The sequence below is a fragment of the Nitrospinota bacterium genome (genome assembly GCA_016208975.1).
In the GTDB taxonomy this organism is placed as follows: Bacteria; Nitrospinota_A; UBA7883; order UBA7883; family JACRLM01; genus JACQXA01.
In genome coordinates, this window is record JACQXA010000004.1 from 1,298,857 (window position 1) to 1,355,930 (window position 57,074).

Sequence of the window (57,074 nt, forward strand, 5' to 3'; positions counted from 1 at the left end):
TGAAACCGACTGTTCCGCCGTGGCGGTTGAACCGGCGGTGGAAGATGCCACCGAGGCGTACTGCCTGAAACTCTTGTAAGACGCGAAGGCCTCTTTGCTGTCCACACTACCGTCCCCATTGGCGTCGGCTGTAGAGAAATCGGCGCTGGCCTGGCCGGTTTCATCCTGGGTCAACAGGCCGTCCCCGTTGGCGTCCATCTGGGCGAACAGGTCGGTTATGGCTTTGTCCCGCTCGCTCTTGGCGTTCATCAACTCTGTGGCGTCGGCTTTGCCATCTCCGTTAGTGTCTATGGCGGAAAAGATGCTCTGGTCCAGCCCCAGTTCCCCGGCGGACAACGCGCCGTCACCGTCCGCGTCCCGGCTGGATATAAAAGATTCCGAACCGGCGGTGGTGGAGGCGGATGATTCCGAAGAAGGAACAGAAGCGGTTGAAGCTTCCGTAGTGGAGGCTGTGGATGTAGAAGAATCCGTGGCGGATGTGGAACCGGCGCTGGCTCCGGCGTGGTTGTTCATGGCCGCCATGAGCACCGGGGAGAGCAACTCACCAGAAGAAAGCGCGCCGTTGCCGTCGCTATCCATTTTGGAGAACGCGGAGGAGGAAACCCCCATCTCCGATTCGTTGAGTTCCCCGTCGCCGTCAGTGTCCTTCTTGGAAATGCGGTTATCTATCTGACGGTTGAAATAAGCGCCCGAAAGTTCTTTAGAGGTTAAAGAGCTGTCGGCGTTACTGTCCGCTTTGGAAAATATATCGGCGAATAAAGCCGATTCGCCCGACGACACACCGCCGTCGGCATTGCTGTCTTTTCTGGATACTGCGCCAGAAATGGAGCTGTAAACTTGTTTAAGGGCGGCAAAAGCAGTGCCCACCCCCTGCGCCGATATGGGATCCATCTCCGCTGTCTCCTTGCTTTAATCGTTCTTTACGCAGATATAAAGCAATGGCCGTGCCAGTTTATATGCTATTGATATTGCAGGCTCTCAATGTGAGAATGGCGGGGCAAAAGATGCCTTGGGGGCAAGAAATGCCTTTTCAGGCCTTCCTTATTTCACACAGAATGCCCCGTAACCGGCAGGAGCCAAAGGCCGGGTCGTATGGGGGTTCATCGGACACCAACACATTGGCGTTGGAGTCAAACACTCCAAAAAGGTTGGTCTCGGACTGTTCAGGGAACCACCACCCATGCTCCACGCTGACAGTGTCGGGCCGGATATTTTCCGTGACTTCCGCCTTCATCCGCGCCTGACCCCGGGGGGAGGTGACGATGACCCAATCCCCATCGGCGATACCCCGGGCTTGGGCTGTGCCCGGATTCAGCTGGGCCATGGGGTTGGGGTGGAGCTTTCTTAAAGACTCCACCTGGCGGTTGTCGCTATGGAAAAACTCCCGGGTCCGGGCGCCGGTGATGAGAATCAGCGGGAATTCTTTTGCGACCTCCGGTGAGCCTGTGGGGCTTTCCGGCGGTTCGGTGAAAGAGGGAAGGGGATCGTACCCCATCCGTTTCAAACCGGAGCAGGATAGCTCCACCTTCCGCGATGGAGTTCTAAACCCTTTCTCCGCATATTTTTCGTATCGAATGGAGGGGGTGAGCCCGCCACCGCTCTTTAAAAGCCCGTCGAAAGTCATGCCCGTGGGGGCCAGCTGGTAATCGAAAATCTGGCGGTACGTCATGTCCGCGCCGGGCAGGTTAAGCCGGGCCATCAGCTGGTCCATTATCCATTCATCCTGACGGCACTCGCCGGTCTGGGTGATCTTGGCGTGGGCGAAGGCGTAGTTTTCCGTGACCAGCGGGAAACCCATGAGGCCCTCGAACTCCGTCCAGAAGGCGGCCGGCAGGACGTAATCGGCCATGGCCGCCGAAGGGGTCATGAAATGGTCGGTGGCCACCAGCATGTCCAGCTTTTTCATGGCCTCGTAAACCCCTCTGGAGTTTGCCACGGTGGTCAAAGGATTATTGCCGAACAACATCAACGCCCGTACTCTATACGGGTCCCCCTCCCGCATGGCGTGGAACAGGCCGGGGATGTGGGCCGACGGCATGTATGCCCGCCAGCCACCCAAAAGTTTAAAAGCGCCGGAGCCAATCCTTTTCTTGCCCGCGTCGGGGGGCAGTTTATCTTTCAGGGTGGGGTAGGGGTTTAAAATGTTCATCCCCAAAATGTCGCCCCCCGGCTTGTCCAGGTTGCCGGTGATGGCCCGCAATATGGCTATGGCGCGGACGGTTTGGGTAGAGTTGGCGTTTTGCTCCAGCCCCAGCCCCCATTCTATGACCCCCGGTTTTACCGTGGCGTAAAGGGTGGCGACGCGGATAATGTCTTCCACCGGCAATCCGGTGATTTGCGAGGCCCATTCCGGCGTGCAATCGGCCACCCGCTCCGAAAGCCCGGCGAACCCGGATGTCCAGTTTTCCACGAATGGTTTGTCATATAAGCCCCGGGTGATGATCACGTTAATCATGGCCAACGCAAGGGCCGCGTCTGTCCCGGCGCGGATAGGCAACCACATGCCGCACTTCTCACCGGTTTCAGAGCGGCGCGGGTCTATGGCCACGGTCTTGGACCCATTGGCCATGGCGCGAAGAACGGCGGGGGCCAGCTCCCCGTCCGCGCAGGTTATCAATGGATTGTGGGCCCAGAAGATTATCAGCGCCGGATTGGTTTCCCCGTAATAATCGGGAGTAATGAACCCGCCATAGGTAAGGTTGCTTATGGTCACCCGGGGTATGAAACACTGGGCCAGCCCCGGCTCGTACCAGTTGGGGGTTCCCAAGGCGTTGGCGAACCGGACGGTGTGCATGTAATGATGACGTCCGGTGCCTTGGCCTATGGCTATGGATTCCGGCCCGGTCTCACTTTTTATCCGGGCCAGATGACCGGCTATCTCATCCAGCGCCGTTTCCCAGGACAGGGGCGACCACTTGCCTTCGCCACGCCCGCCAGTCCTTTTCAACGGAGTGGTGAGCCGGGCGGGGTGGTTGGCCACGTCCGCCGCCTTGGCCCCTTTTACGCACAGCCAGCCCCGGCTTACGGGTGATTGGGGGTTGCCCTTGACCTTTTCCACCCGGCCGTTTTTCACATGAACAAGGGTTCCGCATCCGCCGTGGCAGGAGCGGCAGACGCTATTAAAAATGTTCATGGGATTATCGGGTTAATTCCCGCTGGCGGGAACGGGCCCCTCCAGAAACGGCACCTCGAAAACTTTTTCGTGGAAAATGGGGCCGTGGCCGAAATATCCCCCCTCGCCGAAAAGCTCCCCATGGTCGGCGGTGATGATGATGTGGGTGCCAGGCGGGCATTTCTTGTAGAGTTTGTCCATAAGCCCATCCAGGTATTCCACGCAATACACCTGCCTGGCGCGGAGGAACTCCATTTTATCCTCGTTGAAGAACTCCACGGCTTCATTGCTCTCGCCGTCCATGTGTTTGAACACGCCATGAACGCCGTGGAGAACCGGTATCTCCTCTTTGGTGAGCATGTAGGGGTAATGGGTTTCGCCCAGGTTGAGGAAGTAGAACGTGGGCTTTTCGGGGTCGAAGGATATCTCCTCTATCATCCCGGCGAAATCGTTATGGCTGTCCATAAGCTTGTATTCGTCGAAATGGGCTGAAAAGCCGGTGAACCGGTTCAGCACCGGCAGGGAAACCTTACCCACGGTTTTGTAGCCGAGTTTCCTCAGCTTGCAAGGCAGGGAAAGCTCCGGCACGAAGGATTTGAACTCCAGGTCGGGTATGCCAAGCCGGTCCCGCCATTTGGTGAAATCTTCCTTATACACTTCGGAGGCGAACACCCCGGTGGGGGAGGTGTGGGGGCTAATGCCCATCAGCAGGACGAAATGGGAGGGTGAAGTCCACGAGGCGAAACTGTACCGACTGTCCGCCTGGCCCAGCCTGTCCATATTCGGCGTGGCGGCGGAGGCGAAAGAGTCGTACCTGCAAGAGTCCATTACGATGTAAACAAGGTTATTGGGCATGTCACGCTTTCAAAAAATCGTTGTAATAACATCCGGCCCGGCGCGGGAGAGGTTTTTATATACTACCCACCAAGCTTAAAGGACGGTCACCTATCCATTATATTTTATGGAAGCGATGGGTTCAAATAAACGCTGAACGGGTGGTGTCCCAGTTTGAATCTCAAATAACAGACAGATCCTTCACTCCGCTTGCGCTTCGCCCAGGATGACAACGTTATCAACGGCTTTTATATTGTCATTCTGGGCGTAAGTGAAGAATCTCCCATGTACTTTCAAACTGGGATACTACCCTGTAACGGCGTGGATAGAGATTCGCTCTTCGCCGTGGCCGCAGACCACGGTTTTCCATTGGCGGTTGGAAGACTGGGGCCGGGCGACCCCTACCTTACCGTTGGCCACATGAAATAGAAGGGTTTCCCGTCTTTCATCACCCGGTAACATTCCGCCGATGGGCCCACCTCCACCCGTTCGGCGGTGGCAAGGTTGGCCCCGGCCAGCGTCCGGGCCATCAGGGCGTAGGTATGATAGGCTGGTTTTAGATCCGCCCGGCCATCGTTGGCTGGGTTGTGGATGATACCAGCGGAATCGAAAAATCCATGCCTCCCGCCGAACATGTAATGGTCGGTCACCGCCGCCCAGAAAACCTTTTTCACTCCCGCCGCGTAGGCCGTAACATAGCGTCTCACCACATCCGCCGCCTGCGCCGCGTCGGAGGTGTTAGGGTCGCCGCTCATGGCGGAGGGGGAGGCGGTCTCGGTCATCCATATTTCCGCGTCCCTGTACCCGTACCGGTCTAGCATGTTCCGCGCGGCGCGGTATTCCTCTTTAATCCGGCGATACTCGCCGTAATAGCCGAACACATGCCGCATGTCGAAATGGTCGAAAGCCCGTTTGCCTTTCAGGGCGGCGAGCGCCTGCTCGAAATACGCGGCGCCGTTATCGTTCAGATAGCCGCTGGTGACAAGGGAACAGGCCGGGCACGACTCTTTCAGCGTGTCGTAGGTCACCTTCAACGCCCGGGCGTAATCCTCGGCGGCCATGTAATTGTCCGCCTCGTTGCCCAGCGAATAATATTTCACCATGGGCAGTTTGGCGAATAGCTTCCGCAGGAAATTTGTGTACTCCTCGCTCTGATGGTCCTGGAACGCCACCCGCCGGGTTTTCATGTCTATGGAGGTAGCTACTTTCGTGCGTTTTTTCTCCTGCATCGGTTCTATGATGAGCAGGACGTTCAAACCGGCTTGGGCCGCTTTTTCCGCGTTTCTGCGGATGGACTCCAGATACGCCTCGCCGGTTTCCATTCCCGGCGCGCCATGCAGGTAAACGGACCAGTTGGCCCCTTTCAGCCCGGAAAGTTTCACCCATCCGAAATTCAGCTCCGGAGTGTGGCGCGTGGCGGCGTCCAGATCATCCGCCAAGAACCCGAAGGACTGGTTGCGAAGGGCCGGGTCTTTGCTTTTCTCCAACGGGTCCTGTGTGACTATCGCCGGGGAACCGTGAAGGGTCACGGTGAGGATACCCCTGTTAAGCCCCGCCATTATGGCCCCATCGGCGGGGTCGTTCACCAAGGGCATTATGTAATACCCGGCGTAAGGATATGGGATGGACAGGGTAACGGGCGCCGTGGGATATTGCCTGCCCATGGCGGATTGCCCCAGCCCCGGACCAGCAGGGGTTGAAACACCCGCTACGCCCGCAAGGCGTTTTATGGAAGCGTCGATTTCCTTGACGGCCATGGCCCGGTCGCTTTGTAACAGGCCCCGGATGCGCATCATGTCGTTCTGGTCGAATACCTCCCGCAGGTGAACACCCTTTTCCCGAAGGCTGAACGCCCAGTTGGAGACAGCCTGAAAACGCTCATCGGCGTTTTCCATTGTGGTGGGGGAGGAGAGCAGATAGTCGTAATTCACGTTCCCGCCCCGCGCCATACCCCCTCTGCCCCTGCCCATGGGTTGTGCCAAGGAATCCACGGCGCACAAGGCGATAAACGCGGCCAATAACGGGAAAACGGCTTTTTTCATGGAACCCTCATTAATTGACGGCTTTTTTATTAGCGCCGCGCAGTTTGAAAATAATGTTCACCATGGCCACGTTCATGGCCAGGTACAGCAGGGGATACCTGCCCAGCATGGAGGTGTACTCATATTCGATAAGCCCATGCACATACACCTCGCCGATGGTAACAGCCAGCGCTCCGGTAAGTAACAGGCGCAACCTGCGGTCATCTTCGCAAAGGGCCCAAGCCTTATGGGAACTGGTGGCCATGAAGTAGAACGCAAATAGCAGAATGACAAGCCCGGCCAACCCGATATCAAAAAACAGGGAAAGATAAACGCTATGGACCTCCGGCGCCTCGGAATAGTGGACGAACCCTCCTGGCCCCAGGCCGAAAACAAGCTTTAGGGGGTGATGGTTCATTTCCGCAAAGCCTTTCTTCCACCACTCCACCCTGGCGCCTATGCCTGTGGAGCTGTCTTCCCCCTCGGAGCTGGTATCAACTTTTTTGTCGCCGGAGAAAAAGAGCGTGCCGGTATAGCCGAAACCGGTGAGGATACGGTCTATAAAACCCGGTTTGGTTGCCAGTATCATAACTACGGTCAATAACCCGAACACAGTCATGGAGGTGAATACCCATTTCCTGGTCCGGTTATGCAATATGATGAACGCGGCAATCCCGGCCACACACCCCACCAGGGCTCCCCTGGCGGTGGTCAGCAACATGCCAGTGAAAACATAAAGGCCCGCCACAACGTAATAATATTTTTTCCATTTGGAGATAACATCAAAAAGCCTGGTGAACGCCAGAATGAATCCAGCGGCCAGGAAGCCCGCAGTTTGGTCCACCCCGCCAAGGCCGCCTGGGCGGTTCTCAACCTCCACAAGGCCATAGGCGTACCCGATCGTTTTATTGATGAAAGTCCGTTCGGTGAAACCCTCGTCATACGCCGTCCAAAAAAGGAAGGAGGCGGCGATGACGCCGGAAATAATCACAAGATCGAAAAACCTGGACATGTCCCGCGGGGAACGAACCGTAAGCGTGACGATGAAATAAAAGGCCACGTTCATCACGAACAATGAAAGGCTTGTGGCGCCGAAGAAAAAGTTTGGCGCCCATACCAAAGCGGTGGCTTCCAGCGCCAGTACCAGCAGAAGGCAAATATCCATGGGGTGGGCCACCAGCGGCCCGAAACCCGAAGGCCGCCAATACAGGAAAATCGCCACGCATATCAGGATGGCCAGGAAAAAATAGACAGGGAATTTTACAGTGTAAATGCCGCTAGCCAGGAATATCTGGGCGGTTTCAATTGGAAGGCAAAGCATGAGGATTACAAGGCCGAACCGCCAGAAAAACAGGGTTGCGGCGAGAAAAGCGCCACCGGCCAGGGTGTAGGCGAAAGTTTCCAGTGGAAGCAAAACGCCCATCAACCCGGCAAGAGCGGAAATGGCGATAAAAATGGCCGGAGCCACGTCGCGGCGGCCTAACGTATATTCCATGCGACCCGCAAATTAATAGTCAAATATCCAACCCCGCAAGAAAATCCACCAAAAGTTTATCATACTGGCCATATGTCCTGGTTTGGCGTGGATGCATAACGGTAGCATGGTAAAATACCACTTGCTAGGTTCCATAAGGGCTTGTTGAAATGGTTGCGCCACAAGGGGAAGGCGCTCCGGGTTGAAGGATTGATGGGGGGGGCTTGTAGCTTCGAAAGATGCGGCAAGATAAACATGGGCTGGCCGTCAACATTTCACTATGTCTTGTTAGCGCCGTGTTGGCGCTATCCGCTGGCGAATTAACTTTACGCGCCAACGAAATCCTCAAGGATATTAAAAAGGGCGGCAAGCTGAGGCTGAGCGAGAACAAGGTGATAGGTTATGAATTCAAGCCGAACTATCGCTCCCAGGGTTTTATAACCAACAGTTTCGGGTTCCGGGGGCCCGAAATCGAAAAAGAAAAGAAAGAAGGGGTTTTCAGGGTCGTGGTGATGGGGGATTCCATCGCCGCCGCGCCGAACATCAAAGAGGCTGAGACCTATGCGTCTGTTATCAGGACATCGCTCAACAGGCCTGATGACCACCATCACAGATACGAGGTGATAAACACCGGGGTGATGAGTTATAGCGTGTGGCAATACCTGGAGGTATACAAGGTGAAGGTCCGCCCGCTTAAACCGGACCTTGTGATATTGGGCATATGCCAAAATGATTTTGTGAGGCACTTGAATTTCTACACGGACATGTTCGGCGTTGTGAGAAGCGATATGGAGGTAAAACCTCACGAAATGGACCTGCAAGGCGAAGGGTTTGTAAACTCCCTTCTACTTGTTCAAAAACTGCGCGCGGCGGCGCGGATAACCCGCACGTCCCATGCGGAAGAGAGGGCTCCAGCGCAATTAGCCAAGTCCATCCCCACTTTACATGGTCGGTGGGACGAGGGTGGCGGGGCCACGCTGACCAGGCTTGCGCGGGAGTTGAAGCGGGACGGTGTGCGGTTTATTTTCGTTATTTTCCCCTACCGGTTCCAGCTGTTGGATACAAATGCCATCGCCACCGACGAGCGTTTCAGCCGGTTCTGCGCCGATGAAAATGTGGAATGCCTGGATCTTATGGAGCCTTACAGGAAAGCCGGTCCGGGGCTTTACCCTGTAAACGATCCGTTGCATCCTGACGCGGAGGGCCACGCCATCGCCGCCCATGAGATAGTCGCGCTCATTGCCGGGAAAGACATGTCGCAGTGATCCTTGGCCACGTCACCAACACCTTCATGCTCCACTCCGTTGGTTCGCATTTTTTGAAGGACAAATTACCCCCGCTCCCGCCGGTTCTTGCCGGGGCGCTGGCGCCGGACATTCTGGACAAGGCGATAATGGTTACGGGGTTGATCGAAAGCTATCCGGGGCGGGGCTTGTTCCATTCGCTGGTTACGCTTACCGTTTTGGCCGTACCGGCCATAAGGGCGTTTCCCGCGCGCGCCAAACTTGTCGGGGCTGTTTATCTTGGCGCCCTCGTCCATCTGGCCCAGGACACGCCGGACCTTAGCGTGATTTTATGGCCCCTGGCCGGGCCTTGGGAGCCGTACCCCTACATGTCCCTTGTGGAAAAGCTGGTCAATCTGTATATTGGGATGAACCCCTTGCAGGCGTGGCTGGGCGAAATGGCCGGGGCCATTTACTGCGCGGGATATTTCGTGACCAGGATTTTAAAATGGCGCGCAAAAAAGAAAAATGACGTTTCGCTGGTTGAAGTCGAATAACCGCCGCTGGGCGGTTTTATTGCCTGTGGCGGCGGTTGTAACCGCCTGCGCCTCCAGCGGTCCCCAAACCACGGAGCAAACGCCAAAAGGCATGCGGAACGCCCAAACCTCCATGTCGTTGCCAAAGCCGCCATTGCCGCCGGTTGAGGACGTTAACCCCACCGTTGGGCCGGGGGATGACTTGAACATCCTCGTTTACCGGCATACGGACCTTACTTTAGGAACCGTTCCGGTGCGCACAGACGGCAATATCACCATGCCGCTTATCGGCGATGTGAAGGTTGAGGGCCTCACCATACCCCAGCTTAGGGAAACGCTGGAGACCCGGTTTGCAAGATATATCGTAAACCCGCAGATAGTGATCTCGTATAACAAGATAAACAGCCAGAAAATCTTTGTGCTCGGCGAGGTGACCACCCCTGGCATCATAAAGCTGGACGACAGGCTCACCCTGCTTCAGGCTATTTTAAAGTCTGGAGGCATGACCCACGACGCAAGGTCCAGCCAGGTCCTGCTGATAAGAAAGAGCAAGGCCTACGCGCTTAGCGTGGATTCCATTTTCAATGGCGACCCGACCCAGGATGTGCCCATAGTGAACGGCGACATAGTATATGTCCCGTCCACGACCCTTTCAGACTTGGGGCGGACATTTTCACACATCACGAAAATACTCTCGCCAATCATCCAGCTGGAAAGCGGCATAGTGCTTTCCCCGCAGGTGGAGGATGTGATCCGCGGCAACGCGGGCGGCGACGGGGCCAGCCTTTCCATACCCGCCCAGTAGCTTAAAATAACCCTCCGGCGGGCGGCGGTTTTTCGAGCGTATTTATCCGGCCGCAACCGGTTTGCGGAGCGACTTGATCCACCGCGTAACGAAAACCCTGGCGGCTTGGGCGTACTCTTTAACGGTTGGAACCGGGAGATTGTTCAGCGCCACCGCCGTTTTACCGACGTTCCATTCCCCGCCCAGCCTGTGGCGCAAAACCGCCAGCTCGTCTTTGGGCGTGGCCCCCACACCGGCCACCAGTAGCGCAGAGCCCGAAAGCGCCGCCGCCACCATCCCGTCCAGATGGGATGTGGCGGAAGGGGTGTCCACAATCACCATGTCGTACCTGGTTTTCATTTCGGCGAACAGGGTTTTGGCTTTGTCCGTTTCCATGTAACGCTCCTGCAACGCCGGGTCACGGTCCGCGGTAAGGGCGAAAAGGTTCTCCACCGGCGTGGGTAGCACAGCTTTCTCCAGCGTTGTTTGGCCTGCAAGGCAAGCGCCCAGGCCGTCACCCATGGGCAGGCCGAGCATGTCGTGGATTGTAGGAGCGTGGGGGTTTGCGTCCACCAAAAGGACCCGTTTGCCTTCCATCGCCCAAATGGCGGCCAGGTTGGCGGCCACCAGGCTTTTGCCGGAACTTTTCCCGCAGGACAACACCGCCACGGCGCGGCCATCGCCGGCCACGGCGTTTAAGCCCCGCCGCAAATTCCTGAAAGCTTCCCGGAATGGAGAGCCCACAGGGGTGGAGCTAACCAGTGTTGATCCGGTGGAAACCGGGATCTCGGCGACCACCGGATCATCCTCCCCCTCTTTCCTTGCGTCCGCCCGGCTGGCTACAGTGTTATCAGCATATTCTGCCAGCAAGCCGAAGGTGATGCCGAAAAGAACGCCCAGCGCGATGCCAAGCATGGCGTTTATGCTCACCGACGGGTGCATATGGTCGGCGTCGTCCTCTTCCTCCACAATGCCAGGCTCGGCCACCACCATATTGGAAATGTCGGCGGCCTCGGCCACGTCCACCTGGTGCATGTATTTCAGCAACGACTGGTAAATGTCCTGCATCACCGACGCGCCGGTTTTCAGCTGGGAGAAATCGGCGCTCTTGGAAGACAGTTTCAGCGCCTCGGCCATCAGCTTGTCGTAAATCTTCTGGTAACCATACTGCTGACCCTCGTACCCGGCCATTTCCGAATACAGGCTTGAGAGTTTTGTCCGGATGTCGGTGTAAACCGGGTCAACGGAAACCGTCTCCTGGAAAAACTCCTTTTGCGCCTCTTCGGCGATGAGTTTTTTGGCCTCGTCTATCTTCCGCTCCACATCTATAACGGCGGGATGCTCGGAAGTGTATTTCCCGAACATTTCCGCCCGTTGCAGGTAGTAGTCTTTCAGGTTGTTTTTTAGCGACTGCGCCACGTCGCTCACCTTGATGTCCTCGGCGGTCTTCATCATCGCAGGCATGTTTTTAAGCCGTGATTCAAGCCTGGATATGGACTGTTTTATCCGGGCCACGCCCAGTTCGGCGTTGACTATGTTTTTCTTCAGCTCGTAGGAAGTGTCAACGTATTTGGATATCTCGGAGCTTAAGTCCAACACTTTCTCGGCCTCGTTGTACTCGGCCACCTTTCTGAATGACGCTACGTATTCATCACGGACGGTTTTTAATCGCTCGTTTAGCGTTTTGCGGATGTTGGCGTATTCGGCGCGCACCCTTACCACCTCTTCGGCCAGGAAAACCCGGGCCACGCCATTCACTATGCGCATGGCCTGTTCCCGGTCGGTGGAATAGGCGATGAAATCCACAACGTTGGAGTCTTCATACTGCTCGAACTCCACATAGGGGCGCGGGAACACGTAGGAGGTGATCCCGAAATCCACCAGGTCCTCGGCGGTCATCTTCACCACCGAGCTGTCCACATCCACCCCCAAAAGGCGTAGTGGCGGCTTGAGGAACGGGAGGTATTTGAAGATTTTCCCGCGGATCCTTTCCCGGGTGATGTTCTCCTCTTCGATGACTTTTTCGTAAACGGGGCGCATTTCGGCCAGCGCCAGGTAGTTGGCCATGTCCGTTTCGGAGATGGACTGGCTGGAGCCCAGGGTTTGCATGCCCACCACCGACAGCAAAGAGGAAAGCGCCTGGGATTTGCGGATGAAAACCCTGGCCGTGGAATCGTAAGAAGTTGGGACAAGGGCGGTGCCCAGCGTTATCGGAATAAAAGTGGCCAGCAATACCAGGCCCATAAGCCTTCTTCTCCGCCACAGGATCGAGAACAGTATCCTAAGTTCCATTTAACCCATGCCGTTACGACGATTAATCAAGGAAAAGTCGCAATATCATACCCTTTCTTTGCGGGGCATGGGTAGCCCGGAGTTTTAAAAGTGTTGAAGCCCGATGAAATGGATATTTCCGCTTCCCCCGTGGCCGCTGACCGCGGTTTTTAATTAATGCCAAAAGATGGCGCCGGGCGGCTACGGCCAAGCGCTACAGGTATTTTAATTCAGCGGCGGGCCGGGCTGGGGGCGCTGGGGGCGCAACCGTTTGCGGACCGGTTTGTGGGGCGGCGCCTTCTTTTTCGCTCGGGCGCCTATGGGATGGACAAGGGCTATTTTCAAAACCTCATCCATGTTCCGCACCGGAATTATGGTGAGCTTTTCCTTCACGTTGTCCGGCACTTCGGCCAAATCCGTCTCGTTTTCTTTGGGGATGAGCACGGTTTTGATGCCCGCCCGGCCCGCCGCCAGAAGCTTTTCCCGCAACCCGCCGATGGCCAGCGCGTGGCCCCGCAGGGTTATCTCGCCGGTCATGGCCACGTCGCGCCGCACGGGGATGTTCATGAGGGCCGATGTCATGGCCAGCGCCAGCGTGAGCCCGGCCGAGGGGCCTTCCTTGGGCGTGGCGCCTTCGGGGATGTGGATGTGGATGTCTATCTTGTTCTGGAACCCGCCGGGCAGGCCAAACCGTTTCGAGCGTGACCGGATGAAAGACAGCGCCGCCTGGGCCGACTCTTTCATCACTTCACCCAGCTTGCCCGTAAGGATAAACTGGCCTTTGCCCGCCAGGATGCTGGTTTCTATCTTCAATATGGAGCCGCCCAGTTCCGTCCACGCAAGCCCCGTGGCCACGCCCGCCTCATCGCGGCTTTCGGCCAGGTCGTCCTTGAATTTTACCTCGCCCAGGTAATCCACCAGTTTCTCCGGACCCAGGCTGGTTTTCGTTTTCATCCGCGCGGAAAGGGCTTTTTTAGTGCTGGTGGTCTCGGCGATGTCCCGGGCCACTTTCCGGCATATGGAGGCTATCTCCCGCTCCAGGTTCCGCACGCCCGCCTCCCGGGTGTAGTTCTGGATGATTTTCAGCAAAGCGCCGTCGTTGATGGCCATGGCCTGTTCCGTAAGCCCGTGCTCTTTCACCTGCTTGGACAGAAGATATTTGCGGGCGATGGCCAGCTTTTCGCCGTCGGTATAGCCGGGGATGTGGATGACCTCCATCCTGTCCAACAGCGGCCGGGGAATGGTGTGCAACGAGTTGGCGGTGGTTATGAACATCACCTCGGAAAGGTCGTAGTCCACCTCCAGGTAATGGTCGTTAAAGGCGCTGTTCTGCTCCGGATCCAAAGCCTCCAGCAGGGCAGAGGCCGGATCCCCCCGGAAATCGGACGAAACCTTGTCTATCTCATCGAGCATGATGACCGGGTTTTTCGTTCCGGCTTTTTTCATGGACTGGATGATGCGGCCCGGCAGGGCGCCGATGTATGTGCGCCGGTGGCCGCGAATCTCCGCCTCGTCCCTCACTCCCCCCAAAGAGAATCGCACGAATTTCCTGCCCATGGCCCGGGCGATGGATTTGCCCAAGGAGGTTTTCCCCACACCAGGAGGCCCCACGAAACAGAGGATGGGGCCTTTCATCCGTTCAACGAGTTTCCGCACCGCCAGATATTCAAGGATGCGTTCCTTCACCTTTTCCAGCCCGTAATGGTCTTCCGCCAGTATCTTGCGGGCGTGGGCTATGTCCAGGTTGTCTTTGGTCCCCTGTTTCCATGGAACGTCCAACAGCCAGTCTATGTAATTGCGGGATACGGTGCCCTCGGCGGAAAGGGGAGGCATCTGCTCCAGCCGGTCCAGCTCTTTTAGGGCTTTCGCTTCCACCTCTGTTGACATTCCGGCGGCCAGGATGCGCCTGCGAAGCTCGCCAAACTCCCCTTTTTCCCCTTCGGGGCCCTTGCCCAGCTCTTTTTGGATGGCCTTCATCTGCTCGGTCAGGTAGTAGTCCCGCTGGGATTTTTCCATCTGCCGTTTCACGCGGTTCTGGAGCCTTCTCTCAATCTGCCCCACCTCTATTTCGTTCTGGAGTTTTTCTATTATTTTCTCCATCCGGGTTTTCACATCGGCCATCTCCAGAAACTCCTGCCGATCCTCCAGCGCCAGCATAATGGTGGCCGCCACCGCGTCGGCGAACTGGCTGGGGTCTTCAATGCCGGTTATCTGGCCCGCGGCGTCCCCCGGCAGGCGGCGGTTGAGCTTGATATATTTCTGGAACAGCGTCCTTGCGATTTTGTGAAGCGAATGCGCCGCCGTGGAAGCCTGGGCGGCCCCCCCGGCCAGGTTGGCGTAGTTGACCAGGAACATCTCGCCGGAGTTTACGAACCCGGTAATGCGCACCCGTTCCATGCCTGTAAGCAGGGCTTTCACGGCGCCGTCGGGCATCTTGAGGATTTGGCCTATCTCCGCCCGGCACCCTATCTGGTATATGTCTTTTGGGGCCGGGTCGTTCATCATGGCGTCTTTCTGGGCGGCCAGGACAACGCTTTTATTTTCCGAAAACGCCTTTTCCAGCGCCTTGATGGATTTCGGGCGGCCCACGAAAAGCGGAGCGTTCATGCCGGGGTAGAAAACGATGTCCCGCAGGGGCAGAAGCGGCGACGCGGTTTGCGCGGCCTTGTTGCCCGGGGCCTTTTTTGGTGGGGTCATGGGTGGCTCTACAACCTGTTATATCCGGGCGTCAACCGCGTTTGGCAGGTTGCGCCCGGGATCGTTCTATAAATAAAGCCGTCAGCTGGCCTGTTTCTCGTCCTGTTTTTCGTACAACAGCAGGGGCCGCTCCCGGCGGCTGATGACATCCTCATTTACGATGCACTCTGTTACTTCGCTCAAGCCCGGCAGTTCGTACATGGAGTCCAGCATGACCTCTTCGAGAATGGCGCGCAGGCCACGGGCGCCGGTCTTGCGCCGCACCGCCTCGCGGGCGATGGCGTGGTATGCCCCGTCGGTGAACTTCAGCTTCACCCCTTCCATCTCCATGAACTTCTGGAACTGCTTTACTATGGCGTTCTTCGGCTCGGTGAGGATGCGCACCATGGAGCCCTCGTCCAGCTCGTCCAGCGTGGCCACCACCGGCAGGCGGCCTATGAATTCCGGGATAAGCCCGAACTTCAAAAGGTCCTCCGGCTGTGTCTGCCGCAGAAGCTCGTTCTGGCTGGTGTCGCGCCTGTCTTTCAACTTGGCGCCGAACCCCATAACCTTTTTGCCGATTCTCTGCTCTATTATTTTCTCCAGCCCAACGAAGGCGCCGCCCACTATGAACAGTATGTTGCCGGTGTCCACCTGCAAAAATTCCTGATGCGGGTGCTTGCGCCCACCCTGCGGCGGAACCGAGGCTATGGTGCCCTCGATGATCTTCAACAGGGCCTGTTGCACGCCCTCGCCGGAAACGTCCCGGGTGATGGAGGGGTTTTCGGATTTTCGGGAGATCTTGTCTATCTCATCTATGTAGATTATGCCCTTCTCAACCTTGTCTATGTCGAAATCCGCCACCTGGCAGAGCCTCAGGATGATGTTTTCCACATCCTCGCCCACATACCCCGCCTCGGTCAGCGTGGTGGCGTCCACAATGGTGAAAGGCACGTTGAGAAGCTTCGCCAGGGTCTGCGCCAGCAGGGTTTTGCCGGAGCCGGAAGGGCCGATGAGCAGGATGTTGCTCTTCTGGAGCTCCACCCCGTCGGCGTTCAGGTTGGCGTCTATACGCTTGTAGTGGTTATACACCGCCACGGAGAGCACCTTTTTGGCGTAGTCCTGCCCGATAACGTAATCGTCCAGGAACTTTTTAATCTCGTGGGGTTTTGGAATGTGGGTGGTGGAGGTTGTTTTCTCCTGGTTCCACTCCTCCATTATTATTTCGTTGCACAGGTCTATGCACTCGTCGCATATGTACACCGTGGGGCCGGCAATGAGTTTTTTCACCTCACTCTGGCTTTTCCCGCAGAATGAACAGCGAAGCGCCCCTTCCTGCTTATTCTTTCCCATTCGCCGCTCCTGTTCTAAAGTTCCGGATTTACTTCAAGCCTTTCGCAACTCTGGCTAGTCCAGCCCTTCCGGCTTTTTCTTCACCTCCGGGCGGGAGACTATCACCTCGTCCACAAGCCCGTACGCCTTGGCCTCTTCGGCCGACATGAAATAGTCGCGGTCCGAATCGCGGCGCACCGTTTCGGCCTCTTTGCCGGTATGCTTGCCCAGGATCTCCTCCAGCCGGTCGCGCAGTTTTTTAATCTCGCGGGACTGGATCTCGATATCCGTCTGCTGGCCCTGGAACCCGCCGGATGGCTGGTGGATCATTATCCTGCTGTTGGGCAGGGCGTGCCGTTTGCCCTTGGCGCCAGCCGCCAGCAACACCGCCCCCATGGAGGCCGCCTGGCCTATGCAGATTGTCTGCACGTCCGGCTTTATATACTGCATGGTGTCGTAAATGGCCATGCCGGCGGTTACTATGCCGCCGGGGCTGTTTATATAAAGATGGATGTCCTGCGACGGATCGTCCGCCTCCAGGAAAAGAAGCTGGGCGATGATGAGGTTGGCCACGTGGTCGTCTATGGGGGTGCCCAGGAACACTATCCGGTCTTTCAGCAAGCGGCTGTAAATGTCATAGGCGCGTTCACCGCGGTTGGTCTGCTCCACCACTACGGGCACCAGCATTTGTGACCGCTCGGAATAACCGCCGGAGGCGTTCATAACGTTACTTCGCATTGGGCTCCTCTTCAAACTTGTCTTCGATTTTAGCTTTTTCAAGCATGGACTTGTAGGCCTTGTCCTTGAACAGGTGGTTTATCAGGCCGTCTATCCCGCCAGACTGCATAAGCTGGCGCTGGACATCCTCATACGGCTGGCCCATCATCTGGGCCATGCGCTGGATCTCGTCGTCTATGTCGTCGTCGGTAACTTCGATGCCAGCGCCGTTGGCGTAAGCGCCCAGCACCGCCTGCTCTTTCAACAGCCATACGGCGTCTTCCTTGTGCCGTTCCATGGCCGATTCATTGTCCATCTGAAGCTCCGCCATGGAAAGCCCCTGGCTTTGCAGGCGGCGCTCCACCCGCTCGCGCACGGCGCGGGTCTGCCTCTCCAGCAGGCGCGGGGGAAGCTCGAACGGGTTCATCTCCACCAGTTTTTCCATGAGGGAAATGCGCAAAGTCTCCTCCGACGACTCGGCGTAACGCTTCTCCAGGGCCTGGCGAATGTCCGCCTTAAGCTCGTCCAGAGTGTCGAACTGGGAGACCTCTTTAGCCAGCTGGTCGTCCAGCGGGGGCATTATCTTTTGCTTTATCTCGTTGACCTTTATCTTGAAGACAACTTTGGCGCCAGCCAGTTCCGGGTCGGGGAAATCCTTGGGAAGCTCGGATTCAAACTCCTTGCCCTCCCCCTTGTTCATGCCGAGGATCCCGTTATAAAGCCCCTCCAGCATGCCTTCTTTGGAGACTAGCACCTGCCGGTTCACGCCGTTGAAGTGGGGGACGGGCTGGCCGTCCCTTTCCGCCGCGTAGTCTATGATCGCAAAATCGCCATCCTGAACGCCCCGGCCCTCCACGGGCTCCATGCGGGCGGCGCTCTCCCTGCTCCTTTCCAGGACGCGGTCGATCTCGGCGTCGGTCACTTTGTGGAGTTTTCTTGTAAGGGTAAGGCCGGAAATGTCGCCAAGCGTCACTTCCGGGAAAAGCTCCACAGTCACCGCGAAGGAGAAGGGCTGGTTATCGTCCATGCGGACATCTTCGAACATCGGGTCGCCCACGGGGCGCAACTTGTGGGTTTCCAAAGCGGAGCGATAAGCTTTTTCTATGATTCGCTGGCCGGTCTCGTTTTTTATTTTCGAGGAGAACAGTTTTTCCACCATGCCTTTGGGAACCTTGCCCTTGCGGAACCCGGGAGCCTCGGCGTGTTTAAGGTATTCGCTCACCACGGCGGCCCTCTCCACAGAGACATCCTGGTTGGGCACTTCCACCGTTATTCTTTTTACACAGGGCCTGATCTCGGCCAGCTCGATCTTCAAAATAAATCCACTCCTCACTCTAAATATAACAGCTTAACCCGGGTTGTTATCCCGGCTTTTTTATAAACCGTTGGGGTTTTATAACCGCTCCGGCTGGTGCGAAAGGGGGGACTCGAACCCCCACGGTTGCCCACTGGATCCTAAGTCCAGCGCGTCTGCCAGTTCCGCCACTTTCGCAGAGTCCTCAAAACCCGGCAAGGCCCTGCGCGGGCATCGCTTAAGTTAACATGAAAATTCTATCACGAGGGGGCGCGGAACGTAACTTTTATAAACCCGGGGTGGTGTCCCGGTTTGAATCTCAAATAATAGACAGATCCTTCACTTCGCTTGCGCTTCGCCCAGGATGACAATGTGATCAACGGCTTTTATATTGTCATTCTGAGCGTAAGTGAAGAATCTCCCCTGTACTTTCAAACTGGGACACTACCAAACCCGGCGCATTTAACCATGCCGGGCCGACCCGCCATGGCGCGGGTGGCTGGTTATTTTATGGAATCGCCGCCAAAGGGGCTTGGAAGCAGTTCCCTTATGCCCATTCGCGCAGGTTCGCCGCCATCGGCCGCAATCACTATGGCCACGTCGCCGAACTCGCTTATCACCTGCCTGCAAGCGCCGCAGGGGAACGTTTTTTCGCCGGATGACGATACCACCGCCAGCCGTGTTATGCGCGTGAAACCCTCGGACACCGCCTTGAACACCGCCACCCGCTCGGCGCATACCGTTAGCCCGTAGGAGGCGTTCTCCACATTGACGCCGGTAAATATCCGCCCGTCGGAGGTGAGCGCCGCGGCGCCAACGCGGAACTTCGAATATGGGGCGTAGGCGTTCTCCATTGCCTGCCGGGCGATGGAGATGAGGTCGTCATCGGTAACAAGCGAATCGGGTTTATCGTTGTCCATGGGTTTTATTTTAAAGCCTTTCGAATTATAGGTAGTGTCTCAGTTTGAAAGTACAGGGGAGATTCTTCACTTACGCTCAGGATGACAATATAAAAGCCGTTGATAACATTGTCATCCTGGGCGAAGCGCAAGCGAAGTGAAGGATCTGTCTATTATTTGAGATTCAAACTGGGACACCACCGAATTATAACCTCACGCCGCCGGTTTAAGGCTAAAATCCCATCATGGAACTGGTTTATGTTCAATGTTCGCTGGACGACGGTTCGGTTGGCGCATGGTCTTCCACGCGGGGCATCTTAAACACCGAAGAGGTCCATTGGCGGGCCGTGTTTATGGTTCCGGACCTGGCCCCGGTGGAGGCGCAGGCCAGGGCGCTTATCCATTTTCTGGGGGATGTGGAGGCTGTCCCACAGGACGAGCGGCTGTGGATTCTGGATTCGGCCAAAAGGGCCGGATACGGCATAGCTCGCATAGAAGATGGGGAGCCGGCGCTGGATCCGGAGGAAGCGTTCGCGCTGTTGTTGTTACCGTTTACTTAAACACCGTCCTCGTGTAAAACATCCATGTCATGAAAAAGGCGATAATCATCACCGTGGGCAACGAGGTAACCTCGGGCCACATAATAAACTCCAACGCGGCGTGGCTGGCCAAGGCGATAGAGCCTTTAGGTCTAACGCCGGAGCGGGTGCTAACCCTCCGCGACGAGGAAAAAACCCTGGCCGCCGAAATCCGCCAGGCCATGAATAAATACGACGTGATTTTTATCACCGGCGGCCTGGGCCCCACCCATGACGATGTCACAAAACCCGCCATCTGCAAAGCGTTCAACGCGAAACTGGTCCGGGACAGAAAGGCGCTGGGCTATGTGCGGGCGCATTTTAGAAAGATAAACAAGCCCATGGGGCCGGTGAACGAAAGCCAGGCCGACGCGCCGGAAGGGTGTGTTGTAATTCCCAACCGCTTCGGCACGGCGCCCTGCATCCATTTCAGCCGTGGCGGTCACCTTTTATTCGCCATGCCCGGCGTGCCTTACGAGATGAAGGGGATAATGGAAACGGAAGTTATCCCAAGGCTTAAAAAAGCGCTACCCAAAAGGACAATCAAACGGGTGGTCATCCATACCTCCGGCATTTCCGAATCGGGTCTTTACTCCAAAATAGAGCAGGCCGGAGGCGCTCCCAAAGGTGTGGAGATGGCTTATCTGCCTTCGTTGTGGCAGGTGGATTTGCGGCTGACGGCCACGGGCAGAACCCCGCGGGAGGCCAGCGGGAAGCTGGACAAGGCCGTAAAAACCGTTTTGAAAGTGGCGGGGCCGTACGCTTTTGGGAGGGACGGCGTTTCGCTGGAGGAAGCCATCGGCATAAAACTGGTGGCCAAGGGGCTTAAACTGGCATCCGCCGAAAGTTGCACCGGTGGGCGGTTCGCCGCCAGGATAACCTCGGTTTCCGGCTCGTCCCTCTATTTTCTGGAAGGGCTGGTGACGTACAGCAACAACTCCAAAATAAAAAGGTTGAACGTAAAACCCGGCACGTTGTTAAAGTATGGAGCCGTTAGCGCCGAAACCGCGGCGGAGATGGCCGAGGGGGCGTGCAAATCCACCGGGGCCGACATAGGCATGTCCGCCACTGGGGTGGCCGGGCCTTCCGGCGGCACAAAGGAAAAACCCGTGGGGCTTGTGTATGTGGGGATGTGCGCGAAAGGCCGGGTGGAAACCCGCCAGTTCCTGTTCGGCGAGGAGCGCAACCGCAACCAGGATCGCACGGTGAGGGAAATGTTAAACTGGCTGTGGGCCGTTTGTAACTCCATTTGATTTGGGAAAACGATGAACACTCGAAAAACCCTTGTAGCGCCTTCAATCCTTTCCGCCGATTTCGGCAGGCTGGCCGAAGAGGTGGCCGCCGTGGAGCGCGGCGGAGCGGACTGGATCCACGTGGACGTGATGGATGGCCATTTCGTGCCCAACATCACCATCGGCCCGCTGGTGGTGGAAGGTCTGCGCAAATACACCAAACTGCCGTTGGACGTGCATCTGATGATAGAGAACGCCGACAGGTACGCGCGGGATTTCGCCTCCGCCGGGGCGGACATCATAACCGTCCACGCCGAGGCGTCGCCCCATTTGCACCGCACCATTTCGCTTATCAAAAGCCTGGGCAAAAAAGCAGGGGTCTCATTGAACCCCGCCTCCAGCCTGAGCATGCTGGACCATATCATCCACGAGGTGGACATGGTTTTGCTCATGTCCGTAAACCCCGGGTTCGGCGGGCAAACGTTCATTCAAAACTCCCTGGCCAAGGCGCGGAGCCTGAGGGCCCTGGTGGATGGCATGGGGCTAGCCATAGACATAGAGATGGACGGGGGCATAAAAGGGGACAACGCCGCCCCGGTGCGGGAGGCCGGGGTGAACGTGCTGGTGGCCGGGTCCGCCATTTTCAAAAGCGCCGATTACGCGGGAACCATCGCCACCATCCGGGGCTGATTAATTCGGCGCCCCTCGACAGGCTCGGGGTAACAAAGAAACACTTCTATATCTTCGGCCAGCCTTTGGGCGGTTTGGCGCTGAAAGTCACATCTTCCTTCTTTACGGGATGGTTAAACGTAATCCCCCGGGCAAACAGCATTATGTTCTTGTTTGGCGTGGGGGAGCTGGCGCCGTATTTTAAGTCGCCCACGATAGGGTGGCCAATGGCCGAGAGCTGGGAGCGGATCTGGTGCGGCCTGCCGGTGATAGGGTTCACCTTCAACACGCTCACTTTCCCATCCGTCCATGCCAGCTCATAATCCAGCACCGCCTCTTTGGCGTCCCCGTGGGGATGTTTGTACGCCCGCACACGGTTCTTTTCCCGGTCCTTGGCTATGTAATGGGTCAGCCTATCCCGCTCCTTGTCCGGCGTCCCCTCCACCATGGCGAGATATTCCTTGCGCACCTCTTTCTTCCGGAGCTGGTCCGACAGGCGCGAGGCGGCCTTGGATGTTTTCGCGAACACCACCAGCCCTCCCACGGGCCTGTCCAGCCTGTGCACAAGCCCAAGGTAAACCGCGCCGGGCTTGTTATAGGTTGTTTTAAGATGCTCTTTCACCACCGTCAACAAGTCCGGGTCGTTGGAGGCGTCGGACTGGGTGGGCATGTTGAAAGGTTTTAGGACCACGATAATGTGGTTGTCCTCGTACACTACTTCTATGGCCATTTTGATTCCTTATACAAAGCCGCCTTATGGCCGCAATGTTATACTTTAAAGCATGAGCGAGCTAAAAGTCACCCAGCCTCCTGTTTGCCCCCATTGCGGGGAGACCATGAGCAAGTTCGACACGCCCCCGGTAGCCTTCAGCGACGGGCTGGGCTGGGGCGCGCCGTTCCTGTGGATCTGCGATAACGACAACTGCCCTGTTTTCCGCAAAGGGTTCGACACGGTGTTCGGCCAGTACGGGCAAACCGCATCCATGCGGTTCATCGTGGAGCCAGACACGGGGCGCGGGTCGGTAACGCCATCGTTCACCTTCGACCCGGCCCATATGGCCAAGTTCCTGGCCACGCGGGACCGCCGGATGAAAGAGATTTTAAGGGCCCATCCGCCGGATGATGACGATGACTGGACTGAAGAGGACGACTGACCCCCTTTTACAGGGCATTGACGAGCGGCAGGTTTAGACATGGGCAACGGAAAATATCAAGGCGACCAGTTTTTGGATTGGCGCAGTGAGATGTTCGGCCGGGAGTCCGCCGCCCGCAGGATACTGGGGGTGGACGAAGGGGCGGGGATAACCGAAATCCGCCGCGCATACCGCCAGCTGGCGTTTAAACACCATCCGGACAGGAATCCGCAAGACCCCTCCGCCCACCGCCGTTTCGCCAACATGACCAACGCCTACATAGTTCTGGCCAAGGGACGCCCCATGGACATTGCGGACGATAACGGTTTATTGCCCCGGAAAGCGGACCCGTTACAGACCAGAAACGGTTACATGGAGTGGTGGCGCAGGAAGTTCGGGTTTTAATATCAGCCATATCCTTGACACGGAATAGCACTTGCGATTGAATAAGCCCATCGGCGGCCCGCCGTTGGAAAATTCGTAGCGTTTATACGGCGGGGGAGGGCGGAATCCCAGGTCTTGAGCCTCCGCCAGGGGTGTTTTTCCATTTGTGACAAAACTGGTTTTTTGCGCGCAGGCTCCCCAGCCGGGCCGCGCCAGGACCAATAGCAGGCCGAATGTTCGAGAAAATCAAGGTTGGCGGGTTTCTTTCCAAATATCCCAAAGCGGAGGGGCCGGAAAGAAAAGGCCTCATCGAAAAACTGGACGCGCTGTGGGAATTCGCCATTCCCATGGCCGCCGACGAGTTGCGCTACAACCGCATGCTCTACATGGACGCCGCCGAGATTTTCGAGAAGCTTTATAAAAAAGAACGGCTTCCGGTTTACATCAAAGGGCTTGGCGACTCCAAAGACAACGTGCGCGCCCTGTATAAAGAGACCCTAAAGAAGCAGGGGAAAGCCTCTATATTGCCCAACCTGGCGGACAGCCTGGCCAGCGACGACAATGTTTTGCGCAGGACAGCCGGGGAAATGATAGTTGAAATAGGCGACGCTTCGGTGACCTATAAAATTATTCCCCTGCTCAAAAGCGAGAACCGCGACGTAAAGAAAACCGCCATGGACACCCTGGCGTCCCTCAAATCCGAAAAAGCCTCGGAAGCCATCTTGCCCTTGATGGACGATCCGGACTCCTGGGTGAGGCGCAAGGCGGTGGAGGCGGTGTGCAGGCTTAAAGACAAGGCCACCCTCGCAAAGCTCCGGCATGTGGCGTTGAACGAAAAAGACGCGGCCATCCTGAAAATGGTCATAGAAACGGTAGGGGAGATTGGCGGCAAAGAGGACGCCGTGGCCATTCTCGGGCTCATTAGAAACCCGGACATGATGATAAGGCAGATGGCCGCCGGAGCCGTTATAGCGATCGCCGATTCGGAGATCGTGCCCAAAGTGGTGGAGCTTCTCATGGATGAGGACGTGAACACACGCAGGACCGCCGTGGATGTTCTCAACGGGCTTAAAGACCCGAAAACCGCCGGGGCGCTGGTGCGCGCCATAAAAGATGGGGACTGGTGGGTGCGGGAGATAGCCACCGACGCTTTATCCGCCCTTGGAGGCGAGAAGATAAGCCAGATGATAATGGGTTTGCTCACCGACCAGGACGAGTACGCCCGGAGGTCCGCGGTGGAGTTTTATTGCCGGGTGAAAGATCCGGCGGCATTTCAAATACTCTTAAACCTTCTGGCCGATAAAGACTGGTGGGTGCGCGAAAAAGCCATAACCGCCCTGGGGCTGATAGGCGACCCTGCGGCCATTCCCCACATCGAAAAGCTGGTGGGGGACAAAGAGGTGAAATGGGCCATACCCTCCGCGCTGGCCGCCATCGGGGGAGCCGCCGCGCTAAAACCGTTGGGCCTGATGCTCAAAGACAGCCAGCGGGCCATAAGGCTGGAAGCGCTCCGCGCCGTGACGCTGATAGATTCGGACGAGACGGTGGGCCTGCTAAAACGGGCCGCGTTGGACCAGGACGTTGAAGTGATGGCCTCGGCCCTGAAACTCCTGCGGGAAAAAACAGGGCAGGTGTGGCTGAAAGAGGACGTTGAGGCGGAACTGGGCAAGGAAGAGAAGGCCCCCGTAACCAAAGCCGCCCCTCAAACCGTTACGCCCATAATAAACAGGGTGGATGTGAAACCTGGCGAGATATTCACGGAGGCCATCCTGGTGGCGGACCTTTGCAATTCCACAGACATGGCCAACACCTATGGCGACAATTTCGTTTTCCAGCTGGCGTCGGAGTTCTGCAACATAATCCTCGCCGCCGCCGAGGACGAGAAAGTCAGTTTCTCCAAAAGTACCGGTGACGGATACCTGATGACTTTCCCTTCGGTGGAAAACGCGCTGGGAACCGCCAAGCGGACTCTGGACGAGTTGGCGGCGCGCAACGCCGCCGTGGAGCCCAAACGCAGGATAGCGTCCCGGTTCGCAGTGAACATCGGGGAATGCCGCGTGGACATGAACGGCGACAGGCAAGGGGTGGCGGTGAACATGACCTTCCGTGTGGACGGGGTGAAAAGGGACACCATGATCCCGGCGCCGGGGGGAGTGGGCGCGGACGAAATGCCCATGGAAAACAGGATATTGCTCACGGAGCCGGCCAGCCTGGACATCAAGGGTAACGCCAGGTTCCCCACCCGGCTGTTGGGCTTTTTCGAGTTGAAAGGGATAACCGGCCTGCACCGGATATATCAGCTGATGGAGGGCGGATAAGTATCGGCCGGCAAGCGTTTAAACAAGCGCTTGCCTTGAATCGAAAAGGGCTGGCGCGCCAGCCAGCCCGTTCGTGAGAGCCGCCGGTAACTGGATACCGGCGGTTTGGTTTTTACAGCTTCATTACGTTCTTGGCGTGCAGACCCTTAGGGCCTTCAAATATTTCGAATTGCACCGGCTGGCCGTCTTGAAGGGTTTTATAACCCTCGCCGGAAATGGCGGTGTAATGGACGAAAACGTCCCCATCCCGCTCTTCTTCTTTTATGAAGCCATACCCCTTAGCGTTGTTGAACCATTTGACCTTCCCCGTAGCCATTTCAAACTCCCCCTCTAAACATTACAAAGCCAAACCGCATCGCGCATACACCATTGCAATAACGCATGGCTCCGCTGAAATAGCGGGAAAACGCCGGATGTAATTTGGCGACACCCCTAAAAGTTTAGAACGCAAAAATGCTCTGCGGCCGTCCCTCACGGCGCGGCAAAGTTTCTATATAAAACCGTAAGATTAGCTACGGATGTGGTTGTAAAAAACGTTGTCTGGCGCAAGAATGCCCCAAACCCTTTTCCCCCGAATTCTAGCGTTGAAAATTATATTTAACAAGCGCAAGAAAGTCAACATGGTTTTTTACGGTTTTTATCCGGCTTGCGGAAAAGGGTCAGGCGGCGGTAAGGGTTAACAGGGTTATTTCCGAAGGGGCGCCAAGCCTCAGCGGCGGGCCCCAGTATGCCGCGCCCCGGCTTGTGTAAACGGGCATGCCATTGTATTCACTCAACCCCGGCGGCACCGGGTGGAACAGGGGGATGACAAGGTTCCAAGGGAAAAACTGTCCGCCGTGGGTATGCCCGCACACCATCAGCTGGAACCCGGCGGCGGATACGTATGAGGCGCTTCTGGGCTGATGGGCCATCATCAGCTTGAAATCGCAGGGGGGCGCTCCATGCTGGGCCCTGTCCGTGTCCGGCAGGTGGCCGGGAATATCTTTTCCGGCGCTGTGGTCTGGTATCCCGGCCAAAAGCATTTTGGAGGAGCCCCGGCTTATCACCCTGTGTTCGTTCACCAGGGTGGTCACACCCATCCGGTTTATCTCCCCCAGCCAGTCCAGCGCGCCCCAGTAATACTCGTGGTTTCCGGTAACGAAATAAACGCCGTCGGGAGCGTTCAACCGGCCCAGCCAACTCATGTCCTCTCTTAATTCGCGGACATAGCCGTCCACCATGTCGCCGGTCACCATTACCATGTCAGCGTGGAGCGGGTTTATCCTTTCCACTATCCGTTTAAGGTAGCCGCCCCTCAGGGTGGGGCATAAATGGACATCGGTGATATGGGCCAGCTTGTAACCATCGAAAGCGGACGGCAGATTTTTTATGGGAATCGTCACCTGTAAAAACGCCGGGTCGCGGCTGGCTTTGTGATATGCCGCCCCGGTGGTGATAGCCGCCGCGCCTGCCACCAATCCGTTGGTGACTTCAATCAGGAACCGGCGTCTGTCCGGATTGAAATCCAGTTTGAGGTTATCTTCCGCGCCTGCCCGTTCACTGGCCTTTATGGCGATTCTCGCTATAACCCAGCCCGCGTCGCGGACAACCGTATAGGGGAAAACGATGGTCATAAACCCCGCCCCGATGAACACCATGTTGTATATCCACGGCGTCTCCCACGCCCAGGCGTTGTTTCGGATGACGAACATGGAAGGGAGGAGCAGTGTGTGAAGCAGAAGGATCACCCATAGGGCGAACTTTCGGGGATGGGCGGTTTTCAACGGTCCGATTAATCTGGCCCCCACATAAATATGGGCCCCCAGGTAAACCGAGAACGCGATTAGGAAAAACATCTGGCCCTCCGCCTCCAGCTATGAATGGCGCTGAATCTTCACACTCATGGGGGTCACTATGGCGGCTATGGCCGCGGGGGCCAGCCAACTGAAAGCGAATCCGCCGAAAACGAAACCGGCGAATCCCACGAGCCAGCCCAGCACAAACCCGTTGTTCTCATGATAAAAGAGCCGGGCGGTTTTTTGGAAGAGATTCCGGTTATCCGCGAAAAACACGCCCGCCCCGGCGCCGGAGATGGCCACCATGGACCCATGCGCCCAAATAAGGCTTAAATCGAAAGGATGTGTCCGCAATAGGGCCATGGACAGGTAAAAAGCCCCAAGGCCCGCCGGCGCCCAGAACCATCTGTTAGTGAAAACCGGTGATCCGGTAAACCGCCCTGCGAACAGACCCAATCCGCTACCGGCCAGCCAGGCGACGGTGACTGTGGCGAAACCCTGATATGCGGAGGTCATGTAAACCGCCAGTCCCCAGAAATAACCGGTCTGGAGCAGTGCGAAATAAATCCCCGCCAAAAAGGCGAACCGCGCTCCGGATCGTCCGCCGTTCATTTTCCGGCTCCTTTTGGGGGCGTGAACCAGCCGATGATCCTGTCCATGCTTGTAAGCACAGGGAAACGCACATCGTTCCAGCTTATGGGCCGGGCCTGCCCGATAATTTTACGGGCTTGATCCTTGTTCCATGTTTGGGACAGGTCACCGCCAATTTTACGGGCCGCATCATTGAGGGTATCAACGGACATTGAAAGGTCATTTCCCGCCAGCGCAAAGCTGTAAGGGGAACCTTTTGGCGTGTAAATCAGCGTTTTGTCAAAGGTGGAAACTATCGCCTGCCCCACAACCCTGGGCATTAATCTTCCACTTTCCAGCAGGCCGCACAGGGATATGGACAGCGCGCCGCCTGGATTAAGCCGTTCTTTGGCGAGCCGCATGAATTCTTCGGAATACAAGAGGCCGGTCTGGATGGTGTACGGCGCCGGGATGTCCACTATTATAAGGTCGAACTTTCCGGTGGCGCTTGCCAGGTAATGCTTGCCGTCGTCAATTACAAGGTTCCAGCCGGGGAGCTTGTCCACCCGATTTATGTCCGCGAAATATTTCCGGCTGGCGGCTATCACCGCAGGGTCAATCTCCACGGTGGTCACTCTCTGCGCCGTGGCGGAAGCGTAAGCCACCGACTGCATGGTTCCAGAGCCCATCACCAAAACATTCCGTGGTTTCAGCGCCTCCACCGGCAGGCGGGTCAGGTAGAAGTTGAACAGGCTCAAAGATGGGGAGCCATAGAACATCACGCCGTTCAGGAATATATACCGCCGTTTATTGCTGGCGGTAAACACATCCACCTTCTGATAGGGGCTGTACACGCTGGAAAGGACATTCTCCACCTCGATGTCCTTAACGGTCCGGTAGTAATAGGCCAGGCTCCGCTTATCCAGCTCCGGCGAAATGAAACCGTATGCCAGCGCTGATCCCGCCGTTATGGCGTACATCACGGGCCGGTTCAAGATCAGGGCCACCAGAAGCGCCATACCAATTTGGTAGGCCACCGCCATTACCCAGGCTTGCGTTCCGGCCAGGGCAAAAACGGTTCCAAGCCCAGAAGCGAATCCGAGGATCTCCAGCGCGTAAAAAACCGGTAACGCCTTGCCGCCGCCAGAGGAGTCTATGAACGCCGGCAAAACCACCGAGAAGAACGAGACAAAGGTGAATATCACCAGGAACAGCAACACTATAAGCGCCAGCCCCGGAAGGAATCCGGAAAGGTATCCGCTGATGATTCGTAACGAGAAGGGGAACGAAAGATGCAAAATGAAAATCCCCGGCGCCAGCCAGCCGAGGGCCTCCAGGGAGAGTTTGTCCGCCAGTTTGTACCCCACGGAAAGGCCGGTGAAAAAACTGAGTGTGACCAGCAAGATGACCATTTCCGAACCCATGGCCAGCGCCGTCACTTCCTGAGCCAGGAAAAACTGGGCCAGCGCCAGGCAGAACCCGGAAAGAAAAACGGCCGCCAACCCTTTTTTATGGATAGTCATTTAATAAACATCATTTGGCGCAACGGAACCCGTTGTCATACCCGCGCTGGCCGGGTAATAATCCCCAGCGGAAAGAGACCCTAAGGCTTTCCAGCTTGTGATCCCACGAGCCGCCCCGGATGGAATGCCGCTCGCCGGATGGGGGCCCCTGGGGATTGTAAAGCGGGCTTTGGGAATAATAGTCGTAACCGTACCAGTCGTTAAGCCATTCCCATACGTTGCCGCAGAGGTCGTATATTCCCAGGGCGTTGGGCGGGAAACTGCCCACAGGTGTGGGGCCGTGCCCATAGTCCCATCCATAATTCACGTCGGCGGGTGATACGCTGTCTTTATTGTTGCAGTACAGGCCGTTGCCGGTAAGCTCACGCGCTGAATATTCCCACTCGGCCTCGGTTGGCAACCGTTTTCCCTGGCTGGCGCAAAAGTCGTGGGCCTCCTGCCACGTGGCCTGGTCCACCGGGCATGTGGGGCAATCGCTGAACCTGGCCGGGTTCGAGCCCATCACGGACTGGAACAGGGTTTGGGTAACCTCGTATTTATCCAGGTAGAAACCGTTCAGGCATACCTTGTGGACGGGACGCTCGTTGGGCAGTCCCATGTAGCGCGTGTCTCCCATTTCAAAACAGCCTTCAGGAATGTAGGCCATGCCTTCGGGAGCATCTGTGCCGTCGCCGCAGGCGGCGATGAAAACAAGCGCCGGGAACAAGACAGCCATTAAGAATCGCGCCACGCCAAACCCAGAAAACTGTTTCATGTGTCCATTCTAAATAAAAAAAGGGGCGGCCATGAAGACCGCCCCTTTGAATATCAGTCCAGCATCAGTTGCTGTACAAGAGACCCGACACCCTGTTGTCGTCTCCACCATGGCCGCCTTCATCATCTTCGCCGTCACCGTGCCCGGCTCCGTCGGCGTGGCAGGCTATACAGTTGGAATTGCTTACGCGGCTGTGGCTATAGCTCCAGCTGATGCCGCTGGTGTGGCACCCCTCGCAGGCGAACCCGGAGTAGTGGCCGCTGTGGCAACTGGCGCATCCGGAGGATATGCCGGTATGGGTAAAGCTTGCCCCTGCCCAACTGGGGTACGAGTGACAGCTTTCGCAGGTTGTTCCGTAGTGGTTCGCCGGCATCGTGCTTATGTGACAGCTGGAGCAACCGGATGTATATATATGCGCCCCCCCGCTACTGAAACCCCAGGAGCCGCTGGAATAGGTGTGGCAGGCCTCGCAAGGCGTGGAGGCGCGCCCGTCGCTGGCGTGGGTGGACGGCGCCCTTCCCGAATGGCACGACAAACAGGAGGTGGTCAAATAGCTGTGCCACTCCGTATGGCTCACCCTTGAATGGGATGTGAAACTGTCGGAATAATGGCAAGAGTTGCAGTAAGTGCTGATGCTATGGGAAGCGTGGTTGAAGAGATTGGTGCTGTTATAGTTGGCGGAATGGCACTGGTAACATATCTGGGTGCGGTCCGCCGTGGCGCTGGTATTGCCTTGTACCCCGTCGGTTCGGGCGGAGGTCCTATTGGTGAGGGGCAAAGCGTGACAAGTGGTACCGCATTCGAAATTGGCGTGGGAACCGGCCATGTAAGATTCGTGCCATGAATAGTCTGGTGTTTTTTGGATTCCGCTTAAGTTGGCCGTGGAACTACCCCCTGAAAGAGAGGAGCCGTTACTGCCGCCACCGCCATCGCAGGCTGTGAGAGCCGCCATCGCCAATATCATTAAACCCGCCAGATACTTACGCATACTCTAAAGCCCCTCACAGCTTAATATGGTCAACTTAATAAATGTTCGTTGCGCCTGAGCCGGAACAAGAAAAATTTCATTTTCAGTTAAGCAAGCCTTGTGCCTATTCCCAAGCCAGTTTGAGTTGGATGAAAAGAGCTTATAAATCAATATCAAGAGTCCCTCTGAATAATATAATCCATTTAATTGGAGCTTGTGGGGAAACTTGAAAATGACTGGATTTAGGACAAATGACCGTCTTGATTCGAGTCATCCAGCGGATTTTTCCAACAGTATTGAATCATTCTAAATCAACATGGAATGGTAAGATAGTTGACCATGAAGAAGAAAATAGCGTTTGTAGCCGTTGGTTTGGTGGCGCTTTTCGCCGGGGGGTTCTACTTTTCCGGGGATGGTGGAAACGAGGCGAAAAACCGGATCAAGACCATGGTGACCAAACGGGGCGACCTGGTTTTGTCCATTTCCGCCACCGGGGCCATAGAGCCGAATTTCCAGGTGGAGGTAAAGTCTAAAGCCTCGGGCGAGATAATGGATTTTCCCTACGAGCCTGGCGATACGGTAAAAAAGGGAGACAGGCTGTTAACGCTGGATCCTTCCACGGAACAACGCAACCTGGCCCAGATAGAGGCGGACAGGTGGCGGGCGAAAGCGGATGTGGAATCGGCCCAGGCTTCTCTGGATGAAGCCCGCTCCAAATATAACCGGGCCAAGGCGCTGATGGCAGAGGAACTTATTTCCCAGCAGGACATGGAAAGCGCCGCAAGCCTTTACGCCTCCGCCCAGGCGAAACTGTCGGTGGCGCAGGCGGCGGAACGCCGGGCGGCCATTGCCGTGGAAGAGGCCAAAGACCGGGTGAGAGACACGGTGGTCACTTCTCCCATGGACGGGATTTTGCTGGAGAAGACCGTGGAGCGGGGGCAGATAATATCCTCTGGCATATCATCGTTCACCGGCGGGACGAAGCTTTGCGTGGTGGCGGATGTGTCCCGTGTATTCATACTCGTCACAGTGGACGAGACCGACATAGGCAAAGTTGCCCCGGGCCAGAGGGCCAGGATAACCGTGGACGCCCACCCGGAGAATGTTTTTGAGGGGGTGGTGGAGCGGGTTTACCCCAAAGGGGAAGAGCAGGACAAGATAACCATTTTCAAAGTGAAAGTGGAGATTATAGGCGAGGGACGCACGTTGTTGAAATCTCAAATGACCGCCAATGTGGACATCATCCAGAGCGTGCGCAAAAACGTTATCGCCGTGCCCGATGAGGCGTTGAAGACCGATGATGAAGGCAAAACCCGGTATGTGACGCTTCTGGTCAACGGCAAACAGGAGAAACGGTTTGTGAAAACCGGCCTTTCCAACGGGTTCGACACGGAGATAGCGGAAGGGCTATCGGGGAATGAAACCGTTATTACACGCATGCCAGCGCCCCCTAAAGACGAGGATAAATAAACGCCAGTCCATCGGCGTTACCGCCATGATAGAAATCGACAACTTAAGAAAAGTTTACAGCCTGGACGGGGCTCAGGTGGAGGCTGTGGCGGGCGTCACTTTTGGGATTGAGCGGGGTTCCTTTACTGCCCTTATGGGCCCTTCCGGCTCCGGCAAATCCACGCTGATGAACATCCTGGGCCTGCTGGACACACCCACGTCGGGCCGGTACGAGTTGGATGGGCGGGACGTTTCCAACCTGGCCGACGACGAACTGGCCCTGGTGAGAAACCGCCAGCTGGGTTTCGTTTTCCAGAGCCATAACCTGCTACCCAGAAACACTGTGCTGGAGAATGTGTGCCTGCCCCTGTATTACCGGGGGGAGGCGGAGCCTATGGAAAAAGCCCGCCGCGCCCTTTCGCAAGTGGGGTTGAGCGCCCGCGAGAACCATTATCCGGGGCAGATTTCCGGCGGCGAGTCCCAGCGGACAGCCATTGCCCGCGCCATTGTGGGGAACCCGAAAGTGATTCTGGCGGACGAACCCACCGGCAACCTGGATTCCAAAACCGGCGCCCAGATAATGGACATACTGGTGGATTTAAATAAAGAAGGGGTGACCATTGTGGTGGTGACCCACGATTCCGAGATAGCCTCCCACGCCCACAGGATTATAAGAATGCGGGATGGAAAGCTGGTGGATTGAAAAGCGCGGGCGGGAAAAAAGAAGCGGGGCCTTCTGGCGGCCCCGCCAGATGAAAACAGGTTAGTTGGCGGCCTTTTTGGCCTTCTCGGCGGTGGCGCGGGAATAGTAGGCGCAACAGCCTTTCTTGGCGTCCGCGGCCAACCCGGCGGCCTTGATGGCGTCTTTCAGCTTTTTCTCCGGCATACCCAGCTCTTTAGCCCAGTTGCCCGCGGTTTTCAGTTCGTCTGCCATATTTAAAAAACCTCTCCTTGCGAAAAGTTGTGGATATAATCGGGAATGATAACATAAATGATCGTAACCCAAATCAGCCAGAAGCCCATCCAGAGGGATTAAATGTATAATATCTTTGAAAGGCATTGCTGAAAGGGGTATGAAATGTTATTCAATGTGATTCTTGAGCCCGCAGAGGAGGGTGGATTTAACGTGACCGTTCCCGCGCTGGACGGGTGTTTTACCCAGGGGGATACGGAAAGCGAAGCATTGGAAAACGCCAAAGAAGCTATCCGTTGCTATCTTGAAGGTCTTTCAAAACTGAACCAGATTAAAACTTCACCCAGCGCAGTTGTCGAGGAGGTGGAGGTCACGTTTTGAGCAAAACTTTCTCCGGGAAAGAGTTGGTGAAAGCTTTGCGCCGGATGGGATTTTATGTGGACCATCAGCGGGGCAGTCATATTTTTATGCACAACCTGGGAAAGGGGATATCTGTAATTGTTCCGTTGCACAGCGAGATCAAAAAAGGAACACTAAATAGCATTATCAAAAAGGCTGGCATTACAACCGATGAGCTAAAGAAGTTACTATGAAATATTAAATTTCAAGATTCGCAAGTTCTTACCCCAACGGCCAAATTTCCAAAAACCAAAATTAAACGGGGGCTTACCCCCTCATTTGTTCTTAACAGGGCCGGGGCCATGCTATAATCCACCGGTGGTCCGCGCAAATAAACCGGGCGCCGTAGCCAAGTGGTAAGGCAGAGGTCTGCAAAACCTTTATTCAGCGGTTCGAATCCGCTCGGCGCCTCCATTTTCCCGCAATACATCACCAGATAAATCCGCCAATGAAAATTCGGGATTTAGCGGTAGCCGGGGGGGTATGGCCTTTCATCCGCTCCACCGCCATTCTCTTCAACAGGTTCGACTGCCTTAACTATTCCGCCTCGCTGGCGTACACCACGCTCCTGTCGCTGGTGCCCATGGTGGCCATGTCGCTGTCGGTCCTGTCGTCGTTCGACGTTTCGCGGACGGCGGTGATGAAATTCTTCTTCAACTGGTTTCTGCCCAACGAAGAATTGGCGGGGGTAATCCAGAAAAACATCAACATTTTCGCGGATAACGTGGCGTCGGTCTCCATTTTCGGCCTCATCACCCTGACGGTTTTCAGCTTGTGGGTGGTCAGCGCCATGGAGTCGGCCTTCAACATGATATGGGGCGTCCGGGGAAACCGTTCGGTGTTCAACCAGTTCGTGGCCTACTGGAGCGCCCTGACTTTCTCGCCGGTGCTCATCGCCGCGTCCATCATAATCACAGCCCAGATACGCTCGCTGGTGCTAAGCGACGCCTGGAGGGATTATTCGTATGCCCAGGGGATGACCCTGAAAGCCATTCCGGTGATACTAACCTGGACCGCGTTTTTCCTGATATACAAACTGATCCCTTTCACCACCGTGAACGCCAGGCCCGCCTGGGCCGGTGCGGCGCTGGCGGGAAGCCTTTTCGAGCTGGCCAAGCTGGGGTTCGACTATTACCTCCGCAACTTCGCAAACTATAACGAGGTGTATGGCGCCCTGTCGGTCATCCCCATATTCCTGTTATGGCTTTATGTGGTTTGGGTCATCGTGTTGTTGGGCGCGGTGATAACAAGGGTGGCCCAGCATGGCCCCGTAAACGCCATGGCCAAAGAGGAGAAATTGCGGGCCCGGAACACCCTGCTCCTGTTGTTGGAAACGGCCAGACTGTTCGAATCGGGCGGTGGCGCAATGACCCGCAAAATGGCGAAGCGGATTCTGGGCCTGGCGCCGGACCAGTTTTCCCGCCTGTCACAAGAGTTGCGGGATATGGGGTTGGCGGAGATAGTGGACAGCGGCGGGATTATGCTCTCCCGCCCGCCGGAGCGGATTTATATGGGCGAGGTGGCGCTGGCTTTGAGCGACCGGGTTTTTGGCGGGTTTCAGGGCGGCGCTGGAGTTTCAGGGGCAGTGGAGGAGTTCATCATCCGCGCCGGGCAGGCCATTGAACAGGGTTTGAGCGACATAACCCTTAAAAGCCTTTTGGCCTGGAATCTGGAAGAGTTGGAATCCGGCGAAAAACCCGCGTCATGAACATATCCGCCGAAGAGCTTGGCGCCATCGTGGCGGAGCTTAAAACCGTATTGCCCGGCGCCCGGCTGAAAAAGATGACAAAACCCTCATCGCTGGAGTGGCTCCTGCGTTTCCGGAAAGGGGCGGAGGAATATTCGTTACTCATCAGCATGTCCCCGGAAAATTGCCGGGCGCATCTTGCCTTTCACGAATACGCCGGATTCGCGCCGCCTTGCCACCTCGTAAGCACGCTTAAAAAACTGGCCGAAGGGGCCCGGGTGGAGAGCGTGGAGCAGATAAACGGCGACAGACTGTTTTCGGTGGCGTTTGGTTATGGCGCCGAAACGGTTTCCCTGGTGGCGGAGCTGATGGGGCCGCGGGGGATAGTTTATCTTCTGGACGGAACGGGAAAAGTAATCGCCATGGGGCCTAATAGGAAATCGCGGTTGATGCCGGGGGTTCCATACGCTCCGCCACCGCCGAGGGAGGGGGTATCGCCGCCAGTGGAGCAGGACGCAAGCGTATCACCCGGTTTGACCGCCAACCGCGCCATGGATGGAAAATACTATGAGCCATCGGAACTGGAGCGTCTTGCGGAGGCGAAAAAAGCGCTGACAGCGCCGTTGAAGGCGGAGTTGAAGAAACTCTCCAAATCCCGCGTTGAAATCGCCCGCGCCCGCCAGGAGCTTGCCCGGTACGCTGGACATAAGAAACTGGGCGACACACTCCAGGCCTCTTACCACCAGTTGAAAAAAGGTGAACGTGAGGTCACCGTGCCGGACATCTATACGGGGGAAGGGGGGGACATCACAATCCCGCTGGATCCGGCGTTAGCCCCCGCCGCCAACGTTCAGCGCTATTACAAGCTGTACAGAAAATACGAGAAGGGCCTGCCGCGAACCGATGAGGAACTGGCGGCGGTGGAAGCCAGGGAAAAGAAAGTCTCGGAAAAGCTGGAGTTGATCATGTCGGCGGCCACGCCGGCCGAAATTTTTAACCACTTCCCGCCACCAGGGGAACCACACGCCAAACAAGCCCAAGCCACGGCGAAGAAACAGCCCGCCGGGGCGAAATACCGCCGGTTCATAGCCTCCGACGGGAGCGAGATATTGGTGGGCAGGACCGACCGGGAGAACGACGAGATTACCTTCAAGGTAGCCAACGGGCGGGACCTGTGGTTGCACGCCCGGGATTATCCCGGCTCCCACGTGGTGGCGCGGGTTCAAAAGGGATCGGAACTTTCCCGCGCCACATTAATAGAGGCGGCAATGCTGGCCGTCCATTTTTCCAAAGCGTCGGCTTCCGGAAAGGGGGAGGTGGTGTGGAGTCATGTAAAGGATTTGTCGCGTCCAAAGAACGCCCCACCTGGAAAAGTGTTCGTTCGAGGCGGCGGTAATACGGTACAGGTGAAAGTGGACGAGGCCGTTATCAAGCGGATGAAACAAAAGGCGGCCGGGGACTCCGTTGCATAGAGCCCACCGGCCGCCCGGCGCAGGACCTACTTTGCCGCTGTGGAACCCAGGGGTATCCTGATGTTCTCCACCGAAGGCACTTCCGGAGAATAAGACAAGAAAGCCGTGGCCGAGATCTCCGGGTCTTTCGGCACGGTGTTGAACATGAAACGGGTGGCGCGGGTTTCCATCGGTTTTATGGAAGTGTTCTCCGCTATTTTCTTTCCTTCAACGCAGGCTTTCCAGCCGGGGCCCAAAATCTTCCCGTCGGGCCCGGCGATTTTCTTTCCAAAACCCTTTCGCTGGGTTTCAGAACGCCCGTCGGATCCCTTTATTGTAACCTCCAGCGTCAATTCCCGGGGTTGGGAGCCAGTGGGTATGCTGTGCCCGGCGCGCACATTGGTTACGCCAAGCTCCACCACAAACCTGTCACCCATGGTTTTTTCCGCCCGGATGACGTCAATCCTCACCGCCCCCTTCATGAGCTCCACATTGTGCGACATGCCGTGGTCATGAATCTTGCCCGAGGATTTCCCCGTTACATCCGCCACCCTGCCAGAAACCTGGGGCATGTGGCAGTCCTGGCATTGCACCCCTTTTTTGGAGTAGCCGGAAGCTTTCCACTCTGAAAACGTGGTGGCGGTTTTCACGCCATAGGCGCTGGTGACCTCGTGGCATGGGGCGCACATTTCAGATTTTTTAAACCACTCGGCGTAAGATGCCGCGTGTGCAGGGGACGAGGCGTTCTGCATGGAGCCCCGCTTTTTCCCGGCCACATCCAGCCGGAAGGGTTGGGCGGCGGAGATGTCCACCGACTCCACCGAATGGCAGAAATCGCAAGTGACCCCTTCGGCGGTGATTGGCAGACGGCCCTCGTGGTCTTTAGTTATAAGGGTTGTGGGGGCGTGGCATTTGCCGCACATGTCCTTGGCCGCGCCCTTGGTTTCCCGGTATGCCCTGTCGAACGCCAGGCTGAAGATGGGGTTTGTAGACGAAATGGCGTGGAGCGACCTGGAGAAACCATCGTAAATTTCCTTGTGGCATTCGCCGCAGGTTTTAGCGCTTGTGAACCCATGCTGTTCAAGCTTGGTTTCGGCCCCGGCTGAAGACAGCGCCGGAACGGACAGCAGGAGAGCCGTTATGACCATGATAAATTTGGCGGAAAGCCCCCATGCCTGTAGTCCGGAACTTTTACAACCTGCCATGCCAGCCCCCATACATGTAAAACCCGCAGACGGGAAATTCCACTGTTAGATGCCTGAACAGCTTAATGGAATCGGCTCAATGCGAAAAAACTTACCCCCCGGTTCGTTCTTTTACAGCCATGCCGCCGCAAATCCGCCATGGCTATCAACTCCCCCTTTCATGTTATCCGCCGTTTTGGTTTTACCTGGCTGAAACATGTAAGCTATATTATAGGCCATAAAACAGGGATTTGCTCTCAAATGACTTATGGTTGAAATCATCGAGCCTTCTCCGCGCCCTCAACCGAGGGTGCTGATATTGGATGACGAGGATTACGTCCGCGCGTCGCTGGTGAGGATCCTTGCCGGCGAAGGCTACCAGACGTTCTCCGCCCCCACCGGGGAGGAGGCGTTAAAAATGCTGGAGTCGCAAGAGGTGGACGTGTTCCTGTTCGACTACCGCCTGCCCGGGATGAACGGCATAGACGCCATTGTGGAGGGCAGGAAAATTTCGCCCGACACCTCCGCCGTCCTTATCACCGGCGTGGGGACGGACCAGGTGATAATCGAAGCCTTCACCAAGGGGCGCGTGGATTATTACCTTACGAAACCGTTCACGGTGCACGAGCTGAAAAAGGTGATGTCCATGGCGCTCAAATCGGCGGACGTGCGCCGGATGGAGCGCATGTTCCATGACGAGCTTCAGAAGAAGATAAGAGAAGCCACCGCGGAGCTATTAGAGAAGAACAGGTTGTTGAAGGCCCGAGAAAGCGAATTGGCCTCCGTAAACGACAAGCTCCGGGAAGAGCAGGACCAGTTAAAATCCCTCAACGAAAAACTGGAGACCCTCTCCATCACCGACGGGCTCACGGGGCTTTATAATTTCCGCCATTTTTCATTGCGTCTGGCCGAGGAGTTTTATAGGTCCTCCCGTTACAACGGCAGGCTGTCGTTGCTGATGATAGACCTGGACGATTTCAAGAACGTAAACGACCAGTACGGCCACCTTATGGGGGATGAGACCCTGAGGCGGGTGGCGGAGGCGCTCCTGGTGTCCAGCCGCCATGCGGACCTGGTGGCCCGGTACGGCGGCGAGGAGTTCGCGCTGATCCTGCCGGAGGTGGGGCTGGAGGGCGCCGCCTTCCGCGCCGAGCGGTTGAGACAATCCATATCGGAGCTGGAGATGGAGCATGACGGCGCGAAAGCCAAGATAACCATATCCATCGGCGTGGCCACCTGCGGCTCATCGGAAATAAATTCCCCCCAGGAGCTGGTGCGCGCGGCGGACCTGGCGCTGTACCACGCCAAGGAGATAGGCAAGAACTGCGTGGTGCTTTTCCGCGACGGGTCGTTAAAAGCCCTGGGCAAGGAAAACATAATGACCGAAAGCCAGAAAGACCACATCATGCAGACCCTGTCCCGGTCCGCCCTGGCCGCCCACTCGGCCGGGGAGGTGATGGACGGGTTCCTGCGCGAGTTGAAAGATGTGTATGGAGACGCTGGTGAGGGGCTGTACCTGTCGGTGAGGAGGAAAGACCCGAAAGGGAACCTGGTGGAGGCCGCCAGGCTAAACCAGTACCGTGGAAAGCGGGACGTGGAGGGGATCGTATCCCACGTGATGGAAACGGGCTGGATGAAAATAATCAGCGACGCGCAGGATCCGTTCGCATGTTTCCCCCTCCGCTCCAGAGACCAGGAGGGCGCCAGCCGCGTGTCCGGAGTTTTGATGATGAACCGCTCCCCGGCATATCCGCCTTTTCTGGCGGAGCTTCTGGACGAGTTGTCCAGCGTGCTGATGGAGGTGGAGGAGCGGAACATTTTAAAAGGGATGGCGGAAAAAAGAAAAATCCTGGACGACACCATGCGGCGGATGCTGGCGGGGAGGGAGTCCCTGACGCCGGAGGAGGCGTTCTCCCTGGCGGGGCCGGTGATACTGGATATCTTCCGCGCTGAGCTGGCGGCGGTCTATTCGGTAAAAAAGGGGAAGGCCGTCCCACTGGTCAGGTTCACGGGAGCCGAAGGGCTGGACAGCTCCACGGAAAACGCCGTGGAACAGGGATTGGCCAAGGCCATGGCCCATGCCAATGAAGGCGGCCTTTGGAACGCCTGCGTCGAGGAGGCCTCCAGCGGCTCCGCGTACATCATAGCCCAGGTGGACGCGGGAAAGGCCGGGCAGGGTTTCCTGTTGATGGCGGCCTCGAAGGGGAACACCCTCACGCCGGAAGACGCCAGCCTGGCGGAAAGCCTTGCCCTAATGGTTTCCGTATTGCTTTATAATGGCAAGTCCGTTTCGACAAGGCGAAGCCGTAAAGAAGGAAAAATTGAGAACCCAAATGACTGAAGACATTTACATGACCGGCGCCGAGGCCCGTAAAAAATTTGTGGAGTATTTCGTGTCCAAAGGGCACATGGCGGTCCGCTCGGCCCCGCTGGTGCCCGCTAACGACCCTACTCTGCTATTCACCAACGCTGGCATGGTGCAGTTTAAGGATGTGTTCCTGGGGTACGACAAACGCTCTTACAAACGGGCCGTATCAGCCCAGAAATGCCTCCGGGTTTCCGGCAAACACAACGACCTGGAAACAGTGGGCCGCACGGCCCGGCACCACACATTCTTTGAAATGCTGGGCAACTTTTCCTTTGGCGACTATTTCAAGGAAGGGGCCATAGAGTTCGCCTGGGATTTCATGACCAACGTGGCGCGCCTGCCCAAAGACCGGCTTTATATCACCGTGTATAAGGACGATGACGAGGCCGCCAGGATATGGGAAACCAAAATGGGCATCCCGGCGGACAAGATACACCGGTTCGGCGAGAAGGACAATTTCTGGAGCATGGGTGACACCGGCCCCTGTGGCCCCTGTTCGGAGATCCATTATGACCGGGGCGAGGAGTACCGTTGCTCCAACCCCAATTGCGGCATTGATTGCGAGTGCGACCGGTTCCTGGAGCTTTGGAACCTGGTGTTCATGCAGTACAACCGCGACACGGAAGGGAAACTTACCCCTCTGCCCAATCCCAGCATAGACACAGGGATGGGGCTGGAGCGGCTGGTTTCCGTTATCCAGGGGAAACACACCAATTTCGATACGGACCTTATCCTACCCGCCATCCGCCACATGGAGCGTTTTACCGATTTCAAATACGGGGAAAACCCGGCGTCAGACGTTTCCTTCAGGGTGATTGGCGACCATGTGCGGTCGGTGGTGTTTTTAATAGGGGATGACATCCACCCCTCCAACGAGGGGCGCGGTTACGTTTTGCGGCGCATTTTGCGGCGGGCCCTGCGGCATGGGCGGATGCTCAACGTGAAAGAGCCGTTTCTGCACAGGCTCACCGACACGGTGATAGAGGTGATGAAAGAGGCTTACCCGGACATCGCCAACTACTCAAAGGTGATAAAGCAGGTTACCCTGGCCGAGGAGCGGGGGTTTGGCGCAACCCTGGAGTTCGGCATGAACCTCATCGGCGAGTTTGTGGACAAAGCCAAAAGCTCCGGCGGCGTCATCCCGGGGAACGACGCGTTCCGGCTGTACGACACATACGGATTCCCCATGGACCTGGCCACGGAGATAGCCCACGACGCTGGCGTATCCATAGACATGGCCGGGTTCAACGAGCAGATGAACGCCCAGCGGGAAAAAGCCCGGGCCTCCTGGAAAGGAGCCGCCGGCGAGAGCGCCATGGGCGCCATGTACAAACAAGTGGCCGGGAAAATACCCGCCACGGTTTTCATGGGATACGACAACCCCATCGCCAAAACCAGGATTGCGGCCATTTTGAAGGGCGGCGCAATGGTGGAGACGGCGGCGAAAGGGGACGAGGTGGAAATATTCCTGTTGGCCACGCCGTTCTACGCCGAGTCCGGCGGGCAAAGCGCCGACACCGGGGCCATTTACCATGACGCGTTCCGCGCCGAGGTTTACGACATCTCAAAACCTGACGGCACCCATTGGGTTCACAAGGCCCGGGTGGAGTCTGGCGCCGTAAAGGTGGGCGAAACCGTCACCGCCCGCATAGACGTGCCACGGCGCGAGGACATCCGGAAAAACCATACGGCCACCCATCTTCTCCACGCGGCGCTCCGGGACACTTTAGGTTCCCACGTAAAACAGGCCGGGTCGCTGGTGGCGGCGGACAGGTTGCGGTTCGACTATACGCATTTTACCGCGCCGGGCGCCGATGAGCTTATGGCCATAGAGCGGCTGGTGAACGAAAAAGTCATGGAAAACCTCAACGTGCAGACCGAGGTGAAAGGGTTGGAGGCGGCCACCGCGTCGGGAGCCATGGCCTTGTTCGGCGAGAAATACGGGGACAAGGTGCGTGTGGTGGCCATGGGGGATTTCTCCAAAGAGCTTTGCGGAGGCACCCACACCAAGGCCACCGGCGACATCGGGCTTTTCAAAATAGTCTCCGAGGGTGGCGTTGCCGCCGGTATCCGCCGCATAGAGGCGGTTACGGGGTTTGGGGCGCTGGAGTACGTCAAAAACCTTTCTGAAGAGCTTTCGGCGGTGGGCGCGGCGTTCAAGTCGCCTCCGGTGGAACTGGCGGAGAAGGCCCGGCGCAGTTTGGAACGCATAAAAGAGCTGGAGAAAGAGACACGGAAGCTTAAAGAAAAACTTTTCTCCGGCAAAGGCGCCCAGGACGCGGAGGTAAAAGAAGCGGCAGGGATAAAATATCTGGCCGAGGAGTTGCCCGAAGCCGATGAAGAGGCGCTCCGCTCTTTTGTGGACAACAGCAAGAACCGCCTGGGCTCCGGAGTGGTGGTGGCCGCTTCGGCCCTGGCCGGAAAAGCCCTTATCGCCGTAGGAGTCACCAAAGACCTGTCGGGGGTGTTCCACGCGGGCAAAATTGTAAAAGAAGTGGCGGGCATCGTTGGCGGCGGCGGCGGCGGGCGGCCGGATTTCGCCCAGGCCGGCGGTAAAAACCCCGAGAAACTGGGGGAGGCCATGGGCGCCGTTAAAACCATTCTGGAAAAATTCGCCGCCGGTAAATAATGGCGGCTCTCCATTTCACCCGTTCTGGAAGGCTGTAGTTTTTCATGAGAGTTCTGATTATTTTCGCCAAGGCCCCCGTGGCCGGGCAGGTAAAAACCAGGCTTATAGAAGGCACCCCCCTGTCGGGCGAACAGGTGTGCGGGCTGTACGAGGCTTTCTTGAAAGACGTGATGACCGTGGCGGCCCTTACCACCGCCGAGACCATAGCGGTGCATTACGCCCCCGCCACGGGCGAAAAACAGATGCGTTCCATCATGCGGGGGCTTAACCTTGGGGCGCGCAACGAACGCCGGTTTATTTTCACCCCCCAGGTGGAAGGGTCTTTCACCGAGCGGGTGGCCGCTTCTTTCGAAGCCGCCTCCAAATTTGCGCCAGAGGCCACGCTGATGATAGGCTCCGACGCGCCCATATTGAAGCCGGAGATAATGGACTCGGCTTTCGATTTTATCTCAGCCAGGGCCGGCATGGCCCTAGGGCCATCGGGCGAAGGCGGGGTGTATCTCATAGGCGTACCCGGCGACGCCCAGCTGGATTTTTCCGGAGTTTTCACGGAAGGCTCGGAGCTGGAAAACCTTTTGTCGCTGGCGAAACGCGGGAACATGCCGTTGAAAATACTGCCGCAGATACTGGATGTGGACGTGGAGGCGGACCTGGTGACGCTGATAAGCGTCATGCGGGCGCTAAACTACGAGCGCAAGTTCGACAGCAAGGTGTTTCCCATGAACACCTTTAAAGCCATCGAGGAACTGGGGCTTGCCATCGTCCGCAACGCGGAGAACACCCGCCATAAAAAGATAGCCTTCGTTCAGGAGTAAGCGACATGGCCGCGCCGGGAAAAGCCGTGGTTCTACTGTCCGGCGGGCTGGACTCCGCCACGGCGCTGGCGGTGGCGGCAAGCCGTGGTTACGAGGTTTATACCCTAAGTTTCGATTACGGCCAGCGGCACCGGGTGGAGCTTTCCCGGGCGGAGACGGTCTCTAAAACGCTGGGGGCCAAAGCGCACAAGGTTGTGAAGGTTGACCTGTCATCCATAGGCGGATCCGCCCTTACGGCGGATATCGCCGTGCCCAAAGCCCTTCCCGGCGCGCCTGTGGAGGAGGGGATACCCGTAACTTACGTTCCAGCCCGTAACACGGTGTTCCTTGCCATTGCGTTAGGCTACGCGGAAACCCTTGGCGCCGGGGACATTTTTATCGGCGTGAACGCGCTGGACTATTCCGGCTATCCCGATTGCCGCCCGGAATACATAAAAGCTTTCGAGACCATGGCCAATTTCGCCCTTAAATCGGCGGTGGAGGGGACTGTGAAAGTGAAAATCCACACCCCGCTTATAGCCATGACCAAAAAGGAGATAATCCAGACAGGTTTGAAACTGGGGGTGGACTATTCCATCACCATTTCCTGCTACGACCCAGCGCCAGACGGAACCCCCTGCGGCGGGTGCGACTCTTGCCGCCTCCGCGCCAAAGGGTTCAGCGAAGCCGGGGTGGAAGACCCGTCCATAAAAAAACGTTAAGGAGAAAGTTTGCGCCATGCCAGTCCATGAATATAAAACCGGCGATGTGATAATGGGCTCCATCCCCCACGGGGCGGACCTTTTGGACGCGCTTACGCGGATATGCGAGGAGCGCGGCGTTACGGTGGGGCTGGTGTCATTGATAGGGTCGGTGTCGTCAGCGGCGCTGGCGTTTTACCACCAGGACATAAAGACCTACGAGAACCTGGCGCCGGTGGAAATACCGATGGAAATAGTCTCGGCGATGGGGAACGTATCGCTTAAAGACGGCAAACCCATGGTCCACCTTCACATGATTTTAAGTAGTTCTGCGGGGTTATGCGTGGCAGGACATTTAATCAGGGGCACGAAGGTTTTCGCGCTGGAGTTTTCCATAACGAAACTTTCCGGCCCGGCGCTGGAACGGGGCATGGACAATTTGACGGGGCTGAACCTCTGGAAAGAATGAGCCATGAAAAATCTGGCCATGACCGCTGTCGCTCTTCTTCTTGCGGCTTGCGGCGGGGCTTCTGGCGTATCGTCTGATACGGCCACAGCCGAATCCACCCGGCTTATATGGGCTGAAGAGGGGCTAGTCCTTTCGAACACCACCTCCACCTGCACATTGACGGAAGGCGCGACGTACAGGATGTATTATCTGGACAGGGAATTGGTCAGCGCCGTTTCAGGGAACGGCCAAATTTTCAGCGCGTCCCAAACCACCGGAATAACACACCAAGGCTCATCGGACCTTCTAAGCAACCCCTCTGTCATAAGACTTGGCGAAGGGCGTTACGTAATGATCTACAACGGCGTATCCGGGAATATTTCACGGTTCCACCGGGCCACTTCCGCCGACGGGGTGACGTTCACCAAATATACCGGCGCTTTTATCAACGGCGCGGTGATGGAGCCCAATGCCGAGGAGAACAGCTTTATCAGCGTGCCGGAGCTTGTTTTGTTCAACGGAGCCCTGCACATTTATTACGTGGGGAACGCCAGCGTGAACAGGATTTTCCACGCTGTATCCCAAGACGATGGGGTCACGTGGGAACGCACGGGACAGATAGTTTTAAACGGCGTACGGGCCGATGACAAAATAGTGGATCCGGAAGTGGTAATCACCCCGGACGGCGGGCTGAAACTTTTCTTTGCCCACAGCTTGGCAGGCGATATGGGGTTTGGAATAAGGGGTATAAAAACCGCCGTATCAAACGACGGGGTGAACTTTACGGCGGAAGAGGGTTACGCCTTAACCCCTTCCGGCGGGTTTTTGATAGACCCGGACGTGGTAGAGCTTATCGGCCAGCCAGGCAAGTACCGGATGTATTTCGGCAAATCGGCTGATGGCGGAACCGGGATAAACCTGTATAGCGCCGTATCGAACTGATTAATCGCCGGAAGAGCCGCTTTTCGGTTCGGCTTTTTTGCTGGCGCCAGAGGAAGACGAGCCGCTTTTGGCGTAGTCGGTTTTATACCAGCCGGTGCCTTTGAGATGGAACGCGTTGGAGGAGATTATCTTCTTAAGCTCCCCCCCACATTTGGAACCATCGCTATGTTTGGTCAGCGGCTTGTCTGAAATCCGCTGGTTAACCTCCAGATGCGCGCCGCATTTCTGGCAGATATATTCGTATATGGGCATTCTAGTAACTACTCCAAATCACGCGGAATCATTCCGCATGTCACATTTCTAATTTAAAGAACCGGCCCGGGCAAAGTCAAGGCGCGGGCCTAAACAAAGCCCAACCACTTCTCAAACTGGTTGTCTTTACCGTGAATTACGTTGAAATAGGCCTTTTGAAGCCTGCGGGTTACAGGCCCCATGCCATCTTCCCCGATAATCCTGCCATCCACCGAGCGGATGGGGGTAAGCTCCGCCGCCGTGCCTGTGAAAAACGCCTCGTCGGCGATGTACAGCTCGTCCCGGGAGAAGTATTGTTCAATTACGGGTATCCCCATGCCGTCGGCTATTTTTATGATGGAGTCACGGGTGATGCCTTCCAGCACCGATGTTAACGGCGGGGTTTTTAACCTGCCGTCGCGCACGATGAATATGTTTTCACCGCTTCCTTCGGCCACATGGCCGGAGGGGTCCAGCATGATAGCCTCGTCGTACCCGTTGCGCACCGCTTCCGTTTTGGCGAGGATGGAGTTCACATACGCCCCGCAAATTTTGGCCTTGGTCATGAAAATGTTCTCATGGTGGCGGGTAAAGCTGGATATTTTCACGTTAATGCCTTTTTCCAGCGCCTCTTCGCCCAGATAAGCGCCCCACGGCCACACGGCGATGGCCACCCGCACAGTGGCGCCGATGCAGTTTAGCCCCCGCTTGTCGTCTCCCAGGAAAACCAGCGGTCGGATATAGCCCGATTTGAGCTTGTTCACCCGCACCGTTTCCTTGATTGCCTCGTTTATGGCTTGCTGGCTGAAAGGTATGTCCACGCCGATTATTTTGGCGGAAGTGAACAACCGCTTGGTGTGGTCCTCCAGCCGGAATATGGCCGGGCCTTTTGGGGTGTCGTAACAGCGGATTCCCTCAAAAACGCCAAACCCGTAATGAAGGGTATGGGTAAGTACGTGAACCTGGGCTTTGTCCCACTCCACGAAATTGCCGTCTAACCAGATTTTTTCGGACCTGGGCGCCTGGCTCATAAATACTCCAACAGTTAATTTACGGGGAAATTTAACATTTTAGTTTATTTGGGCGCCAAGGTGTCAAGGTTGTTAGTGGGAAAGAGTTTGTATCGCCAATCGGCGATTATAATGATTTAATAATATGGACACAAAGGAAACGGTGGGATTGTCTTACCCAGGTGAGTGTCAAATAAAAGCTAAAGCTTTCTATGGAACATTCCGATAACAGACGATTAAGAGGCATATTCCCCCTCAATCATAAACAGGAGTGGCAGGCAGATGGATACACAAATGAGCATAGACGGCGCCGGGGCCGCAGGCGGAGCAAAAGCTGCGAAAATGGAAACCTCCAACAATCCCACCGCTCCGGCCGCCATGGATCCGGATAACGATCAAGACAACGAAAGCGCGGAAAGCGCCGCCACCGCCAGGGCCGAGGCAATGAAAAGCCAGGGCAAAGGCGGGGGGATAAACGTTTCAGCGTAATACCGTCCGGTTCTTTTGTTGGGCGCGGGTCCTATGGCCTGCGCCTTTTTTGTTTGCGGCGCTCTTCAACCGGAAATCCAATCAATATTCCCAGCATGTGGATGGGTGATGGGAATTTATGGATGGGAAGGATGGCCTGTAATTCGTAAATACTGCGGTTGGCCCGGAGCCTCTACCGCTCCGGCGGAAGGAACCGTTAACATAAGCGCCCTCCGCCAAAGAATGCCGGTTACATCTTTACGCCGTGTAGGATATTCCGAGAACGATGAAGAGCATCAACGCGGCCGCCCCCCCGGCTAATCCAAAAACTACCCCCAGCACACCCCAGCTGTCATTCCTGTGGGTGATAAGATCCATGCGCTGGTCACTACTTTGGAGCAACGTCGCCATAAATACATCCCTCCTAGTGATGGGTAATAATCATTTAAATATACGTCCCTATTTAAGGGAAAACCCCGGAAGCGGTAAGAATAAAACACAACATGCTGATAATTAAGGCGTAATAATACGAATCCCGATTTGACAAAATACTTATACAAGGCGTTGGGCGATATTGGGGGAGCATGGCGGGCGGCATCCGGCCCAGGTAATCCATAGGGCCTGATACCACACATAAATTCTTCGTAGCGGCTCCCTGTTGACTAATTATAGTTAGCGTGCTAACTATGTTGCATGAGTTTCAATCTGGACGAGAGCCTTGGATTTCTGCTGAACCGGGCGGCGCATTCCATGAAATGGGCGCTGGAGAAAAAGCTGGCCAGGCATGGCCTTACTCCGCCGCAATGGGCTTCGCTTGCAAGGTTGTGGGAGGAAGATGGCCTACCCCAGAGCCAGCTGGGCCGCCGATTGCATTTCGACAAACCCACCATATCCGGCATCATAGACAGGCTTGAAACAAAAGGCCTTGTGCGACGGGAGCGGGACGGGGAGGATAAGAGGGTTGTTCGCATTTTCCTTGCGCCGAAAGGGAAAAAACTCGAGAAGACCCTCGCCGGACTGGCCACCGGGGTGAACCAGAAAGCGGGAGCGGGCCTGTCTCCAGCGGGCCTGGAGAATCTGAAAGCCATGCTTACCCGGATTTTCACGAACATGCGGGAGTAGTTTTTTGACAATGGTTTGCATTCTAAACAGTAGGCCGCTAACGTACACGGAAGGGGACCGGGAATGAGAACGGCATTAAAATACGTCCACATCATAGCTTTCGCCGGGTTTTTGGGGAGCATCGCCGTTTATACCGCCATTTCAATTGTCTCAGAAGGCGCTGGTGTGGTGGAAACCGCTTTCGCCAGAAAAATAATTAGTGTTGGAACGGCGTATATCACCATTCCCTGCATGTGGTTTGCGGTATTGTCCGGATTGGCGATGGTGGCGGCCAAACCGAAACTTATGCGCAACACCAGGCTTTGGGCAAAAATGCTTATTGGCCTGTTGGTGGTGGTGAACACCTATACCTTTATCGCACCGGCAATAGACCAGCTGTTGGCCGTTACCGCCGCCGCTATAAGTGGGGCGGATGTCGCAAACGAAGTGAAGTCCGCTTATATGCGGGAATCGGTGGCGGGCGCTATCAACGTGCTGATGATTCTCACAGCGGCCTTTTTGGGGCTACGGTTGACGGCCCCAAAGTCTTGAAAAGCGGTTTCAGGTAGCCTCCCGGTCCAGCGAGCGGTACTGTACCGCCTCCCCCACATGCTCCGCGCGGATAGCGGCGGCGCCTTCCAGATCGGCTATGGTTCTGGCCACCTTCAGCGCTTTTTCGTGCGCCCGGGCGGAAAGGCCAAGTTTTTCCACGGCGGCTTTTAATATGGCTTTGGAGGCGGTGTCCAGCGCGCACACGCTTTTAATCTGCCTGGAGCCCATCTGGGAGTTGCAATATATGCCGCTCCCGTTGAACCGCTGAAGTTGCAGAGTCCGCGCCCGGTTCACCCTATCGCGGATGGCGGCCGAAGGCTCCGCCTCCCCATCGCCCATCATCTCCTGGTGTTTCACGGCGGGCGCGTCTATATGGATGTCTATCCTGTCCATAAGCGGGCCGGAAATCCTGCTACGGTATTTGCGGATGTTGAGGGTGGAGCAAACGCATTCCCGGCCCGGGTCGGTAAAATACCCGCAGGGGCATGGGTTCATGGCCGCCGCCAGCATGAACCTGCTGGGGAACGTGAGCGCCATCACCGAGCGGGAGATGGTCACTTTCCCGTCTTCCAGCGGCTGGCGCATGGCTTCCAGCGTGCTTCGGCGGAACTCCGGCAGTTCGTCTAAAAACAGCACGCCGTTATGGGCCAAAGACACCTCGCCGGGGGTTGGGGTGGTACCGCCACCGATAAGCCCCGCGTCTGAAATTGTATGATGAGGCGCCCGAAAAGGCCGCCGTGTTACAAGGGCGGCGTTCAGCCCCAGCTTGCCGGAGACTGAGTGGATGCGGGTGGTCTCTATGGCTTCGTCAAAAGTCAGGTCCGGCAAAATGGTTGGAAGCCGCTTGGCCATCATGGATTTGCCGGAGCCGGGGGGGCCTATCATAAGCAGGTTGTGGCCCCCGGCGGCGGCTACTTCCAGCGCCCGTTTAACGTGGCCCTGGCCCTTCACTTCGGAAAAATCCGCGTCGTCCCACTCGCCGGGGTGGAAAACATCCGTCACCGTAACGCGGGTGGGCTCTATCCGCTCGTTGCCGTTTAGATACTGGATGGCCTGGGGTAACGACACGATACCTATCACCTCCACCCCTTCCACCACCGCCGCTTCGCGGGCGTTTTCTTTTGGGAGGATTATGCGTTTAAACTTTTCGTCCCGGGCCAGCATGGCGGCGGAAAGGGCGCCACGGATGGGTTTTACGCGCCCGTCCAGCGCCAGCTCGCCCAACACCATGGCGTCCGTCATTTCATCGGACACCAGATTTTCCGCCAGCAGTATGGAAAGCGCGACGGGCAGGTCGAAATTGGAGCCTTCCTTGCGCAGGTCCGCCGGGGCCAGGTTAACGGTGATCTTTTTCACCGGCGCGTCGAACCCGCTGTTTTGAAGGGCGGCCAATACACGCTCTTGCGACTCCCGCACCGCCGCGTCCGGCAGGCCCACGGTGGAATAACCGAAAGTGCCCGCCAGGGTGTTCACCTCCACCTCCACTTTATAGGCGTGGATACCGTATATGGCCGCGCTGTGAGTTTTCGAGACAGGCATTAATTATTACCCCTTGGGTAACAATGCTATGAGGCGAGGGTGGATAAGTCAAGAAGCGATGAGGGCAATTGGAGCTACACATGATAATTGCGCGGCTCAGCGCTTATCAAATAGATGGGCTTGTAGGTGGTGTCTCAGTTTGAATCTCAAATAATAGACAGATCCTTCACTTCGCTTGCGCTTCGCTCAGGATGACAATGTTATCAACGGCTGTTATATTGTCATTCTGAGCATAAGTGAAGAATCTCCCCCGTACTTTCAAACTGAGACACTACCGACTTGTACCATCGCTTTGCTAATTGCAGTATAACAGGGGAATTAAGGCCACGCTTTTTAAGCTATAATCTTTCACATGTCCAATGTAGCAGGGATCATCACTGACGCCGCGAACCACATCGCGGAAGAAAAGCGTCCGGAGAAAATAATTCTGTTTGGCTCCCGCGCATGGGGTGAACCGGCCCCGGACAGCGATTGGGATTTACTCATTATCGTGCCCAGTTCGGACGAGCCACCCTATCGGCGCGCGAGGAATGTTTATAAATGCCTCCGCGGCCTTGGGGCAGACGTAGAAGCCATTGTGCTGACCCATGACGAGGTTGAACAAGCCGCTCAGGTATCCACATCCATTGTGAGATCCGCCTTGAGCAAGGGCATTGTGCTTTATGGATAACGCTAATGCCCAAGAGGCCGGGAAATGGCTGTACAAGGCTTATCGTGACCTGGGCGCGGCGAAACGCTTGATATATGGAGATGATAAATATCCCGATCTGGCGGTTTACCTTTGCCAGCAAGCGGTTGAAAAAGCGTTAAAGGCTTTCCTGACCCATAATGGCGCATCATTTGGAAAAACCCACAACCTGTCAGTTTTAACCGAACAGCGCTCCAAGCTGGATACCTCATTTGAAGAGCTATATACAGCTTCGGAAATTCTAACACCCTATGCCACATCTTTCCGATATCCATCGGAAGTCATGGAGCCTTATGAAGCCGATGTGGCGGAGGCTTTGAATTTGGCCACAAAAGTTGTTTTGAAAATATGATCAAATCCAACACACCCATCATCGGCATCACCGTGGATACCAACTACGGGCAGGAAACTAAAACGCTCAACAGCGGCTTTGACCCCAAAGGCAACGCCATATTCTGGCTCAAGAAAGCTTACACCGACGCGGTGGAAAAATCGGGCGGCGTACCGTTGCTTCTCCCCCTGGTGTCATCCCCGGCCAAGGCGGCGCTTTATCTTACGATGATAGACGGCCTGATAATATCCGGCGGGGAGTTTGATATTGACCCGGCCCTTTACGGCGAAAAACCCATCCCCCAGTGCGGCGCGTTAAAGCCGGACCGCACGATAATGGAAATGGCTTTGCTGAAAAAGGCGCTTAAACTATCCATGCCGGTGCTGGGAATTTGCGGGGGGCATCAGGCCATCAACGTGGCGTTTGGCGGCTCGCTGTATCAGGACATTCCCACACAGGCCCCCGCTGGTTTAAAACACGAACAGAAACCCGTCCCCGCCACCCAGCCAAGCCACGATGTGGATGTGGCCAGCGGCACGATATTGGGGAAAATAGCGGGCCAGCCGAAATTGCGCGTAAACTCCACCCATCATCAGGCCATCAAGAAAATAGGCAAGGGCCTGTCCCCTTGCGGCGTTTCACCGGACGGCATTATAGAGTCGGTGGAAAAGAAGGGGGCAAGCTTCCTGTTAGGCGTCCAGTGGCATCCGGAACAGCTTTATAACAACGACGAAGCGAGCAGAAAAATATTTAAACGGTTTGTAGCCGAATCCAGGAAATACAGAAAAGCCAGCCGCCGCTAGTTGTCCTCTTCCTGCTCGGCCAGCTTTTGCATATGGGTTATGGACACGAGGTTGTCCCTTCGCGAAAAAACCAGATACACAAGCCCGCCCAGCCCCAGCGCCAGCGCGAAAGATACCGCGTGATACAGCACCGCCAGTTCCACCCCCTTGTTGGAGGCGAACAGGGCGAACACCGCGCCAAATGCCATCTCGCCCACTCCAAGCCCGCCGGGCGACACCGGGATGGAGTTTATCAGCAGGCACACCGGCAGAACGAAAAAGTATTGCCCCACCGATAACCCGGTAATGTTGAGCGCGGCGGCCAGAATCCATATGGAGCCGTACAGCGCCAACTGGGAAAGCAATGAAAGGAAAAAAGCGTAAATCGTGTGGCCGGACTGGCGCCCGATGCTTTTCGTGGCCGCGTGGATTTTCCTTATCTTGTCCTGCATGGGCAAGGCGGATATGACCCGGTTCACAAACCGCGATTCGCTTATCCTCCGCTCCAAAAATATAAGCGCCCCCAGGTTTGCGGCCACGAAAAGGGCGGCGATGAACATAACCAGCGCCTTGGTGGATGAGTTCCACCATGCCGGAGCCTCGCCGGAGGTCGCGAACATGGCCGCCACGGCGCCCGCCACGGCGGCGACGAATATCATGGTGTATAGCCCCAGCACCCTGTCGAACACCACGGTTGTCACCAGGGCGGCTTTGTTCTGCTGGCCCCGGGCAAGGTAGTAAGCCTTCACAATGTCACCACCCACGGCGCCGGGGAACACCACGTTGAAAAACGACCCGATAAGCGTAAGGTTCAATGCCGGTTTCATGTCCACCGAGATGTCCACGGCCCTCAACAGCGTGCGCCAGCGTTCCACGGAGATAAGCATTGCAAGGAAGGTGAGAAACAGGCTGATCACCACATAACCCGGTTTGGCCAGCGCCACGGACAGCGCGTTCAAGTCAAGCTTTCCGCTTTTATAAAGGAATACGAACACCACTATCACAAACAGCAGTTTGGCCGCGTCCAGCAGATAGCTTTTAAAGCCGCGTTTTTGGGAGCCCAACTCCTTGAAGCCTTTCTAAAAAAACGGGCGGAACTGGCCTAAGCCATCCGCCGTTGTTAGTGAAACCGCATCATTCTACAATATTGGTAATGGTCTCCCCAACAAATAAGGAGTATCGGCCATGGCTATGAAGGTTTTCGTTACCGGCGGAACGGGGTTTGTGGGCAGTTATGTTCTGGAGGCCCTAAGGCTGGCAGGCCATTTGCCATACGCCCTTGTCCGGAGCGGGTCGGAAAATAAACTGCCCTTCAGGGAAGGGCTGGTGATAATCAATGGCGATGTCCATGACCCAGTCTCATATTCCACGTTTCTCAAAGATATGGACGCGGTGATCCACCTGATAGGCATTATCCGCGAGTTTCCTGGCAGAAGGATAACTTTCCAGCGGATGCATGCCGGGGCCACAAGGAAAATCGTGGAGGAATCGGTAAAACAGGGGGTGAAACGGTTCATCCACATGAGCGCCAACGGCGCCAGCGAATCCGGCGTATCCGGCTATCAAACCACCAAGGCCGAAGGGGAGAGGATAGTTATCTCCTCCGGCATGAGATGGACCATATTCCGCCCCTCTGTGATTTTCGGCGATCCCCGTGGCCGGATGGAGTTCGTAAGCGAACTGGCCAAACCCATAAAGCTTGCGCCTATTGTGCCAGTGTTCGGCGACGGGCAATATAAGCTGGAGCCGGTGGCGGTGGAAGACGTGGCCAAATGTTTCACTGGCGCCATAAATAATCCGGCGGCGGAGGGCAGGGTGTTCCATTTGGGCGGCGGAACCGTAATGACGTACAATGACGTGGTGCAGACCATTGGCAGGGCTGTGGGTCGCCAGTCCACCCACATGGTGAAAGTCCCGTTCGGGCTTATGATACCCTTGGCCAATGCGCTGGGCGGATTTTCGTTTTTCCCCGTAACCGGCGACCAGTTGAAAATGCTGGGCGGAGGGAATGTTTGCCCGGAGCACGATTACCAGAAGGTTTTCGGCGTAACGCCAAAACCGTTTACTAAAGACAACCTGGCTTATTTAACGCCGCGCCGTTAAAGCCCGGTTTGGAGTGGAAGGTTATGAGGTTCACCAGCGAAGACCATTTTTTGTCCGCCATTGCCCCAGCGGGTCTGGCGCAGGACCCTGAAGGGCGATACCTGCGATTCACCGACGAGGATTCGGTGCTGGGTTTCGACTTTACCAACCTCACCATGCCAGACTCCCCCGGCGCATTTGACATAGCAGGCGGGATGGACAATTCGGTTGAAAGGTCCATGGTGGAAACGGTTGTCCGCTTGATGGAGGATCTGGATCTTTTCCCCCTTTACCTCTTCGCGTCCGACAACGAATGGCTGGACGAGGACGCGGACGCGCTGGCCAAACGGGGCCTCATCCGCGAAAGCGAGCGGGATATATTAAAGGCCATACAAACGGCGGGACACAACATGGACGTGTTGATCGTGGAGAAAAGCGAGGCGGGCAGGGCGGTGGACATCCTTACGCCCCAGTTGACCGAACTGGGCGCCACCTGTTTCGCGGTAAGCGAGGATGGCTCCACCTACGCCCTCATTTCGCAGGACGATGAAGTGTCCTTCAACACCACCGATGAAGGAATCTACCGCCGCGCCAGGGAAACCGTAAGGTCGCTGGAAAGCCTATCCTTCGACATCATCTGGGGGGAGTGACCTTTTTCCACCGCCAGCCGCTTTCGAAATAGCGTGCCATAGCTCTTTTTTGCCCTCGCCTGAAAGGGCAGAGTACATCACGGTATGAGGCGCTGTCCCGCCGAACACTTCAGCCAATACCTTTTTGGGCTCTTTCAACTCCCGGAGTCTGTGGGTCTTGGGTATCTTGTCTATCTTCGTGAAAACCGGTATGGCGGGTATGCCGAACTCGGAGAGCCAGCCGAGCAGGTTCAAGTCATCGTCGTTGGGGATCCTTCTGCAATCCAGCAGGGCAATCACTGCCTGCAACTCCGCGCGGCTTTTCAGATAGTTTTCCACCATGTGCCCCCAGCTTTGCCGGAGTTTTTCGGGAACGCTGGCGAATCCGTACCCGGGCATGTCCACGAACGACAATGAATCGTTCACGGTGAAAAAATTCAGCGCCTGGGTTTTGCCGGGGCTTTTGCTGACTTTCACCAGCCCTTTTCTTCCCAGCAATGAGTTAATGAGGGAGGATTTGCCCACGTTGGAGCGGCCGGCGAAAGCTATCTCCGGCAGGTTCAGTTTCGGGTAATGCTCCGGCTTAATGGCCGATTTTACGAACTCGGCCTTGAAAACCCTCATTCCAGCGGATTAAACACCAGGCCCGATATGAGCTTGGGGTAAAAATAGGTGGATTTTTGCGGCATCACACCGCCAGCGGTGGCCACTTCAATCACCTTGGCCACGTCGGTTGGGTTGAGCAGAAACGCTATTTTAACCGGACCTTCCAGCACGCCCCGGGCGGCCTCCGACGGGTCTATGGTGTAGTTTATGACCTTCTTGTCCGCCACCATTTCCCGGGATATGCCCAGGGCCTTTTCGAAGATCACCTCTTGCAGGATGGTAACGTCCAGCATTTTAAGCGCCGCCGAAAGCCCCTCTCCAATCTGGGCCTGGTAAATATCCTTTTTCAAAGTTAGCAGGTATGATTTCCCTTCCGCGATCATGATGAAGCTGGGGGCTTTCAACCCGGCTTCGCGCAATGCGGTCACCTGCGGCTCCATGTTTTGCGCGTCCAGCGGCGCCTGCGTGGCCGTAAAAAGACCGCCGAGGAGGGAGAGGATTTTATCCACCCCCGGCGTGGCGAATTCTTTCACCAGCCTGTGGGTGGGAAGCACAGTGAACCCCTCGCCATGGGAATTGGAAAGGTACATAAGGGCGTAATCGTAATTTTGCGGCCCCTTGGGGTTTTCCGCGGCCCGCCGCTCGTTGCGGTAGTTGAGCGCCGTTTCGTACCGGTGATGCCCATCGGCGATCACTACCGGCTTGTTCTCCAGCAATGTCTGGATTTCGGAGATGGCCTCACGGTCGGTAAGTATCCACATGCGGTGGCGCACCTGCTCATCATCCGTGGCGTCCACGTCGGCGGAAACCAGGTTCATGATGGATTTTAATATGCCATCCACCTTTCGTTCCGGGTCGGAATAAAGGCCGAACACCGGGGAGAAGTTCATTTTGCAGGCGCGGGTGAGCATAAGCCTGTCCACCTTTGGGCCGGAGAGGGTGCGTTCATGGGGGTAAATGGACTGCCCCAAAGGCTCGATGAGCCTTCTGCAGATGAACCCCACCCGCTGAAGC

The 57,074-nt window shown here is 56.4% G+C and carries 55 protein-coding genes and 2 tRNA genes (2 of these 57 only partly in view); 30 read left to right on the plus strand and 27 right to left on the minus strand.

What is annotated here, in order from left to right; genetic code table 11:
- The 5 genes from HY751_09945 to HY751_09965 all read right to left on the minus strand — a co-directional run.
- A protein-coding gene (locus HY751_09945; GenBank protein MBI4666716.1) for an EF-hand domain-containing protein crosses the window boundary here: on the minus strand, positions 1-891 show its 5' portion. The gene continues 12 nt to the left of window position 1, outside the view; 891 of the gene's 903 nt are visible here — the first part of the coding sequence; the start codon lies at positions 889-891; the stop codon falls past the left edge of the window.
- A 139-nt stretch (positions 892-1,030) separates the two neighbouring features.
- Positions 1,031-3,133 (minus strand): molybdopterin-dependent oxidoreductase, encoded by a 2,103-nt coding sequence (locus HY751_09950; GenBank protein ID MBI4666717.1) that lies wholly within the window; start codon positions 3,131-3,133, stop codon positions 1,031-1,033.
- Between the two features lie 12 nt (positions 3,134-3,145).
- Positions 3,146-3,967: a sulfatase-like hydrolase/transferase gene (locus tag HY751_09955; protein ID MBI4666718.1), complete on the minus strand. Its 822-nt coding sequence runs from the start codon at positions 3,965-3,967 to the stop codon at positions 3,146-3,148.
- Positions 3,968-4,347: 380 nt separating this feature from the next.
- The gene (locus tag HY751_09960; GenBank protein ID MBI4666719.1) at positions 4,348-5,988 is read right to left on the minus strand and encodes a hypothetical protein; all 1,641 of its coding nucleotides are present in this window, start codon (positions 5,986-5,988) and stop codon (positions 4,348-4,350) included.
- Positions 5,989-5,998: 10 nt separating this feature from the next.
- Positions 5,999-7,462 carry an O-antigen ligase family protein gene (locus HY751_09965; protein MBI4666720.1) on the minus strand — a complete coding sequence of 488 codons (1,464 nt, stop codon included), beginning with the start codon at positions 7,460-7,462 and terminating at the stop codon, positions 5,999-6,001.
- Positions 7,463-7,680: 218 nt separating this feature from the next.
- Here HY751_09965 and HY751_09970 point away from each other — a divergent pair, with 218 nt between their 5' ends.
- The 3 genes from HY751_09970 to HY751_09980 are packed head-to-tail and all read left to right on the plus strand — an operon-like array spanning position 7,681 to position 10,005.
- Positions 7,681-8,706, plus strand: coding sequence for an SGNH/GDSL hydrolase family protein (locus HY751_09970; GenBank protein ID MBI4666721.1), 1,026 nt, complete (start codon positions 7,681-7,683; stop codon positions 8,704-8,706).
- On the plus strand, positions 8,703-9,221 hold the full coding sequence (locus HY751_09975) for a hypothetical protein (GenBank protein ID MBI4666722.1): 519 nt from the start codon (positions 8,703-8,705) through the stop codon (positions 9,219-9,221). The genes HY751_09970 and HY751_09975 overlap by 4 nt, the downstream gene beginning before the upstream one ends.
- Entirely contained in the window at positions 9,193-10,005 is an 813-nt protein-coding gene (locus HY751_09980) for a polysaccharide export protein (GenBank protein ID MBI4666723.1), read from the plus strand. Before HY751_09975 ends, HY751_09980 begins: the two co-directional genes overlap by 29 nt.
- A 42-nt stretch (positions 10,006-10,047) precedes the next feature.
- On the opposite strand, the gene HY751_09985 is transcribed toward HY751_09980, so the two are convergent.
- From HY751_09985 to HY751_10015, 7 genes are all read right to left on the minus strand, one after another.
- Positions 10,048-12,276: an AAA family ATPase gene (locus HY751_09985; GenBank protein ID MBI4666724.1), complete on the minus strand. Its 2,229-nt coding sequence runs from the start codon at positions 12,274-12,276 to the stop codon at positions 10,048-10,050.
- A 204-nt stretch (positions 12,277-12,480) separates the two neighbouring features.
- Positions 12,481-14,952, minus strand: coding sequence for an endopeptidase La (lon, locus tag HY751_09990; protein MBI4666725.1), 2,472 nt, complete (start codon positions 14,950-14,952; stop codon positions 12,481-12,483).
- A gap of 81 nt (positions 14,953-15,033) precedes the next feature.
- A complete protein-coding gene (clpX, locus tag HY751_09995) occupies positions 15,034-16,284 on the minus strand; it encodes an ATP-dependent Clp protease ATP-binding subunit ClpX (protein ID MBI4666726.1) in 1,251 nt (416 codons plus the stop codon).
- Between the two features lie 54 nt (positions 16,285-16,338).
- A complete protein-coding gene (clpP, locus tag HY751_10000) occupies positions 16,339-16,986 on the minus strand; it encodes an ATP-dependent Clp endopeptidase proteolytic subunit ClpP (protein MBI4666727.1) in 648 nt (215 codons plus the stop codon).
- Between the two features lie 4 nt (positions 16,987-16,990).
- Positions 16,991-18,295, minus strand: a complete 1,305-nt coding sequence (tig, locus tag HY751_10005) for a trigger factor (GenBank protein MBI4666728.1) — start codon at positions 18,293-18,295, stop codon at positions 16,991-16,993.
- Positions 18,296-18,389: 94 nt separating this feature from the next.
- A tRNA-Leu gene (locus HY751_10010) sits at positions 18,390-18,472 on the minus strand.
- Positions 18,473-18,777: 305 nt separating this feature from the next.
- On the minus strand, positions 18,778-19,194 hold the full coding sequence (locus HY751_10015) for a cytidine deaminase (protein ID MBI4666729.1): 417 nt from the start codon (positions 19,192-19,194) through the stop codon (positions 18,778-18,780).
- Positions 19,195-19,418: 224 nt separating this feature from the next.
- Between HY751_10015 and HY751_10020 the strand changes: the two genes are divergently transcribed.
- From HY751_10020 to HY751_10030, 3 genes are read left to right on the plus strand one after another with little or no spacing between them, the layout of a single operon-like run.
- Positions 19,419-19,733 carry a hypothetical protein gene (locus tag HY751_10020; GenBank protein MBI4666730.1) on the plus strand — a complete coding sequence of 105 codons (315 nt, stop codon included), beginning with the start codon at positions 19,419-19,421 and terminating at the stop codon, positions 19,731-19,733.
- A 29-nt stretch (positions 19,734-19,762) separates the two neighbouring features.
- Positions 19,763-21,004 (plus strand): CinA family nicotinamide mononucleotide deamidase-related protein, encoded by a 1,242-nt coding sequence (locus HY751_10025; GenBank protein MBI4666731.1) that lies wholly within the window; start codon positions 19,763-19,765, stop codon positions 21,002-21,004.
- A gap of 12 nt (positions 21,005-21,016) precedes the next feature.
- Entirely contained in the window at positions 21,017-21,673 is a 657-nt protein-coding gene (locus HY751_10030; GenBank protein ID MBI4666732.1) for a ribulose-phosphate 3-epimerase, read from the plus strand.
- 46 nt (positions 21,674-21,719) lie between these two features.
- Here the strand turns inward: HY751_10030 and HY751_10035 are convergent, their stop codons facing one another.
- Entirely contained in the window at positions 21,720-22,382 is a 663-nt protein-coding gene (locus HY751_10035; protein ID MBI4666733.1) for an RluA family pseudouridine synthase, read from the minus strand.
- Between the two features lie 52 nt (positions 22,383-22,434).
- Between HY751_10035 and HY751_10040 the strand changes: the two genes are divergently transcribed.
- The 3 genes from HY751_10040 (at position 22,435) to HY751_10050 (ending at position 25,487) form a co-directional block, all read left to right on the plus strand.
- The gene (locus HY751_10040; GenBank protein MBI4666734.1) at positions 22,435-22,806 is read left to right on the plus strand and encodes a hypothetical protein; all 372 of its coding nucleotides are present in this window, start codon (positions 22,435-22,437) and stop codon (positions 22,804-22,806) included.
- Between the two features lie 90 nt (positions 22,807-22,896).
- Complete coding sequence (locus HY751_10045; GenBank protein MBI4666735.1) at positions 22,897-23,190, plus strand: J domain-containing protein; 294 nt, start codon at positions 22,897-22,899, stop codon at positions 23,188-23,190.
- A 212-nt stretch (positions 23,191-23,402) separates the two neighbouring features.
- Positions 23,403-25,487 (plus strand): HEAT repeat domain-containing protein, encoded by a 2,085-nt coding sequence (locus tag HY751_10050; protein ID MBI4666736.1) that lies wholly within the window; start codon positions 23,403-23,405, stop codon positions 25,485-25,487.
- A gap of 112 nt (positions 25,488-25,599) precedes the next feature.
- Here the strand turns inward: HY751_10050 and HY751_10055 are convergent, their stop codons facing one another.
- The 6 genes from HY751_10055 to HY751_10080 form a co-directional block, all read right to left on the minus strand.
- Complete coding sequence (locus HY751_10055) at positions 25,600-25,803, minus strand: cold shock domain-containing protein (GenBank protein MBI4666737.1); 204 nt, start codon at positions 25,801-25,803, stop codon at positions 25,600-25,602.
- A gap of 343 nt (positions 25,804-26,146) precedes the next feature.
- The gene (locus HY751_10060; protein MBI4666738.1) at positions 26,147-27,322 is read right to left on the minus strand and encodes a metallophosphoesterase; all 1,176 of its coding nucleotides are present in this window, start codon (positions 27,320-27,322) and stop codon (positions 26,147-26,149) included.
- Between the two features lie 18 nt (positions 27,323-27,340).
- Positions 27,341-27,874, minus strand: a complete 534-nt coding sequence (locus tag HY751_10065) for a hypothetical protein (protein ID MBI4666739.1) — start codon at positions 27,872-27,874, stop codon at positions 27,341-27,343.
- Complete coding sequence (locus HY751_10070; GenBank protein ID MBI4666740.1) at positions 27,871-29,355, minus strand: hypothetical protein; 1,485 nt, start codon at positions 29,353-29,355, stop codon at positions 27,871-27,873. Before HY751_10070 ends, HY751_10065 begins: the two co-directional genes overlap by 4 nt.
- 10 nt (positions 29,356-29,365) lie before the next feature.
- Positions 29,366-30,070 (minus strand): formylglycine-generating enzyme family protein, encoded by a 705-nt coding sequence (locus HY751_10075; protein ID MBI4666741.1) that lies wholly within the window; start codon positions 30,068-30,070, stop codon positions 29,366-29,368.
- A 103-nt stretch (positions 30,071-30,173) separates the two neighbouring features.
- Positions 30,174-31,097 carry a hypothetical protein gene (locus HY751_10080; protein MBI4666742.1) on the minus strand — a complete coding sequence of 308 codons (924 nt, stop codon included), beginning with the start codon at positions 31,095-31,097 and terminating at the stop codon, positions 30,174-30,176.
- 318 nt (positions 31,098-31,415) lie between these two features.
- Between HY751_10080 and HY751_10085 the strand changes: the two genes are divergently transcribed.
- Positions 31,416-32,546 (plus strand): efflux RND transporter periplasmic adaptor subunit, encoded by a 1,131-nt coding sequence (locus HY751_10085; GenBank protein MBI4666743.1) that lies wholly within the window; start codon positions 31,416-31,418, stop codon positions 32,544-32,546.
- Between the two features lie 25 nt (positions 32,547-32,571).
- A complete protein-coding gene (locus tag HY751_10090) occupies positions 32,572-33,228 on the plus strand; it encodes an ABC transporter ATP-binding protein (GenBank protein MBI4666744.1) in 657 nt (218 codons plus the stop codon).
- 60 nt (positions 33,229-33,288) lie between these two features.
- Here the strand turns inward: HY751_10090 and HY751_10095 are convergent, their stop codons facing one another.
- Entirely contained in the window at positions 33,289-33,459 is a 171-nt protein-coding gene (locus HY751_10095) for a hypothetical protein (GenBank protein MBI4666745.1), read from the minus strand.
- 144 nt (positions 33,460-33,603) lie between these two features.
- On the opposite strand from HY751_10095, the gene HY751_10100 reads away from it, so the two are divergent.
- The 5 genes from HY751_10100 to HY751_10120 all read left to right on the plus strand — a co-directional run bounded on the left by HY751_10100 (position 33,604) and on the right by HY751_10120 (position 36,996).
- Complete coding sequence (locus tag HY751_10100) at positions 33,604-33,819, plus strand: type II toxin-antitoxin system HicB family antitoxin (protein MBI4666746.1); 216 nt, start codon at positions 33,604-33,606, stop codon at positions 33,817-33,819.
- Positions 33,816-34,031 carry a type II toxin-antitoxin system HicA family toxin gene (locus HY751_10105; GenBank protein MBI4666747.1) on the plus strand — a complete coding sequence of 72 codons (216 nt, stop codon included), beginning with the start codon at positions 33,816-33,818 and terminating at the stop codon, positions 34,029-34,031. Before HY751_10100 ends, HY751_10105 begins: the two co-directional genes overlap by 4 nt.
- Before the next feature lie 145 nt (positions 34,032-34,176).
- Positions 34,177-34,251 (plus strand) — tRNA-Cys (locus HY751_10110).
- A gap of 34 nt (positions 34,252-34,285) precedes the next feature.
- Complete coding sequence (locus tag HY751_10115) at positions 34,286-35,545, plus strand: YihY family inner membrane protein (protein MBI4666748.1); 1,260 nt, start codon at positions 34,286-34,288, stop codon at positions 35,543-35,545.
- Positions 35,542-36,996 (plus strand): NFACT family protein, encoded by a 1,455-nt coding sequence (locus HY751_10120; GenBank protein ID MBI4666749.1) that lies wholly within the window; start codon positions 35,542-35,544, stop codon positions 36,994-36,996. The genes HY751_10115 and HY751_10120 overlap by 4 nt, the downstream gene beginning before the upstream one ends.
- Before the next feature lie 26 nt (positions 36,997-37,022).
- Here HY751_10120 and HY751_10125 read toward each other — a convergent pair whose 3' ends face one another.
- Positions 37,023-38,123 carry a hypothetical protein gene (locus HY751_10125; protein ID MBI4666750.1) on the minus strand — a complete coding sequence of 367 codons (1,101 nt, stop codon included), beginning with the start codon at positions 38,121-38,123 and terminating at the stop codon, positions 37,023-37,025.
- Positions 38,124-38,427: 304 nt separating this feature from the next.
- Here HY751_10125 and HY751_10130 point away from each other — a divergent pair, with 304 nt between their 5' ends.
- From HY751_10130 to HY751_10155, 6 genes are read left to right on the plus strand one after another with little or no spacing between them, the layout of a single operon-like run.
- The gene (locus HY751_10130; protein MBI4666751.1) at positions 38,428-40,500 is read left to right on the plus strand and encodes a diguanylate cyclase; all 2,073 of its coding nucleotides are present in this window, start codon (positions 38,428-38,430) and stop codon (positions 40,498-40,500) included.
- Positions 40,501-40,510: 10 nt separating this feature from the next.
- Positions 40,511-43,156, plus strand: coding sequence for an alanine--tRNA ligase (gene alaS / locus HY751_10135; GenBank protein ID MBI4666752.1), 2,646 nt, complete (start codon positions 40,511-40,513; stop codon positions 43,154-43,156).
- A 44-nt stretch (positions 43,157-43,200) separates the two neighbouring features.
- The gene (locus HY751_10140; GenBank protein ID MBI4666753.1) at positions 43,201-43,971 is read left to right on the plus strand and encodes a DUF2064 domain-containing protein; all 771 of its coding nucleotides are present in this window, start codon (positions 43,201-43,203) and stop codon (positions 43,969-43,971) included.
- Positions 43,972-43,976: 5 nt separating this feature from the next.
- On the plus strand, positions 43,977-44,672 hold the full coding sequence (queC, locus tag HY751_10145) for a 7-cyano-7-deazaguanine synthase QueC (protein MBI4666754.1): 696 nt from the start codon (positions 43,977-43,979) through the stop codon (positions 44,670-44,672).
- 16 nt (positions 44,673-44,688) lie between these two features.
- A complete protein-coding gene (locus HY751_10150) occupies positions 44,689-45,120 on the plus strand; it encodes a DUF296 domain-containing protein (GenBank protein ID MBI4666755.1) in 432 nt (143 codons plus the stop codon).
- A gap of 3 nt (positions 45,121-45,123) precedes the next feature.
- Positions 45,124-46,041, plus strand: coding sequence for a hypothetical protein (locus HY751_10155; protein ID MBI4666756.1), 918 nt, complete (start codon positions 45,124-45,126; stop codon positions 46,039-46,041).
- Here the strand turns inward: HY751_10155 and HY751_10160 are convergent, their stop codons facing one another.
- Complete coding sequence (locus HY751_10160) at positions 46,042-46,293, minus strand: zinc ribbon domain-containing protein (protein ID MBI4666757.1); 252 nt, start codon at positions 46,291-46,293, stop codon at positions 46,042-46,044. It lies immediately after the preceding gene.
- Between the two features lie 89 nt (positions 46,294-46,382).
- On the minus strand, positions 46,383-47,303 hold the full coding sequence (locus HY751_10165) for a branched-chain amino acid transaminase (GenBank protein MBI4666758.1): 921 nt from the start codon (positions 47,301-47,303) through the stop codon (positions 46,383-46,385).
- Between the two features lie 261 nt (positions 47,304-47,564).
- Here HY751_10165 and HY751_10170 point away from each other — a divergent pair, with 261 nt between their 5' ends.
- From HY751_10170 to HY751_10180, 3 genes are all read left to right on the plus strand, one after another.
- Entirely contained in the window at positions 47,565-47,771 is a 207-nt protein-coding gene (locus HY751_10170; GenBank protein MBI4666759.1) for a hypothetical protein, read from the plus strand.
- A gap of 672 nt (positions 47,772-48,443) precedes the next feature.
- On the plus strand, positions 48,444-48,872 hold the full coding sequence (locus HY751_10175) for a MarR family transcriptional regulator (protein MBI4666760.1): 429 nt from the start codon (positions 48,444-48,446) through the stop codon (positions 48,870-48,872).
- Between the two features lie 63 nt (positions 48,873-48,935).
- On the plus strand, positions 48,936-49,403 hold the full coding sequence (locus HY751_10180) for a hypothetical protein (protein ID MBI4666761.1): 468 nt from the start codon (positions 48,936-48,938) through the stop codon (positions 49,401-49,403).
- Positions 49,404-49,412: 9 nt separating this feature from the next.
- Here the strand turns inward: HY751_10180 and HY751_10185 are convergent, their stop codons facing one another.
- Positions 49,413-50,942 carry a YifB family Mg chelatase-like AAA ATPase gene (locus tag HY751_10185; GenBank protein MBI4666762.1) on the minus strand — a complete coding sequence of 510 codons (1,530 nt, stop codon included), beginning with the start codon at positions 50,940-50,942 and terminating at the stop codon, positions 49,413-49,415.
- Between the two features lie 352 nt (positions 50,943-51,294).
- On the opposite strand from HY751_10185, the gene HY751_10190 reads away from it, so the two are divergent.
- Genes HY751_10190 through HY751_10200 form a run of 3 tightly spaced genes read left to right on the plus strand, consistent with a single transcriptional unit; the run spans position 51,295 to position 52,764 of the window.
- Positions 51,295-51,612 carry a nucleotidyltransferase domain-containing protein gene (locus HY751_10190; protein ID MBI4666763.1) on the plus strand — a complete coding sequence of 106 codons (318 nt, stop codon included), beginning with the start codon at positions 51,295-51,297 and terminating at the stop codon, positions 51,610-51,612.
- Positions 51,605-51,982, plus strand: coding sequence for a HEPN domain-containing protein (locus HY751_10195; GenBank protein MBI4666764.1), 378 nt, complete (start codon positions 51,605-51,607; stop codon positions 51,980-51,982). Before HY751_10190 ends, HY751_10195 begins: the two co-directional genes overlap by 8 nt.
- Entirely contained in the window at positions 51,979-52,764 is a 786-nt protein-coding gene (locus tag HY751_10200) for a gamma-glutamyl-gamma-aminobutyrate hydrolase family protein (protein ID MBI4666765.1), read from the plus strand. The genes HY751_10195 and HY751_10200 overlap by 4 nt, the downstream gene beginning before the upstream one ends.
- On the opposite strand, the gene HY751_10205 is transcribed toward HY751_10200, so the two are convergent.
- Entirely contained in the window at positions 52,761-53,807 is a 1,047-nt protein-coding gene (locus tag HY751_10205) for a flippase-like domain-containing protein (protein MBI4666766.1), read from the minus strand. The genes HY751_10200 and HY751_10205 overlap by 4 nt on opposite strands.
- Before the next feature lie 121 nt (positions 53,808-53,928).
- Between HY751_10205 and HY751_10210 the strand changes: the two genes are divergently transcribed.
- Entirely contained in the window at positions 53,929-54,846 is a 918-nt protein-coding gene (locus tag HY751_10210; protein MBI4666767.1) for an NAD-dependent epimerase/dehydratase family protein, read from the plus strand.
- Between the two features lie 23 nt (positions 54,847-54,869).
- Positions 54,870-55,475, plus strand: a complete 606-nt coding sequence (locus HY751_10215) for a hypothetical protein (protein MBI4666768.1) — start codon at positions 54,870-54,872, stop codon at positions 55,473-55,475.
- On the opposite strand, the gene HY751_10220 is transcribed toward HY751_10215, so the two are convergent.
- Positions 55,446-56,078: a YihA family ribosome biogenesis GTP-binding protein gene (locus tag HY751_10220; GenBank protein ID MBI4666769.1), complete on the minus strand. Its 633-nt coding sequence runs from the start codon at positions 56,076-56,078 to the stop codon at positions 55,446-55,448. The two genes, HY751_10215 and HY751_10220, sit on opposite strands and share 30 nt — an antisense overlap.
- Positions 56,075-57,074 carry the 3' portion of a DUF1015 domain-containing protein gene (locus HY751_10225; protein ID MBI4666770.1) on the minus strand. 308 nt of this gene lie beyond the right edge of the window, so 1,000 of the gene's 1,308 nt are visible here — the last part of the coding sequence; its start codon lies beyond the right edge, outside the window; the stop codon is at positions 56,075-56,077. The genes HY751_10220 and HY751_10225 overlap by 4 nt, the downstream gene beginning before the upstream one ends.

Bases quoted from the DNA above. Each gene is read 5' to 3' on its own strand.
- HY751_09985 (MBI4666724.1), bottom strand. From the start codon at position 12,276: ATGGAACTTAGGATACTGTTCTCGATCCTGTGGCGGAGAAGAAGGCTT.
- HY751_09955 (MBI4666718.1), bottom strand. From the start codon at position 3,967: ATGCCCAATAACCTTGTTTACATCGTAATGGACTCTTGCAGGTACGAC.
- HY751_10065 (MBI4666739.1), bottom strand. From the start codon at position 27,874: ATGAACGGCGGACGATCCGGAGCGCGGTTCGCCTTTTTGGCGGGGATT.
- HY751_10175 (MBI4666760.1), top strand. From the start codon at position 48,444: ATGAGTTTCAATCTGGACGAGAGCCTTGGATTTCTGCTGAACCGGGCG.
- HY751_10140 (MBI4666753.1), top strand. From the start codon at position 43,201: ATGAGAGTTCTGATTATTTTCGCCAAGGCCCCCGTGGCCGGGCAGGTA.
- HY751_10155 (MBI4666756.1), top strand. From the start codon at position 45,124: ATGAAAAATCTGGCCATGACCGCTGTCGCTCTTCTTCTTGCGGCTTGC.
- HY751_10190 (MBI4666763.1), top strand. From the start codon at position 51,295: ATGTCCAATGTAGCAGGGATCATCACTGACGCCGCGAACCACATCGCG.
- HY751_10115 (MBI4666748.1), top strand. From the start codon at position 34,286: ATGAAAATTCGGGATTTAGCGGTAGCCGGGGGGGTATGGCCTTTCATC.
- HY751_10030 (MBI4666732.1), top strand. From the start codon at position 21,017: ATGAACACTCGAAAAACCCTTGTAGCGCCTTCAATCCTTTCCGCCGAT.
- HY751_10055 (MBI4666737.1), bottom strand. From the start codon at position 25,803: ATGGCTACGGGGAAGGTCAAATGGTTCAACAACGCTAAGGGGTATGGC.
- HY751_09950 (MBI4666717.1), bottom strand. From the start codon at position 3,133: ATGAACATTTTTAATAGCGTCTGCCGCTCCTGCCACGGCGGATGCGGA.
- HY751_10085 (MBI4666743.1), top strand. From the start codon at position 31,416: ATGAAGAAGAAAATAGCGTTTGTAGCCGTTGGTTTGGTGGCGCTTTTC.
- HY751_10220 (MBI4666769.1), bottom strand. From the start codon at position 56,078: ATGAGGGTTTTCAAGGCCGAGTTCGTAAAATCGGCCATTAAGCCGGAG.
- HY751_09960 (MBI4666719.1), bottom strand. From the start codon at position 5,988: ATGAAAAAAGCCGTTTTCCCGTTATTGGCCGCGTTTATCGCCTTGTGC.
- HY751_10070 (MBI4666740.1), bottom strand. From the start codon at position 29,355: ATGACTATCCATAAAAAAGGGTTGGCGGCCGTTTTTCTTTCCGGGTTC.
- clpP (MBI4666727.1), bottom strand. From the start codon at position 16,986: ATGAACGCCTCCGGCGGTTATTCCGAGCGGTCACAAATGCTGGTGCCC.
- HY751_09965 (MBI4666720.1), bottom strand. From the start codon at position 7,462: ATGGAATATACGTTAGGCCGCCGCGACGTGGCTCCGGCCATTTTTATC.
- HY751_10100 (MBI4666746.1), top strand. From the start codon at position 33,604: ATGTTATTCAATGTGATTCTTGAGCCCGCAGAGGAGGGTGGATTTAAC.
- HY751_10195 (MBI4666764.1), top strand. From the start codon at position 51,605: ATGGATAACGCTAATGCCCAAGAGGCCGGGAAATGGCTGTACAAGGCT.
- HY751_10040 (MBI4666734.1), top strand. From the start codon at position 22,435: ATGAGCGAGCTAAAAGTCACCCAGCCTCCTGTTTGCCCCCATTGCGGG.
- HY751_10095 (MBI4666745.1), bottom strand. From the start codon at position 33,459: ATGGCAGACGAACTGAAAACCGCGGGCAACTGGGCTAAAGAGCTGGGT.
- HY751_10165 (MBI4666758.1), bottom strand. From the start codon at position 47,303: ATGAGCCAGGCGCCCAGGTCCGAAAAAATCTGGTTAGACGGCAATTTC.
- clpX (MBI4666726.1), bottom strand. From the start codon at position 16,284: ATGGGAAAGAATAAGCAGGAAGGGGCGCTTCGCTGTTCATTCTGCGGG.
- HY751_10080 (MBI4666742.1), bottom strand. From the start codon at position 31,097: ATGCGTAAGTATCTGGCGGGTTTAATGATATTGGCGATGGCGGCTCTC.
- alaS (MBI4666752.1), top strand. From the start codon at position 40,511: ATGACCGGCGCCGAGGCCCGTAAAAAATTTGTGGAGTATTTCGTGTCC.
- HY751_09970 (MBI4666721.1), top strand. From the start codon at position 7,681: ATGCGGCAAGATAAACATGGGCTGGCCGTCAACATTTCACTATGTCTT.
- HY751_10035 (MBI4666733.1), bottom strand. From the start codon at position 22,382: ATGGCCATAGAAGTAGTGTACGAGGACAACCACATTATCGTGGTCCTA.
- HY751_10125 (MBI4666750.1), bottom strand. From the start codon at position 38,123: ATGGTCATAACGGCTCTCCTGCTGTCCGTTCCGGCGCTGTCTTCAGCC.
- HY751_10210 (MBI4666767.1), top strand. From the start codon at position 53,929: ATGGCTATGAAGGTTTTCGTTACCGGCGGAACGGGGTTTGTGGGCAGT.
- HY751_10075 (MBI4666741.1), bottom strand. From the start codon at position 30,070: ATGGCTGTCTTGTTCCCGGCGCTTGTTTTCATCGCCGCCTGCGGCGAC.
- HY751_10185 (MBI4666762.1), bottom strand. From the start codon at position 50,942: ATGCCTGTCTCGAAAACTCACAGCGCGGCCATATACGGTATCCACGCC.
- HY751_10045 (MBI4666735.1), top strand. From the start codon at position 22,897: ATGTTCGGCCGGGAGTCCGCCGCCCGCAGGATACTGGGGGTGGACGAA.
- HY751_10215 (MBI4666768.1), top strand. From the start codon at position 54,870: ATGAGGTTCACCAGCGAAGACCATTTTTTGTCCGCCATTGCCCCAGCG.
- HY751_10020 (MBI4666730.1), top strand. From the start codon at position 19,419: ATGGAACTGGTTTATGTTCAATGTTCGCTGGACGACGGTTCGGTTGGC.
- HY751_10200 (MBI4666765.1), top strand. From the start codon at position 51,979: ATGATCAAATCCAACACACCCATCATCGGCATCACCGTGGATACCAAC.
- HY751_10015 (MBI4666729.1), bottom strand. From the start codon at position 19,194: ATGGACAACGATAAACCCGATTCGCTTGTTACCGATGACGACCTCATC.
- HY751_10160 (MBI4666757.1), bottom strand. From the start codon at position 46,293: ATGCCCATATACGAATATATCTGCCAGAAATGCGGCGCGCATCTGGAG.
- HY751_10130 (MBI4666751.1), top strand. From the start codon at position 38,428: ATGGTTGAAATCATCGAGCCTTCTCCGCGCCCTCAACCGAGGGTGCTG.
- queC (MBI4666754.1), top strand. From the start codon at position 43,977: ATGGCCGCGCCGGGAAAAGCCGTGGTTCTACTGTCCGGCGGGCTGGAC.
- HY751_09980 (MBI4666723.1), top strand. From the start codon at position 9,193: ATGACGTTTCGCTGGTTGAAGTCGAATAACCGCCGCTGGGCGGTTTTA.
- lon (MBI4666725.1), bottom strand. From the start codon at position 14,952: ATGACCCCACCAAAAAAGGCCCCGGGCAACAAGGCCGCGCAAACCGCG.
- HY751_10180 (MBI4666761.1), top strand. From the start codon at position 48,936: ATGAGAACGGCATTAAAATACGTCCACATCATAGCTTTCGCCGGGTTT.
- HY751_10050 (MBI4666736.1), top strand. From the start codon at position 23,403: ATGTTCGAGAAAATCAAGGTTGGCGGGTTTCTTTCCAAATATCCCAAA.
- HY751_10025 (MBI4666731.1), top strand. From the start codon at position 19,763: ATGAAAAAGGCGATAATCATCACCGTGGGCAACGAGGTAACCTCGGGC.
- HY751_10060 (MBI4666738.1), bottom strand. From the start codon at position 27,322: ATGTTTTTCCTAATCGCGTTCTCGGTTTACCTGGGGGCCCATATTTAT.
- HY751_10170 (MBI4666759.1), top strand. From the start codon at position 47,565: ATGGATACACAAATGAGCATAGACGGCGCCGGGGCCGCAGGCGGAGCA.
- HY751_10150 (MBI4666755.1), top strand. From the start codon at position 44,689: ATGCCAGTCCATGAATATAAAACCGGCGATGTGATAATGGGCTCCATC.
- HY751_10090 (MBI4666744.1), top strand. From the start codon at position 32,572: ATGATAGAAATCGACAACTTAAGAAAAGTTTACAGCCTGGACGGGGCT.
- HY751_10120 (MBI4666749.1), top strand. From the start codon at position 35,542: ATGAACATATCCGCCGAAGAGCTTGGCGCCATCGTGGCGGAGCTTAAA.